This is a genomic window from Metabacillus mesotrionivorans (genome assembly GCF_052171315.1).
In the GTDB taxonomy this organism is placed as follows: domain Bacteria; phylum Bacillota; class Bacilli; order Bacillales; family Bacillaceae; genus Bacillus_P.
On the sequence record NZ_JBQMFF010000002.1, the window covers coordinates 678,916 to 736,586 of the forward strand.

Below are 57,671 nucleotides of genomic sequence, written 5' to 3' on the forward strand. Positions count from 1 at the left end.
CAGCTGCTCGAGTTCTTTCAGGTCAGCATCCGAAAAACCGGTTGTGCCGACTACAGGCCTTACCCCGTATTCAAGAGCTTTCTTCGTATGAATCTTCCCGATCTCAGGTGTGGTTAAATCAATAAGCACATCAGGCTTTGTTTCCTGAAAGCATGCTTCTATATCCGTATAAATAAGGGCTTCGCTTTTGAAATCACCGGCTTCTTTCAGAGTTTGACCTCCGAATTTATGATCAACTGCCCCTACCAGAGTAAAATGCGGCGTTTCTTCAGCAAGCTTAACCGCTTCTCTCCCCATTCTTCCTCTTGGTCCTGCAATGACAACTTTAATCTGTTCCATAGCTGTTTCTCCTTATGACTCTTTTTTTGTCCAGCGGTCTTTATCTCTTGTTGTGAATTTTTTCATGACAAGATTATGCGCTTCTTCAAGATCGATTTGAAGAGAATTGGCAAGGCAGATCAGCACAAACAGAATATCTCCCGCTTCCTCTTCAATCTTCTTTTCTTTTTCTGTATCCTTTTTCGGCTTTTCGCCGTATGTATGATTTATTTCCCTTGCAAGCTCTCCCATTTCTTCGGTCAGCCTTGCCATCATCGCAAGCGGGCTGAAATATCCCTCTTTAAACTGGCCGATGTACTCATCTACTTCTTTTTGAAGGTCTTTCATTGTCTTTTGGCTCATAGAATCACCTCTTCATTCTTCTTCATGTTAGCGGGTTCAGGACATTTTGACAAATTTTCCGGCTTGTACAAAAGGCGTGATTGCACCTTTTGTTTCCATCATCTATACTATTATCGCAAAGTACATAGAAAAGAGGATGATTGACATCATGTTTCTTCAATTGAAAATACGGAATATTTTCTTTATTTTACTCGGTTCAGCGATTTTTGCATTCGGACTAGTTCATTTTAACATGCAGAACAATCTTGCTGAAGGCGGATTTACCGGAATAACCCTTCTTTTATACTTTCTTTTTAACATTGACCCCTCGATATCCAACCTGGTGCTGAACATCCCGATCTTTTTCATCGGTTGGAAATTGCTCGGCAGGACGACCTTTCTCTATACCATCATCGGTACGGTTGCACTGTCTGTCTTCCTTTGGCTCTTCCAGCGGTTTCAGATCTTCATGCCGCTTAAAGATGACTTGACCCTTGCTTCATTATTTGCAGGTGTTTTTATCGGAGTCGGCCTCGGCATCATTTTCAGATACGGCGGCACAACCGGCGGTGTTGATATTATTGCAAGACTGGTACATAAATACAAAGGCATCAGCATGGGAAAAACGATGTTCATCTTTGACTTTGTCGTCATTACACTTTCCCTCATTACCTACTTATCCTATAAAGAAGCAATGTATACCCTTGTAGCAGTCTTTATTGGCGCAAGAGTGATCGACTTTATGCAGGAAGGGGCCTATGCAGCAAAAGGAGCGACAATCATCTCGGAGAAAAACGAAGAAATCGCAGAAAAGATCATGCAGGAGATGGACCGCGGCGTCACGACTCTAAAAGGCATGGGATCCTATACAAAAATGGACCGGAACATCCTTTACTGTGTCGTTGCAAAAAATGAAATCGTCCGCCTCAAAGCCGTCATCACATCCGTCGACCCCCACGCATTCGTGGCCGTCAGCGACGTCCACGACGTCCTCGGAGAAGGATTCACGCTCGATGCGGATAAGAATCCTATACAGCGGTAGAAAAGCGGAATCAGCCGGTTAGCTCCGATAGACAGATAAGAAATCACCCGAAAAGTCCGGGTCCCGCCTTTTTGGGGGATTTTGTTCTGGCAGAGGAGTTGGCTGATGGAGCTGGACAACGAGAAAAGCGGAATCGCCCGTTTAGCTCCGGGGGTCAGATAAGGAAATGGCGGTGAAGGCGCTTTTTGCCTTTGCCGACAGTTCCGTTCTGACAGAGGAGTTGGGCGATGGAGCTAGACAATGAGAAAAGCGGAATCGCCCCGCCAACTTCATATAAAACAAGTAAGAGGCCTCGTTCACGAGGCCTCTTACTTGTTAAAGTCACGTTCTCTATTCATTTTGTCTTTTTCGCCTTTGTACTTTCTCCACCCTGTATAGGAAAGCGCCATAAAGATAATGCTTCCGGTAGATATCATGACCCACCAGAGAGACGGATCCGCTTCATCTTCTTTTACCCGTTCGAATAAGTTCTGCAAGTCTTCCTCCATTAATGTCAGCTGATTGACTTGTGATTCTACAGGAATTTCTGCAAAAAATGAATCTTCCACCACTGACTTGTGGGCTTCAATTCTCTTAAGCTGTTCAGAATCAAGATCCATCAGCATGCTGGGATAAACCGTTTCATAAAGAGAGACAAATTCCTCCCAGTTCTGTTCAAAAGCCTGATTATTGCCGTCCTGCACATCATCTTTTACTTGTGTGAAGGCACTCATAACAGGCGCTTCCATTGAACTCCACAGCGGCTGATGCTCCGATGCAGCTGCATCGACAACGAGCCTGAGCCGGATCAGGGCTCTTACTTTTTGATCAGGCGAGGAAGCTGTTTCCTGCAGCTTGTCAACTGCCGTCTGCTGAGAAGCTGAAATTGTGCGGATTTCTGCAGCTGAAACATCGTTATTTCCCTTTATGGATTTCTCGAATTCTCTGCCAAAATAGTTGACGAGCTGAAGCGATTCTTCAAACCTATTCTGTTTTGTCAGCTGAAGTGCAGTATCCGTGAGTTTATTTAAATCTTCCCAGCTGCTTTCCATGTGCCCTGCACGATGATCAGCCAGAGAATAAAACGGCAGAGCCATCGCCATGATCATAAAAACTGCAAATGCGGCTATTCGTTTTTTCATCCTTGTCCCTCCCACAGCTTCTACTTAAAACTATGAAAAAGTGGACAAGGATAGACCTTCTTTTTCAGATAAAAGAAAATCTATTTCAGGAGGTCCAGCTTATACGAATCTTTTCTGACCACAAAATAATAAGCCAGAAAAATAGAGAAAAGACTGAGCCAGAAAGTAAAATACCCGATCTCAGGCAAATAGTTCATCAAAACACTGTACTTCGGCATTTGCCCGAACACATAATCAATGATTTCATTATGCAGTGTCCAGACAGCAGCTGCCGCAAGATGCCAGGCTTTAAACCTGTAAAACGGTGCATAAAGCAGCCCCTGAACGGCCATGCCAAGATGAGACAAGATCAGCATGTAGCCTACAGGGTCCAATACCCCTGTTTCATTCAATACGAGCAAATTCATGACAACTGCCCATATTCCATACTTAAACAGCGTAATGATAGCAAGGGCTTCAATTAAAGGGAGATTCCTCTTAAAAAGAAAGCCGAGCATGACAATCGTAAAAAAAAGACTTGCCGTCGGGCTGTCCGGCACAAACGGCAGGAAAATGGCCGGCGTTTCGTAAAGCTGATATCTGTACCAGTAATACCCGTAGATGGTTCCAAATAAGTTGACCGTAAACATCAGAAAAAGAAAAGGCTGTCTTACAAGCAGATAGTGCATCCATTTCATAATGGTTTCAACTTCCTTTATATGTAGTTCACAACGCAGAAAAAAGCTGACATTTCGTCAGCTTTTTCTGATTATTTTGCAGTAACACTGGAGACAAACTCAGAAAGCACTTTCAATTCTTCATCTGTTCCTTTGAAGATGCCAGCAGGCATGCCGCCCTGACCTTCTACTGCGATCTTGGCAACCTCTTCAGGACTTAAGCCAGTATCCACCAGTGAAGGACCGGCTGCGCCGCCGGCTAAATTGTCGCCGTGACAGGAAACACATGTTTGTTCAGTGAAGATTTTATAGCCTTCTGATTCTTTGTCAATCTCAGCTTCTGCTTTAATTTTTCCTTGTTCAGCAGCTGCTTCCCAGTCGTGAGTTGCAACAGATTCCCAAGTCAGGAAAATCGTTGCCGCTACGCCTAGAAGCATCATTCCGACTGCAACAGGGCGTTTGGCAGGTCTGCGCTCAGGCCCGCGGTCAATAAACGGTGCAAGAAGCAATGCACCAAATGCAAGACCAGGCATGATAAATGCGCCGATCACTGTGTATGGACCTGCAGCATACGTGTACTTGAGCAATTGGTATAAGAATAAGAAATACCAGTCAGGCAATGGAATATATCCAGTGTCCGTCGGATCTGCAACACGTTCAAGCGGCGACGGATGCGCCACAGTCAAACACAGGAACCCAATCAGGAACACAGCTCCAACCAGCCATTCTTTCAATAAGAAGTTCGGCCAGAACGCTTCCGTTTTACCCGGGAATTCTGAATAGTCTTTTGGAATATTCGGTTTTCTTTCAGCTGGAACACGAGAGTCTCCAACAAATTTCATCCCTTTTCCGCGATGCATGATTTCCCCTCCTTCTTTGGCAGTTCCGCATACTTATGCGGCTGATCATCATTTGAATTTTACAGAGGTCCGGATATACCCTGTTTGCGGATCATGATAAAGTGAGCCCCCATTAAGCCAAACAGCGCTGCTGGAAGGAAGAACACGTGAATCGCAAAGAAACGGGTCAGTGTCTGTGCACCGACGATTTCCGGATGGCCGGCAAGCAGTGTTTTGACCTGAGTACCAATCAGCGGCGTTGCTTCAGCGATTTGAAGACCAACTTTCGTCGCAAATAGCGCTTTCATATCCCAAGGCAATAAATAGCCCGTAAATCCAAGACCAAGCATGACGAAGAAAATCAGTACGCCGACAACCCAGTTAAGTTCGCGCGGTTTCTTATATGCACCCTGGAAGAATACGCGGAGAGTATGTAGGAACATCATGACGATAACTAGACTTGCTCCCCAGTGATGCATGCCGCGGACGATTTGCCCGAAAGCGACTTCATTTTGAAGATAATAAACAGATTCCCATGCATTTTTAATGTCGGGAACATAATACATTGTCAGGAACATGCCTGATAATACCTGAATAACCGTTACAAAGAACGTCAGTCCGCCAAAGCAGTATACGAAAGCTGAAAAATGGTGAGCCGGATTTACGTGCTCAGGCACTTCATGGTCAGCGATGTCTCTCCACATAGGCGTAATATCAAGCCGTTCATCAACCCAGTCATAAATTTTGTTTAACACTTATTACGCCTCCTTTCGCGGTTTAGCCGAACCAAGATACAGGAATCCATCCTTCACTTCACTCTTGTATACATCAAGCGGAGCAAGCGGCGGTGTACCAGGAACATTCGTGCCATCTTTATCATACAGGCCGTAGTGGCATGGACAGAAGAATTTGTTTGGATTCGATGGATCACTGTTCCAGTTAACTGTACATCCCAAGTGCTTGCAGACAGGAGAAAGCGCTACAATATCCCCATTATCGTTTTTGTAAACCCAGGCGGCCCTAGGCTCTTCAGATTTGTACCAAGCATCAACCTGTTTAATTTTAAAGTTAAAACGGGTTGGTTCATTTGTAATTTCATCTACACTGACAACCTGAACCAGATCCTGATCTTCTACCTTGCCAAGTACCGGATCCAGCGCAAAACGTACCATAGGCATTAGCATACCCGCAGCCATGAAACCGCCTACACCAGTGAGTGTATAGTTGAGAAATTGCCGTCTTGATACCCGATGTTTTTTCTCGCTCATCATTTTCCCCCCTCTATCTTAAGCTGAAGTCCGTCAGGACATACGATAAAACCATATAAAACTAGGACAATCTCATGATATATCAATCTTCCAGTAAGGTCAATATTATCCTTTTTTGGAACTTAATAAATATGTAAGGGTTTTTATTTCCCTCTCCAAAATTGTAAGAAAATGTTCATAATTTGACCAACCTGATCCTCAACCATCTTTCTCTTCAGTGATTCATCCATATGCTCCATAGGTACCGGCGGAAGGTAAATGACTTTTCCGTTTGAAAAAGCTTCTTTGGTTTTCCAATGAGGATCACTTGTCATAAAAAAGATATGGCTGAAGCTCTTTTCAAGCTCACTGTACCATTGCTGCACCGTATTTTCTGCATGTTCAGCTGTCTCTTTCAGATAAGAGATCGGCGGCATGAGGAAAACCCTTCCTTTAAGCTGCCTTTCAAGGTCTTCAGCAATCAGCAAAGCGTATTCACCCTCTGCAGCAGTATGCTTCAGGCCTGCCCCGAAATCGGCCTGGATGAGCGGCACGACTGCCGTATCCACATAATCTGCCGACTCCAGATAGGACGCTGCGTCCCCGGCTGTCCATTTCATTCATTTCAGCTCCTTCAAGTTGTGTTGCTTTTCATTATATAGGTTTTGCAGGAATCGGAAAAGAAGATTTGAAATCTCTACTTTTCTTTGAGACCTTTAATCTTCAAGCAGGCAGCAGATAGATGGTGAATGCACACTGCCAGTCAGCAGGCAGCTGGAACCTTTCTAGTAAACACCCGTTTCCAGCAAGTAACGGATCTGCTTTTTCAAGTAAAAGAGGAATTCTTGCATGTATTCTGCTATTTATGGCAAGTAAGGCACTTGGTGATGCACATTTACCGCCTCCAGCCACTTATAAAAAAGTGCCCCTGCATCAAATCAGGGACACCTTTCATCGGCACTCTATTAAACAGCACGTTTTACAATGCGCCTTTTCAGCACCCAGCCGCTGAAGCCGGCTGCAAGCAGCACGATTCCGATCAGCATGATGCTGTAGGACGCTGTAGCTGTTTCAGGAAGTCCTTTTCCTGAACCGGGAGATGACGTGCTGCCTGATGAGCCGCTTCCGCCGCCAGCATCTCCTCCTTTAGCCGGAGGGGTTCCTTGTCCATCCTTATCATCAGGCTGAACGGCGCCGTCAGGTTTTTCGTCTTTTCCAGGAGGTTTTGGCTGACTGTTTTTTTCAGCCAGAATAAAGGTGCCTCCCGCTTCCCTTTCAGGCAGGTCTGCTGTCACTTTTCCGCCTGCAGAAACCTTGTATTCCTTTCCGCTGTAAAGATCAATCACTTTCGTATTCTTTTTAAACGGAACAGATACGGTCACTTTATGGGCTGTTTCTGTTGTATTCAGTCCGACTGCAACAGATTGTTTTCCGTATGATCTGGTGAACACGAGGTAGCCTTCATCGTTGCTGCCCCCGATTTTTGCGCGGGTTCCTTTTGAAAAGACCTTTGAGTAGTCTTTACGGATGTTCAGCAGCTTCTGATAGTGCGTTAACAGGTCATTATTCTCTGTTTTATCCCAGGCAAAATCGTACCGGTTTTCATTAAATTCGCCTTTGTCCATGTCCCCGGCATGCTTGCCCGTCTGTCCAATTTCCTCTCCGTAATAGATGACCGGCTGTCCTTTGGACGTAATCTGAAGGGCTGCAGCAATTTTCTGCTTGCTGATGTCACCGCCTGCATGAGTCAGAAGGAATCCATCCTCATCGTGGCTGCTGAGAAATTGTCCCATAGTGGCAGAGCTTGTCAGGTTTGCATTGCGCTCTTCGAGTCTTGCTTCTACTGCTTCTACATCACCGTTGATGAAATCTCTCGCATCGTATTTAAAGTTAAAATCAAGCAGAGAGTCCATCTGGCCGCTGTTTAGGTAGCCCCCGGTGTTGCCGATGCTGCCTCCGTAATATTCACCGATCAGTTTAAAATCAGGATTAACCTTCGTCAGTTCATTTTTAAATGATTTCCACGTTGTATCCTCAACATGCTTGACTGTATCTACACGGAAGTAATCAATAGCGTTGCCTTTGTCCGTCCGGTGGGCAGCCCATGCCGTCTGCCAGTCAATGATCTGTTTGCGGACAGCAGGGTCTTCTGTCATCAGATCCGGCAAGCCGGCGAGCTCGCCTTTGATGACGTCTGTTCCGCCGCTGCGGATCATGCCGCTGAAACGGCTTCTGTCCTCATCTGTCGGATAATTTGAAATTTCCGCATTTCCCGCATCCGTCTCTTTTAAACCGTAGCCTGTATGGTTAAGAACAACATCCACCATAATTTTGATGTTTTTTTCATGTGCTTTATCAAGCAGTTCATTCAGGTCATCCATTGAGCCCAGATGTTCATCAAGCTTTGAGAAGTCCTTTGCCCAGTACCCATGGTAGCCATATTGATGCCCGTTCTTGTCGTGGCGCAGGTCCCAGTCAATGTTGTCAACGACAGGAGTGATCCAGATTGTGTTAATACCAAGGTCTTCAAGGTAATCTAGTTTGTTTGTAATTCCTTTAAAATCACCGCCATGATACGTTTCTAAATGGTTCGTGTCATAGCCTTCCCCGTTTGGATCGTTGTTTGTTTTGTCCCCGTCATTAAAACGGTCTGTCAGCATAAAATAGATTCTTGCTTCATCCCAGTCAAAGTCCCCTTCTCCTTTAGAAACACGCGGTTTAACTGTGATGGATGCAGTCTTAGTATGTTTGTTGCCGTACTGGTCAACAGCTGTCACAGGAATTTGTTTTTCACCTGCCGTCACGGTATCCGCAACTGAGAGCGCAGTTTCCATAAGCTGCGGATCGATTTTCATCGCCTTTGGTCCGCCCAGTGCAGAAACGTCAGCTGTCAGTTCTGTAAACTCAACCTCTTGCTCAGTCTCGATATCAAGGCTCAGCACCGCATTTTGATTTGAGGTTACGGCCTTCGGCGAAACAGACACATTCATGGATACATCCGGCACAATGTAGTCTACAGATGATTTTTCAAAATACGGGTCTCTTACTTCTGTTTCTGTCCCATTGACAGTGACCAAATAACTGTAGTCATAGGTACCTTCTCCAGGGAGGGCTACTGTATGGGAAAAGTACTCATTTTTCTCGTCATAGGTCATCTCATATTGCTTTCCTGCAACTTTAAGGCTCACTTTTTCAACCGTATCCATTGCATTATCCGCAAACAGCCCGGGATCTCTGTAAAAGAAGGTCGCTTTTCCTTCTGACAGAACAGGACCTTTTACGGCCGGAACGGTATGAAAGTCCCCTTTTCCGCTTTCAACAACTACCTTTGTGAGAGCTTGTCCCGCTTCTGCAGTGATGTATCTGTCCCCATCAAATGGATCTTTAACAGCCCAGTCCTGGCCTTTTCTGATGACAAAACCGACAGCCGTTGCATCTGAGCTGATCTCAAATTTTGAGACAGCGCCTTGTTCTGTTATGTCAGAAAACAGCTTTTCACCGTCCTGCAGTCCGGTCTGCCAAGTCCAAATGTTCCAGTCAGCATAATCTGCATCCTCCCTGACATAGGTAAATTGAATAGATCTTTTAGCAGGTTCAATCATGTTTGAGGTTGTAAAAGAAAGAACAAAATCCTCCTGAAGATACGTATTGGTGGACTGTCCCTTTACAGCATCTTTCTTTACTGTCAGTGTGTAGGACTGCCCTTTTTTCAGCTGCTCTGCTTTGATGCTGAGCTGATTTCCTTCTGCATTTACAGCAGCAGGCACATCCGCGCCGTCTTTTTCTGAAAGCGCTATGGCCTCCTGCTTTTCAACTGTCACGTTTTCATTGAATGTAACAATCAGCGGGGCTTCAGGCTTAAATTCAGCTTCCCCCTCAGCAGGCGTTGAAGACAGGACTTCCAGCTGAGAAGCTTCCTCCACTCCACCTATTGTGTAGCTGCTGCTGTATACTGCCTGGCTGTTTGGATTTCCTGATTCATTCCAGGTGCCGGCAAGAACATTCCCATCGGCTTCGGGACTTACATCAAATGCACCATGCTCCGCCGGATTGTTTCCGCTTAAAACAGCAATGGCCCTGATCGAGTCATCATTTTTCAGGCCAAGCTCACTGAGCGGAATTTTCCCTTCAAAGCCCTTCATGCGATCTGCGGCAAATTGTGCCCCTTTGCTGTTTTCCCAGGTTGACAGCTTTGGAGCCTTCAGATCCTCCGAGCTGTAAAGAGCAGCTCCGGCAAGTTCATTGTCATTTTTTATTCTGACAGTAATATGAAACTGCGGCTTGGCTTCTGTGCCTCCAAAGTGAAAAGGAGCTCCCCATGGATTGCCTTCTATTTTTGAATCTTCTTCATTCACATTCAGTGCAAGGTTTAAAAACATTCCGTCGCTTCCCCAATTTGGAACATTCTTTGCTTCTGTCCAAAAATAGAGGTACCGGCTGTCGTTCGTTATATGCACATCCCCAATCTGAAACCCTTCGTATCCCGGTGTTCCATACGATGCAAGCGGTTGCATTTCAGACCAGTCTTCTCCGCTTCCGTCAACCTTTATTGCATCCGGTGCCGAAGCGGCAAATCCCTGCCACGTTCCAAGCACACTGCTCGCGAGAAGGACCAGTATGGCTATAGCCGCCGTCCATCTCCCCCATTTGTTTCTCATTCCATTTCCCCCTTTTGCATATAAAGAAATCGGCTGCACTCGAGACCAATGCCTGTCTATGTAAACGATTTCATCAACACCCTTATTTTGTCACGGTTCGACCGAAAAATCAATTGAAAATTCTGAAAAAAATATGCTGAAAAGCCTAAAAAAAAAGAAACCTCCTTTTCTGAAGGTTTCTTCTCAAAAGCTGCAGTTCCGGCAGCAGGCAAGCTTATCTGAGGCATTTCAATTTGTCTGTCAAATGGTTGAATGCTTCTTTATCCTGGCGGTCAAGGGCATCATCAATCATTTGAAGGAGTTTTTCTTTTTGGAACGTCTGAATGGATTCTTCAAGAATTCTCTCAGCTACTACACGGTCTTTTTCATTAATGTTGAGGTGCTTCGGCATAAACGGGTTTGCCTCAAGCACGGCTGCGTAATTCGGAGACTGATAAGATGAGCGGAAATTGAGCTGGATATACAGATCCTCGTCTTTATTTAACCGAATGTCATGGAACGATTTTTCGGCATCCGTAGTCATGACATTTTCTTTGTAAAAACGAAACGGCACTTCCTCTACACAGTGGGTTGACATGATAATTCCGCGGGGACAATACTGTGCCTGCTCGACAAAATGAACTTTTTCCATCAGAGTATCATGACTCATCAAATAATTCAGAATCCATACACATTCTCGTCTTTTCAGCTGATAATGATTTAAAAACCACCTGATAAAATCCTTCTTCTCAATGACAGATACAGGGGCCATCATATGCATTTCCCTCCTCTGCTAACTGTAGATTCTTACTTTAAAAGTTCAACAGATCCCAGGTGAATTCCTTCCGGCCGAGTGTTAAAAATCATCTTCTAATTGCATCAAAATCTCTTCGATTTCGACATTCGCAGGATCATGCGTTAAAGCCCTGCTGAACATCTCCCTTGCAGCTGTCCGGTTTCCGTCCTCAAGCAGATAATACCCGTACTCCATTAAAAAGTCTGGTTCTTCCTTGAAGAAATTATATGCTCGCTGGTAATGGTTTAATGCATCCGAATATTGTTCTGTTTCATGATAGGCGCGTGCAAGCTTGCGGTCATATTCAGGGTCTTCTTCGCCGTACCTCATGACTTCTTTCAGACAGTCGATGACCTCTTCATAAAGCTGTTCCTGCATGTAGATATTCGTCAGGGTGATGGTCGCTTCCACATGACCCGGATCAATGGCAATCGCCTGCTGAAGTAATGCTTTAGCTTCATCCGATTGATTGTTTTTAAGTGCCGTTTTTCCGCCGTATACATACAGCTCTTTATTGTATTCGTCTACTTTAAGTCCATCTTTAACAGCTTCAAGGCTTTCCACGAGCATTCCTTCAGCCTCATAAGCCTTTGCAAGGAAAAGATAGAGCGATGTATATTCGTGATCCAGTTCTTTCAGCTTCAGAAACTGCTCAATCGCTGTCTTCGGATAATTTGCCTGCAGGGCCGTAAACCCGTAGCCAAACAGCGTGTGAAGATCAACCTGCTCAACTGCTGCTTTTTCGTAAAAAGGCAGAGCCTCTTCAAATTCGCCGCTTGCGCTGATGGATTCCGCCAATCTCTGATAAACGTTTACACCTGTCACGGTACTGTGTTCCTTAAGCACGTCTTTGAAAAAAGGAATAGCTTTATGGTAATGCCCCTGATGAAAATAAAGCTCTCCGAGTGCAAAATCGATAATCGGCTCATCAGGCACTAATTTTTTTGCTGCTTGAAGCTTTTGTTCGCTTACTTCGTTCAGACCCTGCATCTGGTAGAGGTCTGCTGAGAGAATCAATGCCTGTACATAAGCAGGATCCGTCTCAGGAATGGTATTCAGGAGGTCGATTGCTTTTTCTTCCTGATCCATGTCGATATAGATTTCTGCAAGAAATACGGTTACTTCAGACTCTTCAGGATAGAGAAGATGCATATCCTCCATAATGGAGAGTGCCTGATCTGTATTCCCCCACTGATAGTATTTTTCTGCAAGCAGAAATTTTTCTTCATCGTGCAGTTTGTTTTCGAGACCGGAAAGCCTTTTAAGCCCTTCCTCAACCTGTCCCGATTCAACCAGTTCAATTGCTTCAGATAATGTGTTGTTCACCTTTAACGCCCTTTCCATTCCAGTTACGGAACAGCCTGAGCAGCAAACCTGCCGGACATGGCAACGGCGCGCTCTTCTCCAAACCCCGGCTTTAAAAAAATCGTTTCACCGGCTTTCAGCAGCTGTCCTTTATGAACCGTAAATTTAGGAATATGACTATGATACCCGCTTGAGGACAAATCTTCAACTGAATTGAATGCATTTCCCTCATACAGGTTATAGTCAACTTCGCCGCCGATGCGGATATCTCCTTTATCAGGAAACAGTCCGATTTTCATGAGAATGTTTTTATCAAGAATGGTATGCTCGGGCGGGCAGGCAACACTTGCTGAGAAGCGGTGTTTTTTCATCAGTGCTTCAAACGTTTTTTGCTGCTTGTCCTGCAAGGCACGTTCTGGCCATTTTGGCAGAAACGTCATCGGGAATTGGTAGATGCTGCTGCGGATCCACTCCCACGGGAATCCTGCAAGATCATCCTGGGGCTGAATCTCAAGTACAAGCAAAGGAATCTTCTGGCGTTTGCAGGCAATCAGCAGGGATGGAGTCAGTCTTTTGAGCGGAATGGCTGCACCGATGCAGTAATCAATTGGGGAATTAATCATCCTTTGTCTTTTTTTCCTGACTGCATCTGATAATTCACGTTCATATTCGGCGCGGGCAACCGTTATGACGGCTGTACACCCGGCTGCTATGAGCTTGTCCTTAAAAATGGGTTTGGCTTCCGAATAAGGACCGTTTATGGAGAAATCAAGCATAACGTGCCCGGGTGTCATCACATACGGAGAAGCGTCCATTTTCATATAGGCCATATTTTTAACTGAAGAATGGATATAATCCATTTTGTTGTTCCGTACGAGAATGGACGTTTTTTCAGCTGCTGCATGCTTAACAATGACTGCATCTTCAATTATATAGGCCACTTCCGCTTATCCCTCCCTTGTCATCTTCTTAAGACAAGCTATGAGGAAAAAGAGGGAAATATGACTATGAAAAATGCCTGCGGAGATTCTCCGCAGGCTGGATGTGCATTAAACCGCAGAGTTTCCTGAGAGTTCATTCACATGCTCAAAAAATGAAGGATACGAAACATCAATCGCTTCATGTCCGGAAAGGCTGACTTCACCCTCTGTTATCATGGCTGCAACAGCAAGCATCATGCCGATTCTGTGATCACCATGGCTTGAAACGGATGCTTTTTCAGCTGACAGCTTTTGTTTGCCGCGGATAATCATTCCGTCATCTGTCGGGATAACTTCAGCTCCAAGCCTGCCAAGCTCCTGAACGACTGTATCAATCCGGTTTGTTTCTTTCACTTTCAGCTCACTGGCATCTTTAATAATGGTTTCGCCTTCTGCCTGTGTGGCAAGCAGGGCAATGATCGGGATTTCATCAATCAGACGCGGGATCAGGTCCCCTGAAATCACCGTTCCTTTTAATGAGGAAGTTGAGATAGTTAAATCCGCGACAGGCTCATGGGTGCCTGAACCTTTTTCTTCAATTGTCAGATTTGCGCCCATATTATTTAAAACATCGATTATACCTGTTCTCGTTGGATTAATACCGACATTTTCAAGAGTGATCCTGCTGTTTGGAACAATTGCCCCAGCAGCCAGAAAAAACGCTGCAGATGAAATATCCCCCGGCACGTCCACTTTTGCAGCTTTTAATGTCTGTCCGCCTACAATCTCAGCAGTCAGTCCATCTTCACGCACCTCTGCACCGAACGCACGGAGCATCCGTTCTGTGTGGTCACGTGATTTATGCGGCTCTGTTACGCTTGTCACTTCCTGATCCGCCTGAAGCCCTGCAAGAAGGATCGCTGATTTTACCTGTGCGCTGGCTACAGGAGACGTATACTTCAGCCCCTTCAGTTTGCCTCCGCGGATGGAAATCGGCGTGTAATTGCCTTCCTCCCTGCCGTCAATGGAAGCGCCCATTTCTCTGAGCGGATTCGTCACCCGTGTCATCGGCCGTTTTGCAATGGATTCATCTCCAATGATGCAGGAATGGAAAGGCCGTCCTGCAAGAATGCCAAGCATTAACCGGGTAGTTGTACCGGAATTGCCCACATCCAAAATGCCCGAAGGCTCCTTAAGAGCATCCATTCCCTTGCCGTTTACTCTGACATGGGTTCCGTTTTGCTCAATTTCAACGCCCATTTGCCTGAAGCAGGCGATTGTAGACAGACAGTCCGCCCCTGCAAGGAAGTTGTCGATTACCGTTTCTCCTTCTGCCAGCGCGCCGAACATCACCGCTCTGTGTGAAATGGATTTATCTCCGGGGATCGCTATCGATCCCTTGAGGCCTTCTGCTTTCTGCAGTTTTCTCTCGCTTTTCATACCAGCACCTCTTAACTGAAAAAAGTTTTGTAATCTGTATATTTTTCTATGCACTTCTGTGCCCGCTCACGGTCGATGTCCGTTTGAAAACTCAGTCTCAGGACACCGTATATTTCTTCGCGTGTTTCGATGATCCGGATATTTGTAATGCTGATTTCCTCCATTGCAAGGTACCCGGTAATCTCAGAGATAACCCCCGGATAATCAGGGACATCGACATATAAATCATAAAAAGAAGGAATCGCGCCTTTTTCCCGCTCGGGAAGTCCATCTCTGTAGTCCTTTGCATCTTTAAAATAAGAAAAGAGAGCAAGACTGTCCAGGTCTTCTACCATATGCTTCACACGGCTCATTTCCCGTTCCCAGTCTTCAAACAGAGTGAGGAGCTTCTCCTTATTATGCAGGAGAATGTCCCTCCACATAGCGGGGCTGCTTGAAGCGATTCTCGTAATGTCCCTGAAGCCTCCTGCTGCAAGTCTTTTTATGACAGGATGCGTGTCTTCAAACCGTCCAGCCTGATGAACGAGGCTTGCTGCGACGATATGGGGAAAGTGGCTGATCACTCCTGTTACTTCATCATGGACTTCCGGTGTCATTTCAATAAAATGAGCATTTGTTCCTTTTAGAATGTTCTTCAGTTTATTTAAGGAGTCCTCACTCGTTGTTTTGGCGGGAGTCAGAATATAAAACGCATTCTCAAATAGATGCGCTCGCGCGGCAGTGACACCTGATTTATGAGAGCCAGCCATCGGATGTCCGCCGATAAAATGGACATCGCCTTTAAAGGCTGCTGCTGCACAGGCCGTGATCTTTTGCTTGGTGCTTCCCACATCCGTTATGATGACGTCCTTCTTCAGCTCCATGCCGCTTAACGTATCTATCATTGAAAGAGTTTGTTCCACCGGTGCCGCAAGAATGATTAAATCCGCTGTTTCAATGTTTTCAAACTGGCTGCGGGCTGCCTCGTCTATTACGGTAAGTGTTTTGGCAATCTCAAGCTGGCTTTGATTAATATCATACCCGGTAATCCAGGCATCAGGAAATTCCTTTTTTACTGATAGCGCAATCGATCCTCCAATTAAACCGAGTCCGATCAGATGTATTTTTTTTATTGGCTGATCCATTGTTATCACCTACGGATTTTATGTATGAAGAAAGAGGTGACAGCATCACCTCTTTAGGTTAAGAAATCAATTCGGCAAGGATGCTGATGATTTCCGCGTTTTGTTCTTTTGTGCCGACAGTAATGCGGATAGAAGTCGGAAATCCGAGAGCTTTGCCGGAACGGACAATGTATCCTTTTTCAAGAAGAGCCTGAAACACTTCGTCAGAGTCTCTGTTAAAATCAATCAGAATGAAATTGCCCTCTGAAGGATAGTAGCTGAGGCCATGTTCTTCGCTGAACTGATAGAATTGCTCTAGTCCCTGTTTATTCTTTTCTCTGCACTGAAGAATAAATTCCTGATCATCCAAAGCATGAAGAGCGGCTGCCTGTCCGAGGCGGTTTGTATTAAACGGTTCTCTTGCAGGCTCAATGCTTTTAATCAGCTCACTGTTTGCAGCACCATATCCGACGCGGAGGGCGGCCAGTCCGTACGCTTTTGAAAACGTGCGGAGAATCATGACATTTTTGAATTCTCTTATGAGCGGAAGTGTTTCCGGAAAATCCTCTGCTGTCACATATTCATAGTAGGCTTCATCAAGAATGATGAGCACGTGCTGCGGCACTTTTTCAAGAAAAGCCGAAAGAGACGGTTCATTGATGTAAGTTCCCGTCGGATTATTCGGCGAGCACAGCCAGACAACCTTTGTTTCCGGGTCGATCGCCGCAAGCATCGCATCAAGATCATGGTATCCGTCCACAAGTGGAATTTCTCTGATCTCTGCTCCTTCAATCACCGCATTATGACGGTACTGGGGAAAAGTTGGCGTAGCCATAACGGTATTTGTCCCCGGCTTCAAGAACGCACGGCAAATGATCTGAACGATTTCATCTGAACCATTTCCGAAAATCAGCTCAGACTCGCTGACGTTTAGGAATGAAGCCAGCTTTTCGCGCAGCATGGCGCTGTAGCCATCCGGATAGATGGCAAGCTGATTCAGTTCATTCTGGATGGCTGCCTTGGCAGCTTCGGAGCTGCCGTATGGATTTTCATTAGAAGCAAGCTTGACGATATGAGTCAGATTGAATTCTCTCTTCACTTCTTCAATGGGCTTGCCCGGCTGGTAGGGTTTTAGATTTGTAAGCTGATCTTTAATTTGCATAAGTAGACACCTCTTCTGTTTTGAACGCGAAGGAAGCCTTCGCATGCTGCTCTATGATCCGATTTCAACTTCAGCGGGCAATACAAAGGAAGCGGCTTTCTTCTGAAACTCTTCAAAAGCAGCAATCCGCGCATCAGGATCTTTGAGCTTATCCGACAAGCGCTCCACTTCTTCTATCAGGGCGCTGCCTACAACGACTCCGTCGCACGTTTTTGTCAGTTCTTCCACATGCTGCCTTGTTGAAACGCCAAAGCCGACGAGGACAGGAACATCCGCCTCCTGTTTAACTTCTTCAAGAAAGTCGAAAATGCGCTTGTCGAATGTTTTGCGCGAGCCTGTTACACCAAGCGATGATACGCAGTACAGGAAGCCTTCAGCACTTGAGACGATTTTTTTCAGCCGGCTGCTTGAAGTCGGGGCCACCATGGAAATGAACGTCACCCCATGCTGTCTGCATGATTCCCTCAGATCTCCGCTTTCTTCAAAAGGAAGATCCGGAATCAGCAGTCCGTCGATTGTATTTTTCTCCGCTAAAGCAAAAAAGGATTCTTTTCCTAATTGTAACACAGGATTATAATACGTAAAAAGAATGATTGGAATAGTCAGACCATTTTCTCTCATCACCGGAACGAGTTCCATTGCTTTTACAATATTCATTCCTTCTGAGAGAGCTCTTTGAGATGCCCGCTGAATAACAGGTCCGTCTGCAAGCGGATCTGAATAGGGAATGCCAAGCTCAATAGCCGAGGCGCCGGCTTTTTGCAGGGCAAGTGCAAGTCCGATGGTCGCCTCACCGTTTGGATCTCCCGCTGTAATGAACGGAACAAAAAGCTTCTTATTTTGTGAAAGCAGGTTCTGCAGGTGTGTCTTCATGCTTGCCGCCCCCTTCAAAAGAATCCATTAATGTGTGGACGTCCTTATCACCGCGTCCGGATAAACAAATCATCAGTGTTTCATCCCGTTTCATCTGCTTTGCAAGGTCAAACGCCTTTGCCAGCGCATGGGCTGTTTCAATGGCAGGAAGAATTCCCTCCTCCTGCGCAAGGAACGTTAATGCTGACATTGCTTCATCGTCTGTTACACTTTCATAGGAAACACGGCCTGTTAACGAAAGATGGGCATGCTCAGGTCCGATTCCCGGATAGTCAAGCCCGGCCGAAATGGAATACGGCTCCGTAATTTGGCCGTGTTCATCCTGAAGCAGATACGTCAGAGAGCCGTGGATGACACCCTTCGTTCCTTTAGCAATCGTTGCTGCGTGAAGGTCAGTATCTGTTCCTTTACCTGCAGCCTCTACACCTACAAGGTCAACTTCTTCATCAATAAAGGCAGCGAACATGCCAATCGCATTGCTTCCCCCTCCGACACATGCCACAACTTTGTCCGGAAGAGTATTCAGTCTGCTTTGAAGCTGCTCTTTTGCTTCATCTCCTATAACTCTCTGAAACTCTCTGACCATTTGCGGGTACGGGTGTGGACCGACAACGGATCCGATCATATAAAAATGGTCTTCACAATGCTGCACCCAGTAGCGGATCGCTTCATTCGTGGCATCCTTCAGCGTTTTGTTTCCGCTGTGGACAGGAATGACCTCTGCGCCAAGCAGCTTCATCCGGAATACGTTCAGCTCCTGTCTGCTGACATCCTCCTGTCCCATGAATACTTTGCACTGAAGTCCAAACTTTGCCGCCACTGTTGCAGCGGCAACACCGTGCTGGCCTGCTCCTGTTTCAGCTATGATCTTTGTTTTGCCCATTTTTTTTGCAAGCAGCGCCTGGCCGATTGCGTTATTGATTTTATGGGCTCCTGTATGATTCAAATCCTCTCTTTTCAAGAAGATTTTTGCTCCGCCAAGCTTTTCCGACACGTTTTCTGCATAGGTCAAAGCCGTCGGGCGTCCGGAATATTCCGAAAGCAGGCGGCGGTATTCGTTCATAAACCCGCTGTCTGCAATGGCTTCCTCAAATGCCTCCTGAAGTTCAGCCAGCGGCTGCATTAGCGTTTCAGGAACATACTTTCCTCCGAATTCTCCATATCTGCCAAACTCATCCGGAAATTGATACATGCTGATTCACCCTTTCTTCAAATCTTCTGAGTAATAGCTCGTCTTTTCTCTCATTCTGTTCAATACCGCTCGACAGATCGATTCCACCAGGCGTCAATGCCAGCAGGCCATCAATATTGTCAGGACCGATTCCTCCTGCAATAAACACCTTCCTGTTCATTTCGTCTGCTGCTTTTATATAGGCAGGGACACTTGACCAGTCAAAGCTTTCCCCTGTTCCGCCAAACGTCTCTTTTACTTTTGAATCTATAACAAAACCATCGGCTGAATCTTCGTAGTCTCTCATAAGGGAGAGAGTATCCTCTTTATGGGGAAGGGCCTTCCAGACTTCCGCCCCGAACCTGCGCTTGATTTTGCCTGCTTGATCAGGGGTTTCGCTTCCGTGGAGCTGGATAACGTCAATCGGAAGTTCTCTCAGAACGCTCTCAATTTCTTCATTTGGCGCATTTACAAACACTGCTGCGAGCTTTTTCCCTCTCAGGTCCACCTTTTGCAGCCACTCCTTTACTTGGTCCGCCTGAACCCGCCTCTTGCTTTTTGCAAAAATCAGACCCAGATAGTCAGCGGAGGAGGCTGCGGTCAGTGATAAATCATGAAGGGAGCGATTGCCGCAAATCTTAATGAGAGGCTTATTCATTTTGTTTCACCGTAAAGCCTTTGGATGGCTGACGTCTGATTCTCTTCCCTCATCAGGGATTCTCCTACTAGAATGGCGTCAGCGCCCCTGCTTTTAACGGTTTCTACGTCGCTGAAAGTGAAAATGCCGCTCTCGCTCACGAGCAGCGTCTCTTTAGGCACTGCCTCACTGATTTTTTCAATTTGATGGATATCGGTTTGAAACGTCGTAAGATCCCTGTTGTTGACTCCGAGAATCTTTGGCGTGAAATGCGGCAGCAGTTTTTCAAGCACTGGCAGCGAATGCACTTCCACAAGGACGTCAAGATTCAGTTCACCCGCATGAACATAAAGCTCATGAAGCAAAACCGGGTCCAGCGCTTCACCAATCAGCAGGACAGCATCTGCGCCAATATGGCTGGACTCAATGATTTGTTTATGATCAATGATAAAATCTTTTCTCAATACAGGCAGGCTGACTTCTTCTTTTATTTGGGCGATATAATCTCTGTGCCCCTGAAAGAACGTTTCATCCGTCAATACCGACAGGCAGTCTGCTTTTCCGGCTTCATATGCCTTCGCGATTTCAACAGGATGAAATGATTCTTTGATGACCCCTTTAGAAGGAGAAGCCTTCTTAACTTCTGCGATCAGAGCCGGTTTTCTTGCAGATTGTCTGAGGGCACTGTAAAAAGACCGCTCTGAAACGCGCTTTCTTTCAGGTATATTCAGGGATTGAACTTCTTCCCGTTTTTTCTCAAGAATCTGATTAAGCATACTGTTCCTCCTTTTTGCGCTGAAGCCGTGCAAGCTGACGGTATGCCTCACCATTTTCAATCGCCTGTTTAGCAGCCGCAGCTCCTTCTTTCAGACTGTCTGCCTTTCCTGCAACGTAAAGAGCAGCTCCGGCATTCAGTGCGACAATATCGGCTGCAGCCCCTTTTTTCCTGCCTTGGAAAACGGAAAGAATTAATTCGGCGCTTTCAGACGGGCTTTCTACTTGAATGTCTTTTAGTTCCCCTTTTTCAAAACCCATTTCTTCAGGTGTGATTTCATAGCGCGTGATGTTTCCGTTTTTCAGTTCTACGACATCTGTTATGCCAGTAATGCTGCATTCATCAAGACCATCTCTTCCGGTCACAAGAAGAACGTGCTCAGAACCAAGCTCCCTGAGGGCATGAGCAATTTTCTCAGCATACTCCGCCGAAAAAACACCCATCACCTGCCGTCTTGCATTTGCAGGATTGGCAAGAGGACCGAGAAGGTTAAAAACCGTCCTGAATCCGATTTCCTTCCGGGGGTTTACTGCATGCTTCATGGATGCGTGATAGATCGGCGCGAACAAAAAGCTCATATCATATTCATGGAGGGCTCTTTTCGCTTCCTCAGGTGAGGTTTGAATCATGATTCCGAGCTGTTCAAGCACATCTGCACTGCCGCTCTTTGAGGAAACAGCACGGTTCCCATGCTTTGCCACTTTTACGCCCATTGAGGATGCCAAAATGGCGGATGCAGTTGAAATGTTGAAGGTTGAGGCGCCGTCTCCCCCTGTTCCGCATGTATCAATCACATCTTCTTTATATTCAATCCGCGTCATATGCTGCTTCATTGCTTTAGCAAACCCGACAAGTTCATCGACCGTTTCCCCGCGGAATCTGAGAATGGAAATAAAGCTTGCTATCTGACTCGGAGTTGCTTTTCCTTCCATGACCTGATTCATGGCACTCATCGCTTCCTGTTCAGACAGCGTGTGGCCTTCAATGCATTTGTTCAGCAAAGCTTTCATTCCCGTCACCCTCCTTCTGTCCGAACACTTTTTCAGCAAGCTCAATCGTTTTAATAAGCGCACTTGCTTTGTTTCTTGTTTCTTTCCATTCAAGCTCAGGCTTTGAGTCGGCAACAATTCCGGCTCCTGCCTGTACATAAGCCTTACCGCCCTGAAGAGCGATTGTTCTGATTGTGATGCAGGAATCGATATTTCCGTCAAATCCAATGTAGGCTATGCAGCCGGCGTATGCATTTCTCGCTGTCGGCTCAAGCTCCTGCAGAATCTGCATGGCACGAACCTTGGGAGCACCGGACACTGTGCCGGCTGGAAAGGAAGAAAGCAGGGCATCAATCGGATGTGTGCTGCTTTTCAGCTGGCCGGTCACTTTCGAGATCAGGTGCATCACATGCGAGAAGCGTCCAAGCTCCATTAGAACAGGCGTTTTAACTGATCCGTATTCGGCCACTCTGCCTATATCGTTTCTTGCAAGGTCCACCAGCATGTAATGCTCTGCTTTTTCCTTCTCATCCTGTCGAAGGTCTTCTTCAAGGAGCAAATCTTCTTCCTCGGTTTTCCCGCGCTTCCTCGTGCCTGCAATCGGATGGATTTCCAAATATCCGTTCTGTACATAGATCAGACGCTCAGGGGAACTCCCAATCAGCTCTGTGCCGTCAAACTTGATATAGAACATATAAGGGGAAGGGTTCACGACCCTGAGCATGCGGTAGAGATCAAATCCTCCCGCCGTTACCGGGATTTCAAACCGCTGGGAAAGAACTCCCTGAAAAATATCTCCTGAGCGGATATATTCTTTGATTTTTTCAACAGCTTCAAGGAAGTCTGCTTTTTCGAAGTTTGAAGTGACACCCTCAAAAGAAACGGATGCCTGATCTGTAGGAGACAGCATCAGGTCGTGAAAATCCCTCTTCTCGCCAAGCTTTGAGATGAGCTGGCTGATTTTCGCTTCTGCCATTCCGTAGACAGCGCGTATTCCCTCTTCCGATTCCTTGCCGGTAAGCCTTTCATATTGGATAAACGAAAGCTTCTTATCCTGATGATCATAGGCAATCATGGTCGAACAGACAAACAGCAGGCATTTTTTAAAGGAAAGATCCTGATGTTTGTGCTGCGGAACCCGTTCAAACATCGTGACAGAATCATATCCAAGATAGCCGACTGCTCCGCCGGCAAAAGGGATATCGAGGTCCGGGACCTTCACTTTTAAATACGCGTCCATCCACTTGAAAATCTCTTTAAGAGAGGATGATTCATGCAGCGTCTGCCTCTGTTTGGAACGGACACAGTAACGGTTCTTTTCTTCTTCAATAAATAAAAATGGATTTAATCCGATAAAGGAATAGCGTGACCAGGATGATTCCGCGTCTTTGCTTTCAAGCAGATAGACTGCTTCATCCTCAAACACCTTAAAGAGCTGTATCGGCGTAAAGGTGTCAACTTGAAAGGATTTGATGACGGGGATCGTCCGGAACTGTCCGCTGTCCTCTTTAAATGAGGCAAAATCAGTATGAAACAATGTACTCACTCCTCCAGCAGTGTGGAGAATAAGTATTTAGGAGGTTATAGAAGGTTGCCCGCGGTAAACAGAAAAACCCAAAAACGAGGATGACCTGTTTTTGGGTAGACGTATGCCGCAGCGTAAATATAAAAATACCTCAGCTAAACTGACTCATTCTCGGCTACCCTAAACTAAACTCTTGCTAAATGTATCGTGTCTCTTGTGTTTTCCTGATCTCTAAACTCAGCTAACGCACTGGAACATATTAGAAGCTCTCTTCTAATTTCTATTCTTGAGAACTATGTTAATACAGCTTTTGAAAAGTGTCAACGAAAGACGTCCCAGCTGAGACGTTTATTTTCCTGAAAGGTCCGGCCTTAAAACCGTCGCTTTTCCCTGATAAACATGTTTGACTTCCTTTTGGCTAAGCGGTGTTTCAGCCGTCATCATGACCCTTATGCACTTCTCGAGGCTTCCTTCAACCGGAATCTCCTGCATGCACATAACAGGGACATATTCCCATCCATCAAAATTCCGTAACGCTTTAGCAGGAAACACAGTGTTCAAATCCGCTGTTGTTGAAAACAGGACGGACGTCACATCTTCAGCCTTCACATGATTGAGATCGATTATCTCAAGAAGCAGCGCTTCTGTTGCCTGTATTATTTCCTTCTCGTTGTTCTGCTGAACGGTTGCAGCTCCTCTTATTCCCCGAATCATACAGTTCCCTCCTGTCTCCATTTTTCCAGCAGGGATCTTAAACGGTCTTTTTCAAAAGCTTGCATTCTGCATTCTCCGATTGACTGAAGAAGCACCATTGTGATGGTTCCCGAGCTGGCTTTTTTATCTTTCATCATTTTGCCGAGGAGCAGGTCTGTATCAAGATGGCTCGGAACTGCTGTTGGAAACCCGAGTTCACCAAACCACGATTTAATCTCTTCGTACGGAAGATCCGCGCCGAGAGTCAGATTACTCAGCCATAAAGCAAACAGCATGCCTGCTGCGACTGCGTCACCGTGGCTGATCTTCCCGTATCCTGCTCCTGATTCAATTGCATGACCGAGGGTGTGGCCAAAATTCAGATGGGCCCTCACTCCTGATTCTTTTTCATCTTCTTTAACGACAGCAGCCTTTACAGAAATGCCTTGCAGGATCATCCGCTGCAGCATGGAATCATTGATTCTGCGCACATCATGTATCTCACGACTCAGCCATCTGTATAACTCTTCATTTCCTATCAGCCCATGCTTGATGACTTCTGCAAAGCCTGACCGCAGTTCGCTTTCCGGCAGAGATTCAAGGAAGTCAAGATCATAAATGACAGCTTCTGGCTGATAAAAGGCACCAATCATATTTTTCCCTTCCGGATGATTGACGGCCACTTTACCGCCAACTGCGCTGTCATGGGCAAGCAGCGTTGTAGGAAGCTGGATAAAAGGGATGCCCCTCATATAGGTAGCAGCGGCAAAACCTGCGAGATCGCCAATAACGCCTCCGCCGAATGCGAGAATGAGAGATTTTCTGTCAAGTCCTTGCTTCAGGGCAAACGTTTGAATGTCATAGTACGTTTGAAATGACTTGCTTTCCTCTCCGCTCGGAACGGCATAAACATCGGACGGGAATGAGCTGACTGCCCGCATCAGCTTATCCCCGTATAGATTCAGAACAGCTGAATCGGCAATAACCAGGATTCTGCTTGGGTTTAACCGCTCCAGCTGCTTCATTAATTCTGTTTCAATCACACCTGCCCCGACAATAACAGGGTAGGAACTTGCAGAAGTTTCAACAACAAGCTGTTTCATTAAAATTCCCTCGCGTACTCGCGGATTTCCTGAATTTCTTTTTGCAGGGCGTCTATACGGTCAGAGCCGAATTGTTCTACTATGGCTGATGCAATTTCCCATGCGACAACAGCTTCAGCCACAACACTTGCAGCAGGAACTGCACAGCTGTCCGAACGTTCAATACTTGCAGAAAACGGCTCTTTTGTTTCAATATCAACACTTTGCAGCGGTTTGTAAAGGGTAGGAATCGGCTTCATGACTCCTCTGACCACAATCGGCATGCCCGTCGACATTCCGCCTTCAAATCCTCCGAGACGGTTCGTTTTGCGGGAGTAGCCCTGTTCTTTTGACCAAGTAATTTCATCATGCACTTCGCTTCCGAATTTTCGTGCAGCCTCAAAGCCCATTCCAAATTCAACGCCTTTGAAAGCATTGATGCTGATGATGGCACCCGCAATTTTCGAATCAAGCTTGCGGTCATAATGGACGTAGCTGCCTACTCCTGCAGGCATCCCTTCAACAATCACTTCTACAATGCCTCCGATTGAGTCTCCGTTGCTCTTGGCATCATCAATCGCCTGCATCATTTTAACGGCAGCATCCTCATCCAGGCATCTGACCGGCGATTCCTCTGTTACACGCTGCAGTTCTTCAATTGAAGAGTATTCTGTCTTTTCTGCTTTTACAGAACCGATTTCCACAACATGACCTGCCACTTTGATCCCAAGTTCTGCGAGCAGTCTTTTAGCGACTGCGCCTACAGCTACTCTGACCGTTGTTTCACGGGCTGAAGACCGCTCAAGCACATTGCGTATATCGCGGTGACCGTATTTAATGGCACCATTTAAGTCAGCATGACCGGGACGGGGGCGGCTGATCTGACGCTTGATCTCCTTTTCCTCGCCTTCTTCTAAAGGCTCAATCCCCATAATCTTTGTCCAATGCTTCCAATCATTATTTTCAACAACGAGTGCAATTGGAGAGCCAAGCGCTTTTCCGTGGCGGATTCCGCTTGTAATCTGCACCTCATCTTTTTCTATCTGCATTCTTCTTCCTCTGCCATGTCCTTTTTGTCTGCGCGCAAGATCGCGGTTGATGTCCTCGGCAGTAATAGCAAGTCCTGCCGGCACTCCTTCCACAATTGCAGTTAACTGAGGACCATGTGATTCTCCTGCTGTTAAGTATCTCATCTAAAGCTCTCCCTTCATCGCACTAACGCTTTTAAGTAACACTATATCATATCCTACTAAGGATGAATAGAAAGATTTACAGTTGTTTTTTTCTGTAGAAAAAAGTGCCTGCCGATTCCAGACCATATGTATGGGCATGAAAAATCTGCTCTGTGCTTCCAACAAAGAGGATTCCCCCCGGTTTCAGCGCATTTGAGAACTTTTCATAAATGGTTTCTTTCGCCGCTTCTGTAAAATAAATCAGGACGTTGCGGCAAATAATCAAATCAAAGCCGCTTTCATAACGGTCTGAGAGAAGATTATGCTTTTTGAACTGCACCGACCTTTTCAGGTCATTCTTAATTTTATAGCCTGTCCCATCTCCTGAAAAGTATTTGCCCCTCATTCCGTCCGGCAGCTCTGACAGGCTTCTTTCAGGAAAAACCCCCGCTTCCGCTCTTTTCAGTACCGTTTCATCCAAATCTGTTGCCAGAATGCGGATATCTGACAGGGCAGAGTACTTTGACAATATCATGGCAAGCGTATAAGGCTCTTCGCCGCTTGAACAGGCCGCACTCCACACCTTTAGCGTCCCGGGCTTTTTGATCATGTCCGGAAGAAGCTTAGTTTCTAGCATTTCCCACTGTTTTTTATTCCTGTAAAACTCTGTGACGTTTATCGTCATTTTGTCAAGCAGCTCAGCCAGCAGCTCCGGCTCTTTCCGCAGACGTTCACTGTAGTCCCGAAACCCGCTGCATCCTCTTTTTATGTAGAGGGAAATTAATCTTCTTTTCATCTGCGCTTCCTTGTAGAGCGACAGATCAATCCCCGTCATCCTTTTAATTTCGTTTATAAACTGCTCGTATTCCATTAACGTTTCTCCTCTGCACATGCATTATGTATAGTATATCGGATTTGGAGAACGACTTGTGAAATGAGTTTTAAAAAATCTGAAAAATCAGGTTAGATAGATGTTTCAAGCGTACCCAGCTCCTTTTAGCTTACTGTCTCGGGGGGAGGTAAGAAAGTTTGTTAGTTTGTTTACCCTCTGATATCGATTTACAGTTTGGAAGGGTACGATTCGGGACTTTGCTTACCCTCCGATATCGTTTTACGGTTTTGGAGGGTACGATTCGGGACTTTGTTTACCCTCCGATATCGTTTTACAGTTTTGGAGGGTACGATTCGGGACTTTGTTTACCCTCCGATATCGTTTTACAGTTTTGGAGGGTACGATTCGGGACTTTGTTTACCCTCCGATATCGTTTTACAGTTTTGGAGGGTACGATTCGGGACTTTGTTTACCCTCCGATATCGTTTTACAGTTTTGGAGGGTACGATTCGGGACTTTGCTTACCCTCCGATATCGTTTTACAGTTTTGGAGGATACGATTCGGGACTTTGCTTACCCTCTGATATCGATTTACAGTTTTGCAGGGTACGATTTGGGACTTTGCTTACCCTCCGATATCGTTTTACGGTTTTGAAGGGTACGATTGAGAAGGTTGCTTATCCTCCTGTCGTTTTACGGTTTTAAGGGGTACGATTTAGCCCCTTCCTCCCATCATTCATCAAAGAGGAAGAGGTTCTATCCGCTTGCTCTAGTCGAAAATAAATAAAAGCCAGCATCTCTGCTGGCTTTTCATGCGGATCAGTAAATCCAAGTATGAATATCTTTATCGTATTCTACAAGCTCTTCAGCTTTGAAGAATAAGCCGATTTCGCGCTCTGCGCTCTCAGGAGAGTCAGATCCGTGAATGATGTTCTTTCCGACAAATAAACCATAGTCGCCTCTGATTGTACCCGGCAATGCTTCGGCTGGTTTGGTTTTCCCCATCATCGTGCGTGAGATTTCAATCACATTTTCCCCTTCCCAAACCATTGCGAAAACTGGTCCGGATGTGATGAATTCAACTAATTCACCGAAGAATGGCTTGCCGTTATGTTCCCCGTAGTGCTGTTCAGCAAGAGATACAGGGATCTGCATCAATTTTGCCCCGACTAAATGTAAACCCTTACTTTCAAATCTGGAAACGATTTTACCGATAAGCTGACGCTGAACGCCATCAGGCTTGACCATCATAAATGTTTTTTCCATGTTAATTTCTCCACCCCGCGATTGTTATGTATGGGCTTTCATGGCCCATGGAAATCGTACCATTATTTCACTATTTTCGCAATCGCATGGAGCGGATGAAATTAAAATTTTCTTTTTCCAATATATTTTGCAATGCTTGAAAGAGCTGATCTCGCTCTGTTTCTTGGGAGCTCGCTCAGGATTTTGAAACCCTTCTCAAGATACATATCGCTGACCTTTACAGACCGGCTGATCGCATCAGACGCTATGATGGCACGGATGACTTCATCCATCTCCTCTTTCGTCGTTCTGCTGTGCACCTTGCTGATTTTCCGCTTCAGTTCGTCATCTTCCATTGCATAAAGAACCGGAAGCGTAATATTCCCCTGAAGCAGATCTCCCCCTACCGGTTTTCCGAGTTCCTCTTCTGTAGAAGTAAAATCAAGGATGTCATCTGTAATCTGAAAAGACATGCCGACATAATAGCCAAACAGAAACAGTTTTCTGTGAACAGATTCCGGCACACCTCCTGCGATCGCCCCTAGCTGGCAGCTTGCAGCAATCAAAAGAGCCGTCTTCCGCTTAATGCGTCTCAAGTAGACCCGCAGGTTCTGTTCATAGTCATATTTGTCTTTGATCTGCTCAATTTCGCCAAGCGAAACTTCTACAATGGTTTTGGAGAGAATCTGGTGGGCGGCAACGTTCTCGAGGGATGTCATAATTTCAAGTGATCTTGCAAACAAATAATCTCCGGTGTACATGGCAATGCGGTTGTCCCATTTCGCTTTAATCGTAGGTTTTCCGCGTCTTAGTTCAGCATCATCGATGACGTCATCGTGCACAAGTGATGCCATATGTATAATTTCAAGTGCAATGGCTACTTTTTTCACTTTTTCAATATCATATTCGCCAAACATGGCCGAAAGCAATACAAAAACAGGGCGAATCCGCTTTCCCCCTGCCTGAAGAAGATGCAGCCCTGCCTCGCTTAGCAGAGGCTCTGTGGAGCTAACCGTTTTTTCAAGTTCCTGTTCGATCAGATCGAGATCTGCATTTAGAAACGAATACGCCATTTTAAATTTCATTCAATTCACCTAAATACTCGCATTTTTAAATCCGGATGAACCTGAGCGTGCTGGAAAAAATAAGTGCAATTCCTGTGAGACCCGTGTTACAGGCCGCATAAGGTACTCGTCCTTTTCTACTTTACACCGAGATGCATCGCTGCAACTCCGCCTGTATAAGGTTTTACTTCCACGTCATTAAAGCCGGCATCCCTGAACATCCGGGCAAGCTCTTTCATGCCCGGGAAGTCTCTTGCAGACTCCTGAAGCCATGAGTACTCGTCATAGCTTTTGGCAAACAGCTTTCCAAACAGCGGCATGACAAACCTGAAATAAGCGTAATATGCCTGTTTAAATCCTATCATCGTCGGCTGTGAGGTTTCCAGGCAGACGACTTTCCCGCCCGGCTTGACTACACGGTGCATTTCTTTGAGGACTGTCATATAGTCAGGAACGTTCCTGAGGCCAAATCCGATTGTGACATAATCAAAGGTATTGTCAGCAAAAGGCAGCTCCATCGCGTTTCCATGAATCAGTTCGATGTTTGAATGGGCTTTGATTTTTTCTCTTCCGATCTTCAGCATATTGTTGCTGAAATCAAGACCGACCGCCCTGCCTTCAGGACCGACAGCATCTGCCATGGCAATCGTCCAGTCTGCCGTCCCGCAGCATACATCAAGGGCTGCCGCTCCCCTTTTTACGTTCATTCGCTTCATCGTTTCCCTGCGCCATGCTATATGGCGCTGAAAGCTGATAACGGAATTCATTTTGTCATAGTTCTTGTAGATTTTCTCAAATACAGAGTGTACTCTTTCCTCTTTTGACTGCTGCATGTTATAACCCTTCTTCCGCAAGCGTAGTGTATCTCATCTCCTGATTATACTTAAAAGACTGCAGCCTCGCCAAGAGAACCTTCTGAAGAGAAGACGGCTGCTGAAAACTGCTTTCGATCAAGGCTGCCGTTTCTTCAAAATAACGGTTGCAGAACTCTTTTAAATAGACACCCGTCCATTCAATGGCACCGGCATTCTTTTTCTTTTTGGCAGAATCACCTGTGCGGTGATGAGATTCTGAGCTGTATTTGCTTTTTTCAAGCAGGAGGCGTTTGTATGAAAGAAACGCAGTCGTAAGCCTTGAGAATATGCCGGCCTGAATATAGTCTGACACATGCTCAAACAGGGAGGTTTCCACTTTAAGCAGGCTTGCTGTGAATGAATCAAAATCAGCCGTCGATTGTTCGTAAAGACGGATTTTGTGTTCATTGATTTCTTTTATTGCCGTTGCTAACGTCCGAATCATTCCGATATCCTGCATTTCAGAAAGAAGCGCGTAATAGAGTCCGCTGAAATAATCCCCGGCAAGAACAATAAGCTGTCTTTGCTTGAACTCTTCCTGCCTGAGATGAGCAGACGTTGAGACTTCATCATGAGTATCAAGGGCAATTTGCACAAGCATCGCAGTAATGATGTAATTTTCTTTCTTTTCCTCCGAAAGATCCGTCTGATCAAACAGAGCATAAAAGAGAAGCAATTTATCTTCATCAATCATTGGAGAAGGTATATATTTCGCTAAAAATGGATGAGTGAGTTTTACATGTAATGCGTCTTTGATTTTAGCTAATTGTACATAGATGTCTTGCAAATGAATCACCCTTGTCCCCACGTAAGAAATTTTTTCGGAAAGCCAGCAATAGCAACAACGTTCGTCATGCTTAGTACTGATTATTATACCATAAGTGCGCCGGGCGGAGTATTATCTTCTGGAATCGCTCTCTATTTCTCCGTGGCCTGTCTGAATAAGCGCTTTGCCCCTGATTTTAATGGCAGATGTGTGTTCTGTAAATTGCGCAATCATTACTTCGCCTTTATCAAGTTTTTCAGAATGATGAAAGCGGGTATCCGACCCCCGCGTAAGCCCGATTACGTTTACTCCGTCTTCGATTGCTTTAATCACAAGGAAATCATTTGTATTTTCTTTCAAGCAGGTTCACCCCCGTTTTTATGTAGTTGTTTATTCTTTTATAAATGAAAGAACTTCGGCTCTGGCAGCAGCATCATTTGTAAAGACGCCTCTGACAGCTGATGTGATCGTTTTGCTCCCTGGCTTTTTGACGCCTCTCATTGTCATGCACATATGTTCTGCTTCCACGACAACCATAACGCCGTGCGGCTCAAGTGAATCGACGATGCTTTCCGCAATAGTTGATGTGATTCTCTCCTGCAGCTGAGGTCTTCTGCAAACGGCTTCAACTGCTCTTGCAAGCTTGCTCAGTCCGGTTACTTTTCCGCCTTTGGGTATGTATGCGATATGCGCTTTTCCGAAGAAAGGGACGAGATGATGCTCGCACATGGAGTGAAAAGGGATATCTTTTACTAAAACGAGTTCTTCGTGATCCTCTCCGAACACGGTTTTAAAATGTTCCTTTGGATCCTCGTTAAGTCCTGAAAATACTTCCGCGTACATTTTTGCGACTCGTTTCGGAGTATCAAGCAGCCCTTCGCGGTTAGGATCCTCACCTATTGCTTCAAGGATCAGCCTGACCGCCTCTTCGATCTGCTGTGTGTTGATTTGCCCCATACTTTTCCTCCCGGTAACAAGTTATTTGATACAGATTCTAGCACAGGTGAAAGATTAAAAGCAAAGAATGATGCACGTTTGCTCTGTCAGCATAAACTTCCTGCAGGCTTCTTCATCTTTCTCAGCACAAAGGAAAAGCCCCTATAAAAGGGGCTGTCCATTTGTTGTGTATGTATTTTATGCATCATACACGGGTAAGAGCACATTATTTACCGGCTACAGCATCTTTAAGAGCTTTACCTGGTTTGAACGCAGGCACTTTGCTTGCTGCGATTTCGATCTCTTCTCCAGTTTGCGGGTTGCGTCCTTTACGAGCCGCGCGCTCACGTACTTCGAAGTTACCAAAACCGATCAATTGTACTTTATCACCGTTTTTAAGTGCATCCAAAAGTGTATCGAAAACAGCATCAACCGCTTTCGTTGCATCTTTCTTAGACAGTTCGCTAGCTTCTGCTACCGCGTTGATTAGTTCTGTTTTATTCATGCCTTTCACCTCCTCCCAAAGTTTGTTGTCAGATTCAGCATAAATCCATTCTGTTAAATTCATTTCTTCACAGATTCTGCGAAATCTATACATGATAGAAACGCATTTTACTGTGAACACGCTAATCTTATCCGATTAACGCATGAAATTCAATGTTTTTCCGCATGAATAGTGGGTTTCCAGGAAGATTGCACCAATGCAGAAAATAATTTCTGATAGTAGATTAACACATCAGGTTTCGCTAAGCAAGGAGAAACCTCAAGAAAACCTTTATAAATCAGGCATTGAGGCCACTCCAGGCGAACGTGCATTCTTGCCGGGACTCTATTTTACAAAAAAATGATGAGAGAAGCAAATACTATTTTAAAATATGTAACAACATACGCCGAACATTATTGCATATAAGGGGGTACGAAAGCGAATATTTTACTGAAATATATTTTTGTAACCGGTTTGTCATCTGGCTGAAAACTATTATTAAAGACAAAAAGACAGCCACCTAAAGTGGCCGTCTTTTTGGGAAAGCTTATAGGATAATCGCGATTAATCCGCCTGATCCCTCGTTAATGATGCGTTCAAGCGTCTCTTTCAGTTTGTATCTTGCATTCTCAGGCATCAGTGACAGCTTTGCCTGGATGCCTTCTCTTACTATTGAGCTGAGGCTGCGGCCGAAGATATCAGAGTTCCAGATCGACAGCGGATTGTCTTCGAAGTCCTGCATCAAGTATCGGACTAATTCCTCACTCTGCTTCTCTGTACCGATAATCGGCGCAAATTCAGACTCAACATCCACCTTAATCATATGGATAGAAGGTGCAACTGCTTTCAGGCGCACTCCAAACCTTGCACCCTGCCTGATGATTTCAGGCTCATCAAGGCTCATGTCGCTGAGAGCCGGGGCAGCAATGCCGTAGCCGGTCTGCTTTACCATTCTGAGAGCATCTGCGACTTGATCATATTCAGCTTTTGCATAGGCAAAATCCTGCATGAGCTGAAGGAGATGATCCTTCCCTCTTATCTCAACACCCACGACCTCTTTTAAAATCTGATCATATAAATCATCCGGAGCATAGAGGTCAATTTCAGCTATTCCCTGACCCATTTCAATTCCGGCAAGGCTTGCGCGGTCGATAAAGTCGTATTCACTGAAATAGCCGACGACTCTGTCCACATCTCTCAGTCTTTTAATATCCTGAACGGTATCTTTTACAGCCTCCTGGTAGCTTTCGCGGAGCCAGTGGTTGTCGCGCAGTACCATTACCCAGCTCGGGAGATTGACATTAACCTCAAGCACAGGGAATTCATAAAGCGCTTCGCGGAGAACGTTCATAACATCTGTTTCGCGGATGCTCTCCACACTCATGGCCAGCACAGGAATATCATACTTTTCACTGAGCTGTCTCCGGAGCGTTTCCGACTCAGGATGATACGGCTGGACCGTGTTGATGATCATAATGAACGGTTTGCCTACTTCTTTCAGCTCTTCAATCACACGTTCTTCTGCTTCTACATAATCTCTTCTTGGAATCTCTCCGATTGAACCGTCTGTTGTAATAACGACGCCGATTGTGGAGTGCTCCTGAATCACTTTTCTTGTTCCGATTTCAGCTGCTTCATGAAACGGAATCGGTTCTTCGTACCAAGGCGTATTGATCATTCTCGGGCCGTTTTCATCTTCATATCCTTTTGCTCCGGGAACCGTGTACCCGACACAGTCCACCAGTCTGATATTAACGTCAAGCCCCTCTTCAACATGGATCGAAACCGCTTGATTAGGGACAAATTTAGGCTCTGTTGTCATGATGGTTTTGCCTGCAGCACTTTGCGGCAGCTCATCCTGCGCGCGTGCCCGGTCTGACTCGTTATCAATATTCGGAAGCACAACCTGCTCCATGAATTTTTTGATAAATGTAGATTTGCCTGTTCTTACTGCTCCTACTACTCCAAGATAAATATCGCCGCCTGTGCGCTCTGCGATATCTTTGAAAATATCTACCTTTTCCAAGTGATCCCCTCCCGATCATAGGCTTCTTGGGTTATTGACCGTCTGCTTTTTCGTGTTTAGGACACTATATATTTATGACGTTGTCCTATTTCTTTATGACAGTGATCTGAAATTTTTTTCTTGGTTCATTTTATGAACAGGTTTTTTTATAAATGAAAAACCCTTCTTTCAGAGTTTATTTCCCGAAAGAAGGGTTCATGACTTAATTATTTAAAAAGACAGGTTCATTTTTTTCATTAACTGTATAAGGCAATGAAAAAGCAGGAACAAATGGAGAGTCCTTCACGAGGACATTACGGATATCTTCTCCAGCTTTGTATTCTTCCTTGCCTTCGTTCAGCTTTTTGTACAGGTCAATCCGGTAATCAGCATATACTTCGCCTTTATTGTCAATCACAAACGGCAGTGACTCTCCTGAGTAAGGGCTGACAGCTTGAGGGGCTTCTTTGTACCCGAGTTTTTTGTAATCCAGAGTGAACACGTTTTCAGCGACTACATCCTTGTAGGGAGGATATCCGTTTGAAGCTTTATACACATTCAGCCTTGTTTTAATATCCCGGATCGTCTCTGACATTCTGAGATCAATCAGCTTAACAGTCGGATTGTCCTCTACATCAACAAGCACATACAAGTACACGCCGCCGTTTTCATAAGAAGTTCCCGGCGGTTCAGCCATATATTTGGGAGCAATCTGGCTGAAGTCTACAGGGTATTTTTGATAGACTGGCGTTGTCATATCACGCGTTTTGATGGGAAGAAGGCCTCCTGAATCTTCTCTGAACCGGTCGACTGAATTCTGCACGGCTGCAATCTGATCCTCATACGGGACCTGATTCTGATTCAGCTGCTCCTCAGGATAAAGACAGCCGGATAATAGCATAAGCATGGTAAAAACGGTTGCAAAAATAACAGGCTTTTTCATGAAAATCTTCCTTTATGTAGAGAATTCCTTATTCATTAACGGGTCCGCTGAACACAACAAAAAAGATCAGAAGTCCTGCAAGAATCATAAAAAAGTAGGCGATTGCGGCAAATGCGCCTTTTAAAAACCCTTTCATTTTAAATCTGCTTAAATAGATTGCGAGAATGGCGATAAACATAAATCCCATCGATGCAAGAGCAATCCACATTTTCATTAACGCTGGACTCATTTCTTGTTTTACCTCCCTATCGTTTCGAACATATTATAGCATATATTTCAAAAAGCGGAATTGCCTGGTTCAAAGGCAATTGCTTCACCCTGATTCATTCAGCCTTCAAACTATTCAGAACGCAAAAAAACCGAAGTAAAGAGGGGGCAGCTCTACTTCGGTCATGCGTTTGCACCTGACTAATCGGTACCCATTGTTTAGAACAACTCATGATTTACTACGATGCATTTTATGCGAATATCAGAGCATTTGCATCCTCTAATGCCTAATTTCACTGAGAAATTCGTCAAAAAGGATACGTAAGTATACAGTTCAATGCTTTCATGTTTCACGTAATTGCACCTAGTGGTCCGTTTTCATGAGATTGATGAATAGGCTTCACAAACTCAAGGTATAGTATGCAGCCCCAAACCCATGTGCCACAAGGTCAGCAGCGATTTTCACTGATATTCACAAGATCTTCCATTTCATGTGTTTTCACTCTCGCCATCAGCGAGTCCACAGCGTCCTTCACTTCTTTCCCGTTAAAAAGAACGGCATAGAGCGCTTCTGTGATCGGCATTTTCACATCAAATTTTTGAGCGAGCTGGTAAGCCGCTTTTGTTGTGCGCACGCCTTCTACGACCATGCCCATGTTTTCAAGAACATCTTCAAGCTTCTGGCCTTTGCCGAGCAGATTCCCCGCTCTCCAGTTTCGTGAATGAACGCTTGTGCATGTTACAATTAAATCCCCGATCCCTGTCAGTCCTGAAAACGTAAGAGGATTGCCTCCCATGATGCTTCCGAGGCGGGCGATCTCAGCAAGCCCTCTTGTGATAAGAGCCGCTTTTGCGTTATCCCCATATCCAAGTCCGTCTGTAATACCTGCTGCAAGAGCAATAATATTTTTAAGCGCACCGCCAATTTCCACCCCGATGACATCAGGGTTCGTGTACACTCTGAAATGCTGGTTCATAAACAGGTCCTGTACAAGCTCGGCAGCTGCAAGGTTATCAGATGAAGATGTAACAGTCGTCGGCTGCCTTAGCCCGACTTCTTCAGCATGGCTTGGCCCGGACAGAACGACGACGTCCTGAAGGAGATCTTCAGGAACTTCTTCTTTAATAATCTCCGAAATGCGCAGAAGACTGTCAGGCTCGATTCCTTTGCTTACGTGAACGATTGTCAGCTTATGGCTGATTACTTTGATAACATCCTGAAGAACTTCCCGTATGGCTTTTGTAGGAACGGCGAGAACGGCAATCTGCACATCCTGAAGGGTTTCTCTTAAATCAGTGCAGCCCTTGATGTTATTTGAAAGCTCTATATCAGGGAGATACTTTTGATTTTTATGCGTTTCATTAATTTCCTGAATTAACTCCTTGCGGTGACCCCATAATCTTATATCGTGCTGATTGTCTGCGAGAACAAGGCTTAGAGCAGTGCCCCAGCTTCCCGCGCCAAGAACGGCAATTCGCTGCATCTTCATTCACCTCTATTATTTTCTGGCCCGTGTAAAGATCTTGATCGGTGTGCCTTCAAATCCAAATGCATCCCTGATGCGGTTCTGAAGGAAACGCTCATAAGAAAAATGCATCAATTCGGGTTCATTGACAAAAATAGCAAACGCAGGCGGCTTGACCGCAACCTGAGTAGCGTAGTAAATTTTCAGTCGCTTGCCTTTATCTGTCGGCGCCGGGTTCATGGCGACTGCATCCATGATGACATCGTTCAATACAGTGGTCTGAACGCGCAGAGCGTGGTTTTCACTTGCACGCACAATTTGCGGAAGCAGTGTATGAATGCGGCGTGTTGTTTTTGCCGAAAGAAAAACAATCGGAGCATAATCAAGGAACTGGAAGTGGTCTCTGATCTTCACTTCAAAGTCCTTCATCGTTTTTTCATCTTTCTCAACAGCATCCCATTTGTTTACTACAATGACAACGGCACGGCCTGCTTCATGAGCATAGCCCGCAATGCGCTTATCCTGCTCGATAATGCCCTCTTCTCCGTCTATGACGACAAGAACGACATCCGAGCGGTCAATGGCCTTAAGGGCGCGAAGCACGCTGTATTTTTCCGTTGATTCATATACTTTCCCTTTTTTCCTCATTCCAGCTGTGTCGATGATTACAAAATCCTGTCCTTCGTAGCGGTAGCTTGTATCGACCGCATCACGCGTAGTGCCGGCAATGTTGCTGACGATAACACGCTCTTCACCAAGCAGGGCATTGACAAGGGAAGATTTCCCGACATTCGGGCGGCCGATCAGGGAAAATTTAATCGTTTCCTCATCATATTCTTCTGTAACAAGGTTTTTAAAATGCTCTGCCACGGCATCTAGCAAATCACCCAGGCCCAGGCCGTGGGAGCCTGAGATCGGAAACGGCTCGCCGAATCCAAGCGCATAAAAGTCATAAACACTCGCTCTCATATCAGGGTTATCAACTTTGTTTACAGCAAGAACGACAGGCTTTTTGCTGCGGTAAAGAATTTTTGCGACTTCTTCATCTGCAGCTGTGACACCTTCGCGGCCGTTCGTCATAAAGATGATGACGTCAGCTTCATCAATCGCGATTTCAGCCTGCTGGCGGATCTGTGCCAGAAACGGTTCGTCGCCAATGTCAATACCGCCTGTATCAATCACATTAAACTGATAGTTCAGCCATTCTCCTGAACTGTAAATTCTGTCACGTGTTACTCCCGGGATGTCTTCAACGATAGATACACGTTCTCCGACAATCCGGTTAAAAATCGTTGATTTGCCGACGTTCGGGCGTCCAACAATTGCAATTACGGGTTTAGCCATAGCGATCTTTCCTTTCAGCTTACAATTTACGTTTTATGTTAAACAGGCAGCATCAGTCTCATTTTCTGTACAATAAGCTTTTTCAAAAAACTCAGGCTGTACAATGCAGCCTTTCTGACCATGATAACAAGACTCGGGGAAGAGCCTTCATGAAAGAAACCCTTCTCTTTTAGGAAGGGCTTAACTTTTATATATTAGCAGAGATTATCATGTTGTACAACTCAATGCTTGACAATTATGTAAAGATCCTCGCCGATTCCATGAGCAATGCCATCCAGTATGGCTTCAAGATTCTTTGCGAAAAAATCCATTTCTTCTTTGTCTTTCACAATAAAGACAGCCGTCCCTCCTGCTACCTTCGCCGGGTTGGTCGTCACTGCAGCGAGTATATACTTTTCAAGAGCTGTGTTCACTTGACCGACCTGCCTTCATTATTTGCTTTTGACTCACTTGGCATGCGAATGGCATTCTCAAGGGTAGGCACCTCGCCAATGACGGTTTTTGCAAGCTCTCTGTCTCCGCCCTGCGGAAGGACAAAAACGCCAAGACGGCCGTCATCAAGGTCTCTTTTTGCCAGCGGAACAAGTGAAGGCTCTCCGGAATCGCGATGTACGCCGAGGGCTGTAGACACATCATGAAGGATTGCCTGCCTCTGACCCAGATTGGCAATTGTATTTCGGGCGTTGTAATTTTTTGGAGTCAGCACAAAGCCCATGCCGTATTTTAAGACAGCTTCCTGTTTGTCTGGAACCCCGATGTTCATAATATAAATATTATCTACATAAAGTCCGGCCCCTTCAAAGTGAGGCGCTACATATTCAATGTCCACAATGTCTTTAAGCTTGCTTCCTGCCATCAGTTTTTTTGAGACGAGCAGACAAACCACTCCAGCTGCAATTGCTGCCCATACATTGAGCACTATGTAGACAAGCGTTACAAGAAGAGATGTAAAAATCACAAGATAATTCCGGCTTTCAAATGCGACGGCAATTCCTTCAATATAAGTAGCACCGCGCGGCACAAGTTCATAGCCGTCAAGCTCTGTTAATGTATTCCGCTCCATGTTTCTTACTTCCCTGAACTGTGAAGCTGCAAGGGTTAAAAACGTGATGGCGGTAAATTCTTCTTCCATGATTGCCGGAATCGCAATTGTGCCAAGACCGGCCGCTATGACTCCAAGCGCCACATGAATGATTTTTCCGTGAAGATAGGTGGGATACTGCCTGTAATCAGTCCGAAGCATATACAGTCTTGTAAATACCCCAAATGCTACACCAAAGATGATTGGTAACGTATATTCATTCATCCTATGCCTGCTTCCCCCTTGCTGCTTTCTGAAGAATTTGATTCAAGGCAGCCATTGCCGCTTCCACGTATGTCCACGCGCAGACTGACAGCAGACTGACAGCCGCCATATTCATGTAGTCATAGGATCCAATGGCAAGGCCGCTGTAAAACCTGCTTAAGATCCCAAAGAACAAGACATCTCCATGAGCCATTGCCACAAATAAGAAGCCTAAACGTTCATGGATACTTTTCCCAAGATAAATCGCTAATATACTTAAAAGACCGGTCACGACATAGAACCTGTCCACCGCAAACCAGACCGGATCAAACAGTTCCACTAAGTGAACAGCTGCATAAGCCGCAGACATCGTCATCACTGACAGAAAGGAATAGAGCTTTCTAGGTGACTTCGATATAAGATAATACCCCGACAGCAAAGTCAGAACGAACGGCACACTGACCGTAAATGGAGCGACCTCTGCAGTCATCTCTCCTGTTATGATGAATGTCAGCATCAAAAATGAAAGAAAGGTGCGATTTGCAGATTTTTTCATAAAAAACACCGCTATGATCCATGCTCCCCACAAAATCCAATAGTAAAATACGTTCTCCACTCTTCTCACTCCTATTTCTACCAGTATGGCTGCATTCTTAATTCTTTAATCCATAATCCCGGCAAAAATTTTGCTGATGAAGCAAGCGGCATTGAGTCATACTAAGCCATAAAAGGAGGGAAAAACATGGGACGCGACAGACAGGAAAAGAAACTGAAACAAAGCAGACGAGTGGAATCTGACAGAGATCAATCGTTAACTTATAAAGGCGCTACATCACTTGAAAGTCCGGAAGAATCGAGAGCTCGGAATAAATAATCTTCAAAAGCGGAAGCGCCAAGGCCCGCTCCGATAGGCAGATAAGAATCCGGGCGAAAAGTCCGGGTCCCGCCTTTTTTGACGGATTTGTTCTGACAGAGGATCTAGGCGCTTATGCTTGCCGTGGATAAACTTGTTATATTATCAAATCCTTATATTCGTAAAAATTTCCTTGCCAACAAAAAATCCGCATCTCTGCTTAGAGATGCGGATTTCTTTATTTCCTGATTATTCGATTGCTTAATGCTTTTGTATCTATATTCCGCTCAGAAAGGTAATGGTGAGTGAACCCCGATATAATCACAGGCGCTTCCTGAAGCTGTTTGACGCTTTCAGCACCAAGGGCAGCCATGATCATTCTCAATTCTTCCTGAACATCTTTAATTTCATGAACGAGTGCTTCATAGCCGTCTTCAATCAGGATCTTTAAAAAGAAGCCTGCCATGCCGGCTCCGGAAGCACCGAGAGCGACAGCTTTAGCGATATCCATCGCATCCTGAATGCCTCCTGAACCAATGATGGAAACATCTTTCACAGTTGACGAAATCTCTGCGATTGACGCCGCCGTTGGAATGCCCCAATCATTAAAGCTTTCAAGAAGCCTGCTTCTCCGCTCATTTTCGATTCTGGCAAAGTTCGTTCCGCCATAGCCGCCAACATCAATGGCTTTGACACCTGCATCCGCAAGTCTTGAAGCTGCTTCACGGTTTATGCCGAAGCCCACTTCTTTTACGAAGACGGGTACATCCACAGCATCTGCAATAGCAGAAATGCGGGTTAACGCCCCTGAAAAGTCACGGTCTCCTTCTGGCATCACAAGTTCCTGGACTACGTTAAGATGGATTTGAAGAGCATTTGCTTCAATCATGTCAATCGCTGTTTTTGCCTGGTCAGGCGTTGCCTCGCTGCCGAGGTTGGCGAACAGGATGCCTTTTTGGTTCACCTTGCGGACAATTTCATAGGATTCCCGCTCAGAAGGATTCCTTATCGCCGACATTTGCGATCCGACTGCAACCGGTATCCTGCATTCAGCAGCTGCAGATGATAATGCTTCATTGATCTTAACTGTTTCAGAACCGCCTCCGCCTGTCATCGCATTGATAAAAATTGGCGAACTTAAGACAAGTCCGCCAATTTCAGTATGCATATCAATGTGATGAACAGCTGTATCAGGCAAGCTTTGATGAAGAAACAGGATGTCGCTGAATCCATTATCACGTGTTTGCCCTGTTTTTAAAGCATGTTGAATATGGTCAATCTTTCGCTTAGCTCTGCTCACAGTCATCACCGTTTACTTTTTTAGTTTGTTTAATTGATCACCGATCATTTCACCAAGCTGGAAGCCGGATGATTCTTCCTTCGCCTGATAATTGCGGTAGTCTTCTTCGTCCGCTTTTTCAGGTTCCTCAAGCTCCCGGATGCTGAGGGAAATGCGCTGTTCGTTCTCGTTGACATCAAGCACTTTGACCTGAACGCTCTCGTTTTCAGAAAGCACTTCATGAGGTGTGCCGATGTGCTTGTTTGAGATCTGGGAGATATGGACAAGGCCTTCTACCCCAGGAAGAATTTCAACGAAAGCTCCAAAAGAAACAAGACGTTTTACTGTACCCTCAACAACGTCCCCCGCTTTCACCTGGCTTGTGATATTTTCCCAAGGTCCCGGCAGGGTTTCTTTGATGGATAGAGAAATCCGCTCGTTGTCACGGTCGACCGACAGGACTTTGACTTGGACCTTCTGACCTTCTTCAACAACTTCAGAAGGCTTGTCAACGTGATTGTGCGAAAGCTGTGAAATGTGAACAAGGCCGTCAATTCCGCCGATATCAACGAAAGCACCGAAATCAGTCAGGCGCTGAACAGTGCCTTCCAGCACTTCTCCCGCTTTGATCATGTCAAGGCGCTGCTGTTTTTTCTCACCCTGCTCTTTTTCTACGACCGCTCGGTGAGACAGAATGACGCGGTTTTTCTCGCGGTCAATTTCAACGACCATAAGAGAAAGCGTTTTGCCTCTGTAATCAGAAAAATCTTCAACAAAATGTGATTCCACTAAAGACGCCGGAATGAATCCTCTGACGCCGAGGTCTACAACAAGACCGCCTTTGACAACGTCTTTCACTTCCGCGTCAAACACTTCTTTTGATTCAAATTTAGCCTGAAGCTGATCCCAGGCAAGATCTGCATCTATCGCTCTTTTTGAAAGGATGAGGGCTTCATCCTCAACTTTTGTTACTTTCAGCTGCAATTCCTCATTTTCACTTACAACATCGGAAGCTTTTTCAACGTGCAGACTGGACAATTCACTGATCGGAATTATGCCTGTATGCTTTACGCCGTCAATTTCAACAATTACCTGTTTGTCTTCTACTTTGGTAACGATCCCTTTCAGGACATCACCGACTTCCGGTGTTTTTACTTCTACATCATTCATGTCTTCAACCATTCCAATTACCTCCTTGGTCACAACCCACGACTTAGTTGGATATGTATGAAATCACTTTTTAGAATAAAGTGAAAATACTCTTTTTACTAACTTCTAATAAATGCTACATTTTGTCAAGTAGTTAGACTCTTAAGATTGATGTTTTTCGAGCAATTCAGCAATTTTCGACATAATCAGTTCTGTAGCCTCATCTGCGGACGTTTTCTTCTCACGAAGCGGAGCAAAATCGATCGGAGGACCGAAATAAACCCTTACTTTCTGAAAAGGCTTGTAGGTGCCGATAATGGCACACGGGACAATGCTGGCGTCTGATTTCAGCGCAAAGAAACCTGCTCCGGCCAGTCCTTTTCCAAGCTTGCCGTCCTTGCTCCGCGTTCCTTCCGGAAACAGGCCGAGCACTCCGCCGTCTTTCAGGACATTCAGCCCTTTCCTGATGGCCTCCCTGTCGCTCATTCCTCTTTTAACTGGAAAAGAGCCGACTTTCCTAACTATACCCCCAAGAACCGGCACCTGAAACAATTCTTCTTTCGCCATAAAATGCACCTGTCTCGGCGCGCAGATTCCAACGGTTGGGGGATCAAGATTGTCAATATGGTTTGAACAGAGAAGGACAGCGCCGTCTTTTGGAAAGTGTTCTTTCCCGTGAATTTCAATCCTGTAAAGCGGAAAAAAAACCGACGCGACAACACCCTTGGCAAATTGATAAAAACTCATCCGCATCAAAGCCTCTCTTGGACAATTTTTTTAATTTCATCTACAACTCCCTGAATTGAGAGAGAGGTAGTATCGATTTCAACTGCATCCTCTGCTTTTTTCAGCGGAGCTACTTCTCTTTCTGAATCGAGCTTGTCTCTTCTTTCGATCTCAAGTTCGAGCTGCGCAAGATCCGAGGTAAAGCCTTTAGAAAGATTTTCTTCATGCCTTCTTTTTGCGCGCTCTGTAACAGAAGCGCGAAGGAAAATTTTCACTTCCGCATTCGGCAGCACGTGCGTCCCGATATCCCTGCCGTCCATGACAACTCTTCCGTTTTTAGCCATATCCTGCTGGCGTTTCACCATTTCTTCGCGCACAGAAGCATGCTTGGCCGCAATGGATACAGAATTAGTCACTTCATGTGAACGGATTTGCTCTGTGACATTTTCCCCATTCACATATACAAGCTGTCCGCTTTCACTTGGAACTAGTTCAATATGTGCATCTGAAAGAATTTCTTTAACAGCTGCTTCATCTTCAAGGTCTTCATTTTTCATAAGAACCTTATATGTGAGTGCTCTGTACATAGCTCCCGTATCAATATACAAATATGAATAATCTTCTGCCAGAATTTTCGCAACTGTACTTTTGCCCGCAGCAGCAGGGCCGTCAATTGCAATAGAAATAGTATGTTCCATAGTTCCTCCTCGGGTAGTTTGCCAGATTCTGAGCTTAAGCCGATCTGGCAGGCTTTTTAGAACAAACAAAAAAGAATGCAGGTTTATTTGTCCTGCACACTGGATTGTTTGAACGTTTCAAGCCATTCGCTGATTGTCAGTTTGTTTACACCTTCATATTGTACCACACGCGAGATGTGAGGCTGCAAACCAGGATTTGTCAGGGCAGCCTGCGCGCATAGGAGCAATATCAGGTGGATCATGATTAATTTAAAGAGTATTCTCTCTGCCCGTTTCATCTGTTTATCAAACTCCGTTTTTACCATTAGTATGGTGCAGGAGCGCGGGTCTTATTCGGCTGCAGTTTTCTTTTTCTTTAAAAGAAGCTCCTGGTCGAAGCAATACTGCAGCAGCTGTTTCCGGTCAGTTTCTGTCAGATCAGTAAATTCCAGGGCCGCTATTCCGGATTTGCCGGCATTTTTTACTTTCGCCTGAACTTTCGCATATTGGATACTGCCGTTTTGGAAATGGAGAGAAAGCCACATCCATACTTGATCATTTTCATTAAGCCCTGCATTTGCAGGCACCTTCACGGCGGCTCCGCCTGCACTTAAATCCACGGTTAAACCTGTAAAAGGCTTAAAAGCATCAGATACAGAGTGAATAGCGGCATCGGCATCTGTTTCAACTCTTACATATTCTCGTCTTTGCACTTTTGTAAAGTCATTCTGTTCAGGAAGAGTAAAAGCAAGCATAGGAATCGTTTCTTTTTTTCTGTGAAGCAGAACAGACTGAAACAAATACGCCTGCCCATGCTGAGAAAAAAAGGCGTTTATTTCTGTTCCATTTAAAAGAAAGGACGTTTTGCCTGTTTGATCGTTAATCGGATAATCGGTATATAAGACCCGGTCCTTTAGATCGACTACCCGGCATCTTAATCTTGCCGCATCCCCGCCCTGCACTTCAATATACAGTGTATCTCCAATTGCCAGCACATGATCACACTCTTTCATTCTCACTTCTTTTATTAAATCATGGAATAAAAAAAAGGAAAAGCCTTATTCTGCTTTTCCTTCTGAAAAAAGTTCTCCTAAATTTCCTGATAAATCGGTTCGGAGTTATCCAGTTTTTCAACCTTTTCTTCTGAACCATCTTCAGCGTTCACAAAGATCCGGTACGTGTCATTCTCCATCGTTCCCAAAAACTCATAGCATAGAACTTCTTCACCAAGCTCATTTGTGATGATGGCGAGTCTGTCTTCCTGAACCATCAGGTTCGGATTCACAAAGCCCTTAGCCTGCTCTGTGCTTAGCTTTGCCTTAGGAATTTCGCGTTTTCTGTGAGAGGCAAGATAATCCCTTGCGGAAAAACCGATTACTTTGCCGTCATCAAGCGCCACTTTCATGCGGATTGCATCCGGGTACAGCCTTACGTTTTCATAGACGGAAACAAAGGAAAAGATTCCAATGTTCTCAAACTGTGCGCTTTCGTAAAGAATGAGATCTGAAAAACCCTGATCTTTTAAAAATTCGGCCGCATTATTTGATGCCTCATTCAGGCTGATCTTCGGTTCTGCGACTTGGCGGTTCTGAAGGAGCCAGATAGGATATCCGCCTTTTTTAGTGATATCAAGATAGATCTCTGATTTCTTTTTAGGGTCATTGACCGATACACTGTAAAATTCAAGGGGAGAACCTTTTCCGTTTGGAGTAACTTTCATATCTCCCGTAGAGCCGGGAACAAATTTTTCGACAATTTTCGGTACTTCTTTTTCTGTAATGACTTTACCTTTTAAATGATTAAAGCCTTCCTCTTCTTTTTTTACAGAAGTAAAAGATGGGTCAAAGTCTGTGCTTGAGTACGCATTCACATTTTTTTCAACCGTTTTGAATCCGTTAATAATCGTGTTATCCTGCTTTTCTTCGCCTGCAGCAAGTGCCAGCTCTACATCCATCCAGCGCAGATTATTATCAATAACCATATGCTGAACGTTCCGCAGCTCTTTTTGAATATCTTCTGATTTCGCATACAGCTGCTTTAATGTTGCGTATTCCTGATCTGAAAGCGGCTCTTTGTCAAGGTCTCTGACCGCTGTGCGGTAGCTGAAGTCAGAAATGCTTGCCAGAAATTCTTCTGTTTTATTGAACGGCAGCAGAGTCAGCGGAAGCTGGCCAACGTCTGAATGTGCTTCTGATGTGATTCTCCACACTTCAACAAGACCGGGAGAAAGTGACTTTCTTGAATTCATGGCAAGAGTTGCGCCGATTTTATCATGCAGCTGATCCACTTGATAGGTCAGGTCATGGAAAGCCCTCTGATAATTGTTTTCTGCATGTATCAGCACGGCATTTTTCTCCTGATGCTCTTTATAGCCCCAATAAGCTGTTCCGACAACACCAATTGTAAGTATTGCGATCAAAATCCCTCTGATCATTTTGTTCACCTCTTAATTACAGAATATGTGCTTTCCAATCTGTTTAATTTGAGGACGTCCCCAAATCCATCCGCTTGTAGCAGTATCAGGGTTAAAGTAGTAAATGGCCCCTTCAGTCGGATCCCATCCATTAATTGCATCCATGACTGCTTTTTTTGCTGTTTCATTCGGAGTCAGCCAAATCTGTCCGTCAGCTACAGCTGTGAACGCCCGCGGTTCAAAAATAACGCCTGACACGGTATTCGGGAAGGTTGCACTGTCAACACGGTTGATGATAACCGCTGCAACTGCTACCTGGCCGATGTAAGGCTCACCGCGCGCTTCCCCGTAAACAGCATTCGCCATCAGCTGAATATCATTTTGTGAAAATCCTTCCGGCATATTGACGGCTGTTGTTTTTGCTTTGCTTTGTGATTTAGGCTGCGCCTGCTTCTTTGGCTGTGCCTGCTGCTTCTGCTGAGGTGCCTGCGCTTTTGGCTGCTGCTTTTGCTGCGCCTGGCCTGCAGGCGCTTTTTGGCCGCCTATTTTCCCGTAGGTCGCTTTAAGCTTCGCCTTGTATTCTTTTGAAGGAGCAACCTGTCTGTCGAGCGGCACGCCGCCATAATGCGTGAAATCTTTACCTTTGTTCAGCTGTCTGTGGACAAAATCACGGTAGTATTTTGTAGTCTGTGACAATTTATGCTTCGTTGCTTCTCCGACCAGACCATCAATCTCTTTCAGTCCAAATTCATATTGAAAATTGCGCACCGCCCAGTATGTACTCCACCCGTACACCCCGTCTATTGAACCGTTATAATAGCCGTTGTACTGCAATCTTGCCTGCAGTTCCACAACATCATCGCCAACAGCGCCTTTTTGAATCACTTGATTCGAAAACGCATGGGCTTCATTTTGATTGAAAATCGTTAATTGAAAAACAAGGGCAATCATCACTGCACCCGCCGTCATCCAAATGAAACGTTTTTTCTGCATGCTGCTGCCTCCTCATGATTGATGAATTTCCTTACAACGTATTTTTTGTACTAATTGGTATTTTATACAGCATGTTTAGAAGTTCTGTTCATTTGGAGGTGAAATGGAAATCGCAGTTCAGCTGAAATCGTAAAGCTGACCCGCACTTTCCGCAGGTGGCGCAATGAGCAAAAAAGCAATCCCGCCGCAGGATTGCTTTTTTCGGATTCGTATTTTATTGTTTTAAAGCCACTGCATACTTGTTATGTTTAATCATTCTCGCTTTTTTTGCTTTATGCAGGGAAAACAACCAGAGACAAAGCATAAATGGCACCATATAAAGCGGCCAGAGCTTGTGGGCAACAAGAATATAGTCATACAATCCATGTAAAATGACGGGAACCATTAAAGAAAATAGAATCCACTTTCTTTTTTCCGAGAGCCCGGAAAACTTACCTTTTCCCATGTAATAGCCCATAATCACTCCAAATAATGCATGGCTGGAAACCGGAAGAAGCGCGCGGCCGACGGCAAATTCAAGTCCGTTTCCAATTAAGTATAAAATATTTTCAAGTGTAGCGAAGCCCAGTGATGAAGCGACCCCGTACACAATGCCGTCGTAATGTTCATCAAAATGAACATGCGGATAGATGGTTACAAACAAAATAAACCATTTAAAAAATTCTTCCAGAAGTCCGCTCGAGAAAAAAGCCAGCAGCACCTTAGAGTCAATGATCTGTTCCGTCTCAAGCACGTACTGAATAAACATGATCGGAAAAACAAGCAGCGCCCCGAATGCAAATGACCGGAACACCATATAAATGGGCTCTGCTTCATATTGGTCTTTTAAATAAAAGTAACTTAAGATGGCTAAGCCAGGGGCTATGCCGGCAGAAATAATGGCAATCATCCGCAGGCCTTCTTTCTTCAAATTTCTTCTATTTATAATGGTATCATGTTATCGTAAAATTGAAAATGAATTGAGAGAAAAGATATTGAACAATCGGAGGGGCTTATGAAACATATTTTTGTCATCCATACAGGCGGAACCATTTCGATGAGCGAGGATGAAACAACCGGCGAGGTAAAGCAGGGCGAATCCAATCCGCTGCTTAAGCATTTGCTTACGTTTAACGATATTGTCATAACTTCAAAGGAACTTTTTTATCTGCCGTCACCGCACATCACACCAAAAGAAATGCTCGAACTTAAGGAAACAATCGAAAAAGCATGTCAAAAAGATCAAATAGATGGAATTGTCATTACACACGGAACAGATACACTGGAAGAAACCGCATACTTTCTTGACCTGACCCTGAATGTGAAGATCCCCGTTGTCATAACAGGCGCTATGCGATCCAGCAATGAGCTGGGATCGGACGGGCTTTATAATCTCGTGTCATCTATTCAAGTTGCTGCAAGCATTGAAGCTGCAGATATGGGCGTACTTGTGGTGATGAATGATGAGGTGCACTCAGCAAAAAATGCGACCAAGACCCATACCAGCAATGTAGCCACCTTCCAAAGTCCCCAGTACGGACCGATTGGAATTGTCAACAAGCGCGGAGTATCCTTTCATCATAAACCTGTAAACCGCACTCATCTTAAAGCCGATCATCTGACGAAACAGGTTATGCTTCTCAAAGCTTATGCAGGAATGGACGACACAATCCTGAAGGCAATTGCCGAAGTGAAGCCTGACGGTCTTGTCATTGAGGCGCTCGGACAGGGCAACCTGCCCCCAACCTTGATGCCTTCACTTGCCATGCTGATGAATGCAGGCGTCAAGATCGTCATTGTTTCAAGATGCTTTAACGGAATCGTACAGGACATTTATTCTTACGAAGGCGGAGGAAAAACACTGAAAGAAGCCGGAATCATCTTCAGCAACGGCCTTAACGGGCAAAAAGCCCGCCTGAAACTCATGATCGCTCTTGAAACGACACAGGATGCAGGTGAACTTCAGGAGATTTTCTCTTTCTAAAATAAGATGCAAAAAAAAGACATCACCTCATCAAATGATGTCTTTTTTTTCTGCAATGTCTTCTGCAATGAGCCCGCCATGGAAACGTCCGTTTTCAATAAAGATTTCATTAGCGTTATTGCCGGCTGCAATGACGCCTGCAATATAAATGCCCGCTTCATTTGTCTCCATCGTTTCTTCTGAAAAAGAAGGACGTCCCGTAGCGGGATCAATGTCCACACCCATTTTGGTCAGGAAAGAATGATCCGGATGATAGCCTGTCATCGCAAAGACAAAATCGTTTTGGATCGTCACTTCTTCTTTGCAGTCTTTTTCATATACAACTGTATCTTCTGTTATCCGTTTTAAGAGAGAATTAAATTCCATTTTAATAGTTCCGTTTCTGACAAGCGCTTCAAATTCAGGGAGAATCCAAGGCTTAACACTTGGCGAATATGTATCGCCCCTGTAAATCACCGTGACTCTTGCCCCTGAGTGCACCAGTTCAAGCGCCGCATCGACGCTTGAGTTTTTTCCGCCCACAACAACGACATCCTTATCAAAAAAAGGATGACCCTCTTTAAAGTAATGAAACACCTTTGGAAGGTCCTCACCCTCAATGTTCATATAGTTAGGATGATCATAATAGCCCGTTGCGACAATGACGTAACCTGCCTTGTATGTATCCTTTAATGTTGAAACTATAAAGGACTTACCTTCCTTCTTGACGCCTGTCACCTTTTCAAAAGCGTGAATTCTCAGCCCGCTGCGCCTTACTACATCACGATAATAGGCAAGCGCCTGAATTCTGTAAGGCTTCCTGTTTTCAGTGATAAACGGAACGCCTCCAATTTCCAGCTTCTGGGCTGTACTGAAAAAAGTCTGATGTGTAGGATAGTGATAAATGGAATTGACAATATTTCCTTTTTCTATAATTAGGGCATCGATCCCTTTTTCCTTCAAAGCAAGTGCCGCCGCAAGTCCGCATGGACCTCCTCCGATAATGATGACCTCTTCTTTTTTCAACATGTTCACTCCTGAATCTCTATTTTCTTCAACAAAAGCGCAAGCGCCTTGCTCAGATCCGATAGGCAGATAAGAATCCGGCGGAAAAGTCCGGGTTTGACTTTTTCGACGGATTTGTTCTGACAGAGGATCTAGGTGCTGGAGCTGGACGTGAATAACTTTGTTAAGTTTTACACAACTTTTTATTCTTTATAAATTTCTTAAATACAAAAAAATCTCCTACCGGTAATGATAGGAGATTTTTTGAACAGTTGCAAACAATTAACTTAAATCCAGCCTCTGAACCGTGATGCTTCCGCCATTTTGCGGACACCAACCATGTAGGCAGCAAGGCGCATATCAACGCGTCTTGTCTGAGCCGCTTCGTAAATATTGTTAAAGGATTTGACCATAACCTTTTCGAGCTTTTCCTCAACTTCTTCTTCCGTCCAGTAGTAGCCCTGATTATTCTGAACCCACTCAAAGTAGGAAACCGTAACTCCGCCGGCACTTGCAAGCACGTCAGGAACGAGCAGGATGCCGCGGTCAGTCAGAATTTGAGTACCTTCAATCGTGGTTGGCCCGTTTGCCGCCTCAACAACGATGCTTGCGCGGATGAGATGGGCGTTTTCTTCTGTAATCTGGTTTTCAATCGCTGCCGGTACAAGAATGTCGCAATCAAGCTCAAGCAGCTCTTTATTTGTAATCGTATCATTAAATAACTTTGTCACTGTACCAAAACTGTCTCTGCGGTCAAGAAGGTAGTCGATATCAAGACCATCAGGATCGTGAAGACCGCCGTACGCATCAGAGATTCCAATAACTTTGGCTCCTGCATCATGCATGAATTTTGCAAGGTAGCTTCCCGCATTGCCGAAGCCCTGCACGACAACCCTCGCGCCTTTCAGCTCAATGCCTTTTTTCTTCGCAGCTTCATGAATACAAATCGTAACACCTTTAGCTGTAGCTGATTCACGTCCGTGCGAACCTCCAAGAACAAGAGGTTTCCCTGTAATAAATCCAGGAGAGTTAAATTCATCGATTCGGCTGTATTCATCCATCATCCAGGCCATAATCTGTGAATTAGTAAAAACATCCGGTGCCGGAATATCTTTTGTCGGTCCGACAATCTGGCTGATTGCTCTTACATAGCCTCGGCTGAGCCGCTCGAGTTCACGGAATGACATATCACGGGGATCACAGACGATTCCGCCTTTTCCTCCGCCATATGGCAAGTCAACAATTCCGCACTTAAGACTCATCCAGATTGACAGCGCTTTAACTTCCGTTTCGGTTACTCCGGGATGGAAACGGATTCCGCCCTTTGTAGGCCCTACTGCATCATTATGCTGCGCGCGATAGCCAGTAAAAATTTTAACTGAACCATCATCCATTCGAACAGGTATTTTTACCGTCATCATTCTCATCGGTTCTTTTAATAATTCATACACTTCTTCAGGATAACCCAGTTTCTCCAGGGCTTTATGTATCACCGTTTGTGTTGATTTCAGCACATCATGCTTTTCCCGTTTATGATTGGTGCTCTTTTCGGCTACCATCGAGTAAACCTCCTACTGTCTCTTCAGGATGGGTGGAATGTCCACCTTTCATGACATAGTATACACCTTTGACCCTTTTCTGCAAAGTAGAAATAGCGAAAAGAAAACGGATTTTTGTAAGCGATTTCAATGAAGTGGAGGATATGGATAAAACAGGGTTCAAACACATAAATATAGTTCGAAAGCTTTGAATAGTAAGACATTTTTATTTAAAGAATAACCCGAAGTCTAATTAAGACTTCGGGTTATTCTTCCAGTAATAGGAATACAGCTTTTCTACAGCGAAGTCTTCAAGCAGGCACTTGCCGTACTCATGTAAGTAATGAATGGAAATCATCGACGGATTGCCGTATTCTGCAATAATGGATACAAGCGTATCGACATGTATTGGCTGGTGTTCATCGAGTATAAGAAAAAAACGGTTTTGGTATGAGTAGACTGTTCCTTCCTTCAAGCCCTTTGAATAAAGAGCATTTGTCAGCTGGATAATGTCTTCAAAATCATTAAATTCATAGACAATGTCGCAATTCTGATCCAGCTTCACCTGCATTTCAATATAGTCATCCGCATAATCTTCATCTGATTCTTCTTCTTCATGGTTTTTGGTGACGATGATCACCATGCCTTGCGCCTGAAGAGAATAAACCTCTACGGCAATTGGGCCGCTCGCTTCAAATCCAAGCTCCTCACTTGCTTCGTCCATCATTTCCCTGAAAAGCTGATGCACTTTCAGAGAGTCTTTCCACAAGTCTTCTTTTGTCAGTCCTCTGTCCATTAAATCATCTATGGTTAAGAAGATTTTGATCTTGTTATAGTTCAATCGCTCTAGCCGCATCCCTTACCCTCCTGCCGTCAGAACGTACTTTTTTCTTTATCATATGAATTGCAGGCGGGATGGTTCGCCTGATTTTTCAGCAAGTTTACACCTGCCGGACAGGTTTAGACAAGCAAAATGCTTCAGACAGACAGCCGTTCTTTCAGCCAGGTGTCCCACTCTTGTTTTGTATTGCCGACAAACAAACTCTCATATGGCTTCATGACATCTCTTGAAACCTTATTAAAGCCGTTTCCTCCAAGTCCAATAATCAGATGTTCATGCTTTCCTCTGAGTTCATCTGCAGATGCGATTGTCTTTTCAACATTTTCCTGCAGGGTGCAGGAGTAGAAAAGAAATTTCGGGTTCACTTCACCCAGAACAATATCTATATCTCCGTCTGCAATGCTTGTCCCTAAATAAATGACCTCAAACCCTTTTCTCCGCAGATAGAGGGTGAAAATCAACAGGCCAAGTTCATGCCATTCACCCGGACCGCACACGGAGACCACTTTGGGAAGCAGTCCGTTTACTGGAAGAGTATGAAGGATGATGCCGATTCTTGATCTGAGAAAAGAGGAAGCAAAATGCTCATGGGCAGAAGTAATTTTCCCGTTCTCCCACAAATCTCCTATTTTAACAAGCAGCGTTCCGAGGATATCGATAAGCACTTTATCAATCGAGTAAAGGCTGAAGGCTCTGTTAAGCAGCTCATGGGCGGTGTTTTCATCAAAAGACAGCAGCGCAGTAAGAAGCTCCTCCGTTAAATCCATCGACCGGTCAGAGACATCAGGTGCCGCTGAGACGCTGACAGGGTCTTCTGAAGGCAGTTCGCTGTGTTCAAGAAGATTGACAGCCTGGCTGATCGTAAACCCTTTATTCACCTTTGTGATCAGCCACTTTAAAATTTTTATGTGTTCTTCTGTATATAAGCGGTGGCCGGAATCATTTCTGACCGGTGCAATCATGTTATAGCGTCTTTCCCAGGCTCTAAGGGTTCCCGGCTGGATTCCAAGCATTTTGGAGACTGCCTTTATGTTGTATTTGCCTTCTTGACTGGACATATCAAATCCTCCAATTACAAAAATCACTGTAATCAAAGTATATAGGATTAAACACCTTGTGTAAACTTTGTATAACAGTTGAATAGTCTGTTTTCTGGTATTTTCTGATATAAAGGGGCAGGTTTCTTTCAATGCGCTCTTTTCGGGTGCTGTCTGTGCAGGAAATAGGAAGAGAGACTGTAGATGGCGCTAACAAAGGCTATTCCGGCTGTTTGCCAGATGCCAATTTGGGCTAATAGGGCAAAATTCAAAAAAACACACAAGGAAACTGCCGATTTGAAGACATTTCTTTCTTTTTTTACTAGCTTCCTTCCATTCATAACAGCTTCTTTAAGCAAGGATGCGTGAAGAATAAAGGAGACCGTAAAAAAAACCATGCCCAAAAAGGATCTGCCCGGAAACAGGGCAAGCCCCATAATGAATTCAGGAAAATGAAAAGGCAGCCGAACCGGAAGAAAAAAGCAGGACACACTCCCGGCAGCAAAGCCTGCGATAAGGCGCAGCAGCATACTGAACAAAAAAACCCCTCCCCCACATCTTTATATGCAGGAAAGGGAGCTTTATTCATCTTCGTGAATGTCCAGTATCCGGAAGCCGGCTTTTTCAATTCGTTCAATGAACCTGTCTATATTGTCCTTTTTCTCAATTTTCATGACGATTCTTCTGACCATGCTCTCTGTTTCATCAAACGTAACCAGAGAAATAATATCTTCATGAAATTGTCTCGCAAGTTCAGTCAGCCTCGCAATCCTGCCTTCTGTTTCCACAGATGTAAAAGCAATTCTTACACCCTTTTTGTTCATTCCAAAAGCACTTTGAAATTGTTCAAGCACATCATAACGCGTCACGATTCCGAGGAATTCTTTTCCCTCGCCGACTACAGCAATCAGGGGATAATCCTTCAGCTGCAGGAGCGTATTTTCAAAAATTTCTTCGCCTTCAAGATAAACGTCAGTGTGTACAGCAATGTCCTCAGCCTTTTTTTCAGTAAGAAAGGCTTCTTTTTTCAATTCTGACTGAAAAAACTCTTCATACAGATGAAATCTCGTAACAATGCCTATGTATGCTGCCCCTTTTAGGACAGGAACACCATCAATCTTATGATGCTCCAATTTTTCAAGGACTGTTTTTAATGAATCGCCTGCTTCTGCATGTACCGTCCGGTTTTTCGGTATCATTGTGCTTTTGACAAACATCGCATCACCCCATTAACGTTTTAGCATACATTCGCTTTTATCTGTCAAATTCCTTTATGATTCATGCAATTATTTGCTTTCAAAATAAAGATTGATGTCATAGTGCTTCTTCATCATGTCATAAACCTCTCCTCTTTTTTTCCAATGATACGGCTGCGGCCATAGCTCTGAACTTTTGCGGATGATTTCTGTGCGGAGGCCGTGGTATTCCTTTTCATATTTTTCTTCTTTTTTCTTATAATAACGGGCTGTTGCATAGCCTGACCCAAGCAGCAGCACGATGAAAAAATGCAGAACGCTGCCGACCAGCTCTCCAAGCATATACCCGATATTGCTTCCATTGGGTACGACAATAAACTGATAAAAATACAGGAAATACACTAAACCGCCAAATAGTGTAAACATCTGCCATTTAAAACAGTTCTTTTTATACCGGTCGTACTTTCTTTTTTTATTCAGCACGCTCTGCAGCATTTCCCTTGTTGCCTGATCTGTCGACCCGCCAAGCTCCAGTATTTGCTTTTCCACATGCATCACATCTCCCGATCGAACAAATTGTCTATTAAACTATATGATGTTGTCCGCCTCCTTATGAAATGCATGTACAAAAAAACACATGCGTTTTTCTGCATGCGTTTTACTGTTTAAGCGGTATTTTCAGGACTTGTCCTTCGAACACACTGTCACCGCTTAATTGATTCCATTGTTTAATCAGGTCTTCTCCAGATCGTCCCCCGTAGTATTTAACGGATATGCGGTACAGGTTATCCTCAGGTCCAACGGTATGTTCCACAATCCTGTACTTCTCATTTGGCTCAGCTGCGGCTGCCGGCTCCGGCTTTGGCTCTTTTTTTGGCTGAGGTTCCGGCTTTTTATCAGGCTCTTTCTCCTGAAGGTCTGTGCCGGCAGAAAGATCTGCGGAGGCTGTCATTGTATCTGTTTTTTCGGTTTGATCCTCTGAGCCGGCAGCAGAATCGCTTTCATCAGGGGCCAGACTTGATTGATCCTCTGTTTCCTGCTCTTCATCATCGCCGTATTTTATCAGCACGTCTTCATAATCAGAAATGTTCTCGCCATCAACCGTTTTGCTGCGTTCATCAAAATACGAAATGGTGTAGTAAAACCCGATGGGAAGAAGAAAAAAGAAAATGGCAAGCAAACTGACTGCCGGATATTTATAGGGTGACTTTTTTTTCTCTTTCTTTTTGTGAATCTCGCTTCGTGAAGGGTAGCTCCCGGTCCGGGATTTCACGTCTTCAATTTTTGCTTTTTTGGCTAAAGCCGCTCTTTCCATTCTGCTCATCTTGTCACCTCCGTCTTATGTGATTCAAGCGAATTTGAATGGCAAACACTAAATCTATTAAAAAATGGGCAAATACCGTTACAAATAAGTTCCCAGTCTGCTCATACACGTATCCGAGCAGCAGGCTGATCAGCACCACCATGCAAAAAAGCAGCCATTTAGACAAGTATCTGAAATGGAGCACTGCAAAAATGAGGCTCGCTGCCCAAAACCCGAAATGTGTCTGCAGAATTCCTCTGAAGAGCACTTCTTCTGTAAAAGAAATCAGCAGGCACAGAAAAATGATGTGGGGAACAGAGCGGTTCCTGAACATTTTTTCATTGATTCCGCCGTCATCATACATATCTTCAGGCATCGTCTTCATGATGATCCAGTCAAATATAAGAACAGCTCCTGCTGTCAGTCCCCCAATTAGGAGAATCTGGCCGGTGTCAGGCTTCCACAAGCCCGCAAAATCTGACACGCCGTTAAATAATATCATACTCAAAACAGCGGAAATTGTAAGTAGTAAAATTTGAGTAAAGTAAAGCTGCTTCAGCAGCTGACTGTCACTCATGCTTTTAACAAGATCATTTTGACGCTTTACCATGCTATCACTCGTTCTGGCCAAATACAGCCTTTAATTCTGTTTCCCAGTCAGGCAGCTGGTCATCCGTCCTTTTCTTTGACTGTTCCTGATTCAGAAAAGACAGGCTCACACCGCATCTGTCACAGCAGAGTTCCTGTTTTTGAAACGTTTCTTCCCCGAAGTATGCCAGTATCCCTTTTCTTCTGCACTCCGGTGAAGACAGCCAGTGCAAGACGCCTTCAAGCTTTTCCAGTTTCAATCGGCGCCGGTTTTCAATGCGGGAAAAAATCCAGTCGACAGCTTTCTGTTCAGCACCGTGAATCCCATTTTCAAATGATGGTAAATGATGAAGGATAAACCTGCCCTGAATTTCATTGATTCCCGCCCTGTTAAACGCATCTTCGGGGGCCATTCCGGATGACATGGCATACATGCATTCGTGGAGCTGGCTGTAGGTGCAAAACTCAGAATCGATCATGGAAAGAGGGAGATCGCGGTCTCCTTTTCCAATCAGTGCGACTGCAGCACTTGGCAGCCCGTCTCTTCCCGCCCTGCCGATTTCCTGAACATAGGATTCCATTTGAGCCGGAAAATGAAAATGAATCACATACCGCACATCCGCTTTGTTCACTCCCATCCCGAATGCGTTCGTACAGCATACAGCAACCAGCTGTCCGTATAAAAACTGATGCTGAATCAGCGTCCGCTGTTCCGGTTCCATGCCTCCGTGATAGAAAGCAGTGTTTTTAATGCCTTCAGTCTGTAAAAACAGCGAAATGCTTTCTGTCCACTTTCTGCTTGCACAATAAATAATTCCGGGTCCCTCAAGGGTCCGCACCAGCTGAAGAACCCGC

The 57,671-nt window shown here is 44.9% G+C and carries 61 protein-coding genes and 1 pseudogene (1 of these 62 running past the window's edge); 3 read left to right on the forward strand and 59 right to left on the reverse strand.

Annotated elements, in window-relative coordinates:
- Window positions 1-339, reverse strand: a pseudogene (locus ACTSEZ_RS08455) (4-hydroxy-tetrahydrodipicolinate reductase); the annotation flags it as partial.
- A 12-nt stretch (window positions 340-351) separates the two neighbouring features.
- The gene (locus tag ACTSEZ_RS08460; RefSeq protein WP_369733741.1) at window positions 352-681 is read right to left on the reverse strand and encodes a nucleotide pyrophosphohydrolase; all 330 of its coding nucleotides are present in this window, start codon (window positions 679-681) and stop codon (window positions 352-354) included.
- A 148-nt stretch (window positions 682-829) separates the two neighbouring features.
- Here ACTSEZ_RS08460 and ACTSEZ_RS08465 point away from each other — a divergent pair, with 148 nt between their 5' ends.
- The gene (locus ACTSEZ_RS08465; protein ID WP_369734087.1) at window positions 830-1,702 is read left to right on the forward strand and encodes a YitT family protein; all 873 of its coding nucleotides are present in this window, start codon (window positions 830-832) and stop codon (window positions 1,700-1,702) included.
- A gap of 308 nt (window positions 1,703-2,010) precedes the next feature.
- On the opposite strand, the gene ypjB is transcribed toward ACTSEZ_RS08465, so the two are convergent.
- From ypjB to ACTSEZ_RS08655, 38 genes are all read right to left on the reverse strand, one after another.
- Entirely contained in the window at window positions 2,011-2,823 is an 813-nt protein-coding gene (gene ypjB, locus ACTSEZ_RS08470; protein WP_369733742.1) for a sporulation protein YpjB, read from the reverse strand.
- 80 nt (window positions 2,824-2,903) lie between these two features.
- Window positions 2,904-3,500 (reverse strand): lipoprotein heptaprenylglyceryl N-acetyltransferase LhaT, encoded by a 597-nt coding sequence (lhaT, locus tag ACTSEZ_RS08475; protein WP_369733743.1) that lies wholly within the window; start codon window positions 3,498-3,500, stop codon window positions 2,904-2,906.
- Window positions 3,501-3,571: 71 nt separating this feature from the next.
- On the reverse strand, window positions 3,572-4,339 hold the full coding sequence (locus ACTSEZ_RS08480) for a menaquinol-cytochrome c reductase cytochrome b/c subunit (RefSeq protein ID WP_342822336.1): 768 nt from the start codon (window positions 4,337-4,339) through the stop codon (window positions 3,572-3,574).
- Window positions 4,340-4,398: 59 nt separating this feature from the next.
- The gene (gene qcrB / locus ACTSEZ_RS08485; protein WP_029280290.1) at window positions 4,399-5,073 is read right to left on the reverse strand and encodes a menaquinol-cytochrome c reductase cytochrome b subunit; all 675 of its coding nucleotides are present in this window, start codon (window positions 5,071-5,073) and stop codon (window positions 4,399-4,401) included.
- A 3-nt stretch (window positions 5,074-5,076) separates the two neighbouring features.
- Window positions 5,077-5,586, reverse strand: coding sequence for a QcrA and Rieske domain-containing protein (locus tag ACTSEZ_RS08490; RefSeq protein WP_369733744.1), 510 nt, complete (start codon window positions 5,584-5,586; stop codon window positions 5,077-5,079).
- Window positions 5,587-5,729: 143 nt separating this feature from the next.
- A complete protein-coding gene (locus ACTSEZ_RS08495; RefSeq protein WP_369733745.1) occupies window positions 5,730-6,185 on the reverse strand; it encodes a YpiF family protein in 456 nt (151 codons plus the stop codon).
- Window positions 6,186-6,530: 345 nt separating this feature from the next.
- Window positions 6,531-10,223: an alpha-amylase family glycosyl hydrolase gene (locus ACTSEZ_RS08500; RefSeq protein ID WP_369733746.1), complete on the reverse strand. Its 3,693-nt coding sequence runs from the start codon at window positions 10,221-10,223 to the stop codon at window positions 6,531-6,533.
- Window positions 10,224-10,437: 214 nt separating this feature from the next.
- Window positions 10,438-10,977, reverse strand: coding sequence for a ReoY family proteolytic degradation factor (locus ACTSEZ_RS08505; RefSeq protein ID WP_029566046.1), 540 nt, complete (start codon window positions 10,975-10,977; stop codon window positions 10,438-10,440).
- A gap of 81 nt (window positions 10,978-11,058) precedes the next feature.
- Complete coding sequence (locus ACTSEZ_RS08510; RefSeq protein WP_369733747.1) at window positions 11,059-12,324, reverse strand: tetratricopeptide repeat protein; 1,266 nt, start codon at window positions 12,322-12,324, stop codon at window positions 11,059-11,061.
- A gap of 23 nt (window positions 12,325-12,347) precedes the next feature.
- Complete coding sequence (locus tag ACTSEZ_RS08515; protein ID WP_369733749.1) at window positions 12,348-13,244, reverse strand: hypothetical protein; 897 nt, start codon at window positions 13,242-13,244, stop codon at window positions 12,348-12,350.
- Window positions 13,245-13,352: 108 nt separating this feature from the next.
- Window positions 13,353-14,663 (reverse strand): 3-phosphoshikimate 1-carboxyvinyltransferase, encoded by a 1,311-nt coding sequence (gene aroA / locus ACTSEZ_RS08520; RefSeq protein WP_369733750.1) that lies wholly within the window; start codon window positions 14,661-14,663, stop codon window positions 13,353-13,355.
- An 11-nt stretch (window positions 14,664-14,674) separates the two neighbouring features.
- Entirely contained in the window at window positions 14,675-15,787 is a 1,113-nt protein-coding gene (locus tag ACTSEZ_RS08525) for a prephenate dehydrogenase (protein ID WP_369733752.1), read from the reverse strand.
- Between the two features lie 58 nt (window positions 15,788-15,845).
- Window positions 15,846-16,928 (reverse strand): histidinol-phosphate transaminase, encoded by a 1,083-nt coding sequence (gene hisC / locus ACTSEZ_RS08530; RefSeq protein ID WP_369733753.1) that lies wholly within the window; start codon window positions 16,926-16,928, stop codon window positions 15,846-15,848.
- A 51-nt stretch (window positions 16,929-16,979) separates the two neighbouring features.
- Window positions 16,980-17,801: a tryptophan synthase subunit alpha gene (gene trpA / locus ACTSEZ_RS08535; RefSeq protein WP_369733754.1), complete on the reverse strand. Its 822-nt coding sequence runs from the start codon at window positions 17,799-17,801 to the stop codon at window positions 16,980-16,982.
- On the reverse strand, window positions 17,764-18,993 hold the full coding sequence (trpB, locus tag ACTSEZ_RS08540) for a tryptophan synthase subunit beta (protein ID WP_369733755.1): 1,230 nt from the start codon (window positions 18,991-18,993) through the stop codon (window positions 17,764-17,766). Before trpB ends, trpA begins: the two co-directional genes overlap by 38 nt.
- Window positions 18,974-19,630: a phosphoribosylanthranilate isomerase gene (locus tag ACTSEZ_RS08545; RefSeq protein ID WP_369733756.1), complete on the reverse strand. Its 657-nt coding sequence runs from the start codon at window positions 19,628-19,630 to the stop codon at window positions 18,974-18,976. Before ACTSEZ_RS08545 ends, trpB begins: the two co-directional genes overlap by 20 nt.
- Window positions 19,627-20,385 carry an indole-3-glycerol phosphate synthase TrpC gene (trpC, locus tag ACTSEZ_RS08550; protein ID WP_369733757.1) on the reverse strand — a complete coding sequence of 253 codons (759 nt, stop codon included), beginning with the start codon at window positions 20,383-20,385 and terminating at the stop codon, window positions 19,627-19,629. Before trpC ends, ACTSEZ_RS08545 begins: the two co-directional genes overlap by 4 nt.
- Window positions 20,378-21,394, reverse strand: coding sequence for an anthranilate phosphoribosyltransferase (trpD, locus tag ACTSEZ_RS08555; protein ID WP_369733758.1), 1,017 nt, complete (start codon window positions 21,392-21,394; stop codon window positions 20,378-20,380). Before trpD ends, trpC begins: the two co-directional genes overlap by 8 nt.
- The gene (gene trpE / locus ACTSEZ_RS08560; RefSeq protein ID WP_369733759.1) at window positions 21,366-22,910 is read right to left on the reverse strand and encodes an anthranilate synthase component I; all 1,545 of its coding nucleotides are present in this window, start codon (window positions 22,908-22,910) and stop codon (window positions 21,366-21,368) included. Before trpE ends, trpD begins: the two co-directional genes overlap by 29 nt.
- Before the next feature lie 336 nt (window positions 22,911-23,246).
- Window positions 23,247-23,612 carry a chorismate mutase gene (aroH, locus tag ACTSEZ_RS08565; RefSeq protein WP_369733760.1) on the reverse strand — a complete coding sequence of 122 codons (366 nt, stop codon included), beginning with the start codon at window positions 23,610-23,612 and terminating at the stop codon, window positions 23,247-23,249.
- Entirely contained in the window at window positions 23,609-24,694 is a 1,086-nt protein-coding gene (gene aroB / locus ACTSEZ_RS08570; RefSeq protein ID WP_369733761.1) for a 3-dehydroquinate synthase, read from the reverse strand. The genes aroH and aroB overlap by 4 nt, the downstream gene beginning before the upstream one ends.
- Complete coding sequence (gene aroC / locus ACTSEZ_RS08575; RefSeq protein ID WP_369733762.1) at window positions 24,694-25,866, reverse strand: chorismate synthase; 1,173 nt, start codon at window positions 25,864-25,866, stop codon at window positions 24,694-24,696. The genes aroB and aroC overlap by 1 nt, the downstream gene beginning before the upstream one ends.
- Window positions 25,867-25,942: 76 nt before the next feature.
- Complete coding sequence (locus tag ACTSEZ_RS08580) at window positions 25,943-26,716, reverse strand: CheR family methyltransferase (RefSeq protein WP_369733764.1); 774 nt, start codon at window positions 26,714-26,716, stop codon at window positions 25,943-25,945.
- Window positions 26,717-27,496: 780 nt separating this feature from the next.
- Window positions 27,497-27,943: a nucleoside-diphosphate kinase gene (gene ndk / locus ACTSEZ_RS08585; RefSeq protein ID WP_029280253.1), complete on the reverse strand. Its 447-nt coding sequence runs from the start codon at window positions 27,941-27,943 to the stop codon at window positions 27,497-27,499.
- Between the two features lie 101 nt (window positions 27,944-28,044).
- Window positions 28,045-29,007, reverse strand: coding sequence for a heptaprenyl diphosphate synthase component II (gene hepT / locus ACTSEZ_RS08590; RefSeq protein WP_369733765.1), 963 nt, complete (start codon window positions 29,005-29,007; stop codon window positions 28,045-28,047).
- Between the two features lie 116 nt (window positions 29,008-29,123).
- On the reverse strand, window positions 29,124-29,819 hold the full coding sequence (locus tag ACTSEZ_RS08595; RefSeq protein ID WP_369733766.1) for a demethylmenaquinone methyltransferase: 696 nt from the start codon (window positions 29,817-29,819) through the stop codon (window positions 29,124-29,126).
- A 1-nt stretch (window position 29,820) separates the two neighbouring features.
- The gene (locus tag ACTSEZ_RS08600; RefSeq protein WP_369733768.1) at window positions 29,821-30,636 is read right to left on the reverse strand and encodes a heptaprenyl diphosphate synthase component 1; all 816 of its coding nucleotides are present in this window, start codon (window positions 30,634-30,636) and stop codon (window positions 29,821-29,823) included.
- Window positions 30,637-30,738: 102 nt separating this feature from the next.
- The gene (gene mtrB / locus ACTSEZ_RS08605) at window positions 30,739-30,966 is read right to left on the reverse strand and encodes a trp RNA-binding attenuation protein MtrB (protein WP_342826604.1); all 228 of its coding nucleotides are present in this window, start codon (window positions 30,964-30,966) and stop codon (window positions 30,739-30,741) included.
- Between the two features lie 30 nt (window positions 30,967-30,996).
- The gene (gene folE / locus ACTSEZ_RS08610; protein ID WP_342826602.1) at window positions 30,997-31,563 is read right to left on the reverse strand and encodes a GTP cyclohydrolase I FolE; all 567 of its coding nucleotides are present in this window, start codon (window positions 31,561-31,563) and stop codon (window positions 30,997-30,999) included.
- A 205-nt stretch (window positions 31,564-31,768) separates the two neighbouring features.
- Window positions 31,769-32,047, reverse strand: coding sequence for a non-specific DNA-binding protein Hbs (gene hbs, locus ACTSEZ_RS08615; RefSeq protein ID WP_029280242.1), 279 nt, complete (start codon window positions 32,045-32,047; stop codon window positions 31,769-31,771).
- A 526-nt stretch (window positions 32,048-32,573) separates the two neighbouring features.
- Window positions 32,574-34,052, reverse strand: coding sequence for a stage IV sporulation protein A (spoIVA, locus tag ACTSEZ_RS08620; protein ID WP_029280240.1), 1,479 nt, complete (start codon window positions 34,050-34,052; stop codon window positions 32,574-32,576).
- Window positions 34,053-34,254: 202 nt separating this feature from the next.
- Complete coding sequence (locus ACTSEZ_RS08625) at window positions 34,255-34,974, reverse strand: YphF family lipoprotein (RefSeq protein WP_369733769.1); 720 nt, start codon at window positions 34,972-34,974, stop codon at window positions 34,255-34,257.
- 28 nt (window positions 34,975-35,002) lie between these two features.
- Window positions 35,003-35,203, reverse strand: coding sequence for a DUF2768 domain-containing protein (locus ACTSEZ_RS08630; protein WP_203287659.1), 201 nt, complete (start codon window positions 35,201-35,203; stop codon window positions 35,003-35,005).
- 427 nt (window positions 35,204-35,630) lie between these two features.
- Complete coding sequence (locus ACTSEZ_RS08635) at window positions 35,631-36,665, reverse strand: NAD(P)H-dependent glycerol-3-phosphate dehydrogenase (RefSeq protein WP_369733770.1); 1,035 nt, start codon at window positions 36,663-36,665, stop codon at window positions 35,631-35,633.
- Window positions 36,666-36,680: 15 nt separating this feature from the next.
- Window positions 36,681-37,991 (reverse strand): ribosome biogenesis GTPase Der, encoded by a 1,311-nt coding sequence (der, locus tag ACTSEZ_RS08640; RefSeq protein WP_369733771.1) that lies wholly within the window; start codon window positions 37,989-37,991, stop codon window positions 36,681-36,683.
- Window positions 37,992-38,212: 221 nt separating this feature from the next.
- Entirely contained in the window at window positions 38,213-38,404 is a 192-nt protein-coding gene (locus ACTSEZ_RS08645; protein WP_029280230.1) for a capping complex subunit for YIEGIA, read from the reverse strand.
- Window positions 38,401-39,297, reverse strand: coding sequence for a YIEGIA family protein (locus tag ACTSEZ_RS08650; protein ID WP_369733772.1), 897 nt, complete (start codon window positions 39,295-39,297; stop codon window positions 38,401-38,403). The genes ACTSEZ_RS08645 and ACTSEZ_RS08650 overlap by 4 nt, the downstream gene beginning before the upstream one ends.
- A 1-nt stretch (window position 39,298) precedes the next feature.
- On the reverse strand, window positions 39,299-39,892 hold the full coding sequence (locus ACTSEZ_RS08655) for a YphA family membrane protein (RefSeq protein ID WP_369733773.1): 594 nt from the start codon (window positions 39,890-39,892) through the stop codon (window positions 39,299-39,301).
- Between the two features lie 126 nt (window positions 39,893-40,018).
- Between ACTSEZ_RS08655 and ACTSEZ_RS08660 the strand changes: the two genes are divergently transcribed.
- Window positions 40,019-40,150, forward strand: coding sequence for a YpzI family protein (locus tag ACTSEZ_RS08660; RefSeq protein ID WP_369733774.1), 132 nt, complete (start codon window positions 40,019-40,021; stop codon window positions 40,148-40,150).
- Window positions 40,151-40,367: 217 nt separating this feature from the next.
- Here ACTSEZ_RS08660 and fni read toward each other — a convergent pair whose 3' ends face one another.
- The 9 genes from fni to prsW all read right to left on the reverse strand — a co-directional run bounded on the left by fni (window position 40,368) and on the right by prsW (window position 48,255).
- Entirely contained in the window at window positions 40,368-41,429 is a 1,062-nt protein-coding gene (fni, locus tag ACTSEZ_RS08665) for a type 2 isopentenyl-diphosphate Delta-isomerase (protein ID WP_369733775.1), read from the reverse strand.
- A gap of 12 nt (window positions 41,430-41,441) precedes the next feature.
- Window positions 41,442-42,590 (reverse strand): 30S ribosomal protein S1, encoded by a 1,149-nt coding sequence (gene rpsA, locus ACTSEZ_RS08670; protein WP_029280223.1) that lies wholly within the window; start codon window positions 42,588-42,590, stop codon window positions 41,442-41,444.
- A 129-nt stretch (window positions 42,591-42,719) separates the two neighbouring features.
- The gene (locus ACTSEZ_RS08675) at window positions 42,720-43,304 is read right to left on the reverse strand and encodes a lysophospholipid acyltransferase family protein (protein WP_369733776.1); all 585 of its coding nucleotides are present in this window, start codon (window positions 43,302-43,304) and stop codon (window positions 42,720-42,722) included.
- Between the two features lie 5 nt (window positions 43,305-43,309).
- The gene (cmk, locus tag ACTSEZ_RS08680; RefSeq protein ID WP_369733778.1) at window positions 43,310-43,981 is read right to left on the reverse strand and encodes a (d)CMP kinase; all 672 of its coding nucleotides are present in this window, start codon (window positions 43,979-43,981) and stop codon (window positions 43,310-43,312) included.
- 83 nt (window positions 43,982-44,064) lie between these two features.
- Window positions 44,065-44,259: a DUF5359 family protein gene (locus tag ACTSEZ_RS08685; RefSeq protein ID WP_029280217.1), complete on the reverse strand. Its 195-nt coding sequence runs from the start codon at window positions 44,257-44,259 to the stop codon at window positions 44,065-44,067.
- Between the two features lie 51 nt (window positions 44,260-44,310).
- The gene (locus tag ACTSEZ_RS08690; RefSeq protein WP_369733779.1) at window positions 44,311-44,955 is read right to left on the reverse strand and encodes a flagellar brake protein; all 645 of its coding nucleotides are present in this window, start codon (window positions 44,953-44,955) and stop codon (window positions 44,311-44,313) included.
- Window positions 44,956-45,050: 95 nt separating this feature from the next.
- A complete protein-coding gene (ypeB, locus tag ACTSEZ_RS08695; protein ID WP_369733780.1) occupies window positions 45,051-46,394 on the reverse strand; it encodes a germination protein YpeB in 1,344 nt (447 codons plus the stop codon).
- 12 nt (window positions 46,395-46,406) lie between these two features.
- A complete protein-coding gene (sleB, locus tag ACTSEZ_RS08700; protein ID WP_369734088.1) occupies window positions 46,407-47,324 on the reverse strand; it encodes a spore cortex-lytic enzyme in 918 nt (305 codons plus the stop codon).
- Between the two features lie 256 nt (window positions 47,325-47,580).
- Window positions 47,581-48,255 (reverse strand): glutamic-type intramembrane protease PrsW, encoded by a 675-nt coding sequence (gene prsW / locus ACTSEZ_RS08705; RefSeq protein ID WP_369733781.1) that lies wholly within the window; start codon window positions 48,253-48,255, stop codon window positions 47,581-47,583.
- A gap of 105 nt (window positions 48,256-48,360) precedes the next feature.
- On the opposite strand from prsW, the gene ACTSEZ_RS08710 reads away from it, so the two are divergent.
- On the forward strand, window positions 48,361-49,329 hold the full coding sequence (locus ACTSEZ_RS08710; RefSeq protein WP_369733782.1) for an asparaginase: 969 nt from the start codon (window positions 48,361-48,363) through the stop codon (window positions 49,327-49,329).
- Between the two features lie 30 nt (window positions 49,330-49,359).
- On the opposite strand, the gene ACTSEZ_RS08715 is transcribed toward ACTSEZ_RS08710, so the two are convergent.
- The 10 genes from ACTSEZ_RS08715 to ACTSEZ_RS08760 all read right to left on the reverse strand — a co-directional run.
- Window positions 49,360-50,334, reverse strand: coding sequence for a YpdA family putative bacillithiol disulfide reductase (locus tag ACTSEZ_RS08715; RefSeq protein ID WP_369733783.1), 975 nt, complete (start codon window positions 50,332-50,334; stop codon window positions 49,360-49,362).
- 266 nt (window positions 50,335-50,600) lie between these two features.
- Complete coding sequence (locus tag ACTSEZ_RS08720) at window positions 50,601-51,872, reverse strand: Glu/Leu/Phe/Val family dehydrogenase (protein WP_369733784.1); 1,272 nt, start codon at window positions 51,870-51,872, stop codon at window positions 50,601-50,603.
- A gap of 232 nt (window positions 51,873-52,104) precedes the next feature.
- Window positions 52,105-52,707, reverse strand: a complete 603-nt coding sequence (locus ACTSEZ_RS08725) for a genetic competence negative regulator (RefSeq protein WP_369733785.1) — start codon at window positions 52,705-52,707, stop codon at window positions 52,105-52,107.
- A 122-nt stretch (window positions 52,708-52,829) separates the two neighbouring features.
- The gene (locus tag ACTSEZ_RS08730) at window positions 52,830-53,750 is read right to left on the reverse strand and encodes a MerR family transcriptional regulator (protein WP_369733786.1); all 921 of its coding nucleotides are present in this window, start codon (window positions 53,748-53,750) and stop codon (window positions 52,830-52,832) included.
- Between the two features lie 128 nt (window positions 53,751-53,878).
- Entirely contained in the window at window positions 53,879-54,268 is a 390-nt protein-coding gene (locus ACTSEZ_RS08735) for a hypothetical protein (RefSeq protein WP_369733787.1), read from the reverse strand.
- Window positions 54,269-54,310: 42 nt separating this feature from the next.
- A complete protein-coding gene (locus ACTSEZ_RS08740; protein WP_369733788.1) occupies window positions 54,311-54,946 on the reverse strand; it encodes a CBS domain-containing protein in 636 nt (211 codons plus the stop codon).
- Between the two features lie 69 nt (window positions 54,947-55,015).
- Window positions 55,016-55,474 (reverse strand): DUF2663 family protein, encoded by a 459-nt coding sequence (locus ACTSEZ_RS08745; protein ID WP_203287689.1) that lies wholly within the window; start codon window positions 55,472-55,474, stop codon window positions 55,016-55,018.
- A gap of 109 nt (window positions 55,475-55,583) precedes the next feature.
- Window positions 55,584-56,249, reverse strand: coding sequence for a LysM peptidoglycan-binding domain-containing protein (locus ACTSEZ_RS08750; protein WP_369733789.1), 666 nt, complete (start codon window positions 56,247-56,249; stop codon window positions 55,584-55,586).
- Window positions 56,250-56,253: 4 nt separating this feature from the next.
- Entirely contained in the window at window positions 56,254-56,838 is a 585-nt protein-coding gene (locus tag ACTSEZ_RS08755; protein WP_369733790.1) for a CPBP family intramembrane glutamic endopeptidase, read from the reverse strand.
- A gap of 4 nt (window positions 56,839-56,842) precedes the next feature.
- Window positions 56,843-57,671: the 3' portion of a RecQ family ATP-dependent DNA helicase gene (locus ACTSEZ_RS08760; protein ID WP_369733791.1), read on the reverse strand. It continues 650 nt past the right edge of the window; only the last 829 of its 1,479 coding nucleotides appear in the window; its start codon lies off the right edge, out of view; it ends in the stop codon at window positions 56,843-56,845.

Coding starts and splice junctions, on each gene's coding strand:
- ACTSEZ_RS08630 (WP_203287659.1), bottom strand. CDS start 35,203: ATGAGTCCAGCGTTAATGAAAATGTGGATTGCTCTTGCATCGATGGGA.
- ACTSEZ_RS08660 (WP_369733774.1), top strand. CDS start 40,019: ATGGGACGCGACAGACAGGAAAAGAAACTGAAACAAAGCAGACGAGTG.
- ACTSEZ_RS08675 (WP_369733776.1), bottom strand. CDS start 43,304: ATGAGTTTTTATCAATTTGCCAAGGGTGTTGTCGCGTCGGTTTTTTTT.
- ACTSEZ_RS08595 (WP_369733766.1), bottom strand. CDS start 29,819: ATGCAGCAGTCAAAAGAGGAAAGAGTACACTCTGTATTTGAGAAAATC.
- ACTSEZ_RS08490 (WP_369733744.1), bottom strand. CDS start 5,586: ATGAGCGAGAAAAAACATCGGGTATCAAGACGGCAATTTCTCAACTAT.
- ACTSEZ_RS08480 (WP_342822336.1), bottom strand. CDS start 4,339: ATGCATCGCGGAAAAGGGATGAAATTTGTTGGAGACTCTCGTGTTCCA.
- ACTSEZ_RS08580 (WP_369733764.1), bottom strand. CDS start 26,716: ATGGAATACGAGCAGTTTATAAACGAAATTAAAAGGATGACGGGGATT.
- trpD (WP_369733758.1), bottom strand. CDS start 21,394: ATGAAAGCTTTGCTGAACAAATGCATTGAAGGCCACACGCTGTCTGAA.
- ypjB (WP_369733742.1), bottom strand. CDS start 2,823: ATGAAAAAACGAATAGCCGCATTTGCAGTTTTTATGATCATGGCGATG.
- trpA (WP_369733754.1), bottom strand. CDS start 17,801: ATGAAGACACACCTGCAGAACCTGCTTTCACAAAATAAGAAGCTTTTT.
- lhaT (WP_369733743.1), bottom strand. CDS start 3,500: ATGAAATGGATGCACTATCTGCTTGTAAGACAGCCTTTTCTTTTTCTG.
- ACTSEZ_RS08710 (WP_369733782.1), top strand. CDS start 48,361: ATGAAACATATTTTTGTCATCCATACAGGCGGAACCATTTCGATGAGC.
- ACTSEZ_RS08525 (WP_369733752.1), bottom strand. CDS start 15,787: ATGGATCAGCCAATAAAAAAAATACATCTGATCGGACTCGGTTTAATT.
- hepT (WP_369733765.1), bottom strand. CDS start 29,007: ATGAAATTTAAAATGGCGTATTCGTTTCTAAATGCAGATCTCGATCTG.
- ACTSEZ_RS08725 (WP_369733785.1), bottom strand. CDS start 52,707: ATGCGGCTAGAGCGATTGAACTATAACAAGATCAAAATCTTCTTAACC.
- ACTSEZ_RS08460 (WP_369733741.1), bottom strand. CDS start 681: ATGAGCCAAAAGACAATGAAAGACCTTCAAAAAGAAGTAGATGAGTAC.
- trpB (WP_369733755.1), bottom strand. CDS start 18,993: ATGTATCAATTTCCGGATGAGTTTGGCAGATATGGAGAATTCGGAGGA.
- der (WP_369733771.1), bottom strand. CDS start 37,991: ATGGCTAAACCCGTAATTGCAATTGTTGGACGCCCGAACGTCGGCAAA.
- ACTSEZ_RS08755 (WP_369733790.1), bottom strand. CDS start 56,838: ATGGTAAAGCGTCAAAATGATCTTGTTAAAAGCATGAGTGACAGTCAG.
- hbs (WP_029280242.1), bottom strand. CDS start 32,047: ATGAATAAAACAGAACTAATCAACGCGGTAGCAGAAGCTAGCGAACTG.
- trpC (WP_369733757.1), bottom strand. CDS start 20,385: ATGCTTAATCAGATTCTTGAGAAAAAACGGGAAGAAGTTCAATCCCTG.
- prsW (WP_369733781.1), bottom strand. CDS start 48,255: ATGATTGCCATTATTTCTGCCGGCATAGCCCCTGGCTTAGCCATCTTA.
- hisC (WP_369733753.1), bottom strand. CDS start 16,928: ATGCAAATTAAAGATCAGCTTACAAATCTAAAACCCTACCAGCCGGGC.
- ACTSEZ_RS08650 (WP_369733772.1), bottom strand. CDS start 39,297: ATGAATGAATATACGTTACCAATCATCTTTGGTGTAGCATTTGGGGTA.
- ACTSEZ_RS08720 (WP_369733784.1), bottom strand. CDS start 51,872: ATGGTAGCCGAAAAGAGCACCAATCATAAACGGGAAAAGCATGATGTG.
- ACTSEZ_RS08495 (WP_369733745.1), bottom strand. CDS start 6,185: ATGAAATGGACAGCCGGGGACGCAGCGTCCTATCTGGAGTCGGCAGAT.
- ACTSEZ_RS08750 (WP_369733789.1), bottom strand. CDS start 56,249: ATGAGCAGAATGGAAAGAGCGGCTTTAGCCAAAAAAGCAAAAATTGAA.
- aroA (WP_369733750.1), bottom strand. CDS start 14,663: ATGAAAAGCGAGAGAAAACTGCAGAAAGCAGAAGGCCTCAAGGGATCG.
- aroH (WP_369733760.1), bottom strand. CDS start 23,612: ATGATTCGGGGAATAAGAGGAGCTGCAACCGTTCAGCAGAACAACGAG.
- ACTSEZ_RS08545 (WP_369733756.1), bottom strand. CDS start 19,630: ATGAATAAGCCTCTCATTAAGATTTGCGGCAATCGCTCCCTTCATGAT.
- ndk (WP_029280253.1), bottom strand. CDS start 27,943: ATGGAAAAAACATTTATGATGGTCAAGCCTGATGGCGTTCAGCGTCAG.
- sleB (WP_369734088.1), bottom strand. CDS start 47,324: ATGATTGCCCTTGTTTTTCAATTAACGATTTTCAATCAAAATGAAGCC.
- ACTSEZ_RS08635 (WP_369733770.1), bottom strand. CDS start 36,665: ATGCAGCGAATTGCCGTTCTTGGCGCGGGAAGCTGGGGCACTGCTCTA.
- rpsA (WP_029280223.1), bottom strand. CDS start 42,590: ATGGTTGAAGACATGAATGATGTAGAAGTAAAAACACCGGAAGTCGGT.
- ACTSEZ_RS08730 (WP_369733786.1), bottom strand. CDS start 53,750: ATGTCCAGTCAAGAAGGCAAATACAACATAAAGGCAGTCTCCAAAATG.
- ACTSEZ_RS08740 (WP_369733788.1), bottom strand. CDS start 54,946: ATGTTTGTCAAAAGCACAATGATACCGAAAAACCGGACGGTACATGCA.
- aroC (WP_369733762.1), bottom strand. CDS start 25,866: ATGAGATACTTAACAGCAGGAGAATCACATGGTCCTCAGTTAACTGCA.
- ypeB (WP_369733780.1), bottom strand. CDS start 46,394: ATGATCAGAGGGATTTTGATCGCAATACTTACAATTGGTGTTGTCGGA.
- ACTSEZ_RS08685 (WP_029280217.1), bottom strand. CDS start 44,259: ATGAAACGGGCAGAGAGAATACTCTTTAAATTAATCATGATCCACCTG.
- cmk (WP_369733778.1), bottom strand. CDS start 43,981: ATGGAACATACTATTTCTATTGCAATTGACGGCCCTGCTGCTGCGGGC.
- ACTSEZ_RS08625 (WP_369733769.1), bottom strand. CDS start 34,974: ATGAAAAAGCCTGTTATTTTTGCAACCGTTTTTACCATGCTTATGCTA.
- ACTSEZ_RS08465 (WP_369734087.1), top strand. CDS start 830: ATGTTTCTTCAATTGAAAATACGGAATATTTTCTTTATTTTACTCGGT.
- ACTSEZ_RS08500 (WP_369733746.1), bottom strand. CDS start 10,223: ATGAGAAACAAATGGGGGAGATGGACGGCGGCTATAGCCATACTGGTC.
- ACTSEZ_RS08505 (WP_029566046.1), bottom strand. CDS start 10,977: ATGATGGCCCCTGTATCTGTCATTGAGAAGAAGGATTTTATCAGGTGG.
- aroB (WP_369733761.1), bottom strand. CDS start 24,694: ATGAAACAGCTTGTTGTTGAAACTTCTGCAAGTTCCTACCCTGTTATT.
- folE (WP_342826602.1), bottom strand. CDS start 31,563: ATGGGGCAAATCAACACACAGCAGATCGAAGAGGCGGTCAGGCTGATC.